At 27.4% G+C, this 57,671-nt stretch carries 46 protein-coding genes (2 of these 46 cut by a window edge); 23 read left to right on the top strand and 23 right to left on the bottom strand.

The annotated features are described in order from the left end of the window. A protein-coding gene (locus BINT_RS14295; RefSeq protein ID WP_014489276.1) for an MATE family efflux transporter crosses the window boundary here: on the bottom strand, positions 1–62 show its 5' portion. The gene continues 1,312 nt to the left of window position 1, outside the view; 62 of the gene's 1,374 nt are visible here — the first part of the coding sequence; its start codon is at positions 60–62; its stop codon lies off the left edge, out of view. Positions 63–256: 194 nt separating this feature from the next. On the opposite strand from BINT_RS14295, the gene BINT_RS14290 reads away from it, so the two are divergent. After that, positions 257–3,373 (top strand): PD-(D/E)XK nuclease family protein, encoded by a 3,117-nt coding sequence (locus BINT_RS14290; protein WP_014489275.1) that lies wholly within the window; start codon positions 257–259, stop codon positions 3,371–3,373. A 65-nt stretch (positions 3,374–3,438) separates the two neighbouring features. On the opposite strand, the gene BINT_RS14285 is transcribed toward BINT_RS14290, so the two are convergent. The 4 genes from BINT_RS14285 to BINT_RS14270 form a co-directional block, all read right to left on the bottom strand. Next, on the bottom strand, positions 3,439–6,276 hold the full coding sequence (locus BINT_RS14285) for a methyl-accepting chemotaxis protein (RefSeq protein ID WP_041177534.1): 2,838 nt from the start codon (positions 6,274–6,276) through the stop codon (positions 3,439–3,441). A 203-nt stretch (positions 6,277–6,479) separates the two neighbouring features. Continuing rightward, on the bottom strand, positions 6,480–8,393 hold the full coding sequence (gene flgK / locus BINT_RS14280) for a flagellar hook-associated protein FlgK (RefSeq protein WP_014489273.1): 1,914 nt from the start codon (positions 8,391–8,393) through the stop codon (positions 6,480–6,482). 535 nt (positions 8,394–8,928) lie between these two features. After that, positions 8,929–10,755, bottom strand: a complete 1,827-nt coding sequence (locus BINT_RS14275; protein ID WP_041177533.1) for a methyl-accepting chemotaxis protein — start codon at positions 10,753–10,755, stop codon at positions 8,929–8,931. Positions 10,756–10,971: 216 nt separating this feature from the next. Further along, the gene (locus tag BINT_RS14270; protein ID WP_014489271.1) at positions 10,972–12,813 is read right to left on the bottom strand and encodes a methyl-accepting chemotaxis protein; all 1,842 of its coding nucleotides are present in this window, start codon (positions 12,811–12,813) and stop codon (positions 10,972–10,974) included. Between the two features lie 332 nt (positions 12,814–13,145). Between BINT_RS14270 and hisC the strand changes: the two genes are divergently transcribed. From hisC to BINT_RS14255, 3 genes are all read left to right on the top strand, one after another. Continuing rightward, positions 13,146–14,210, top strand: coding sequence for a histidinol-phosphate transaminase (gene hisC, locus BINT_RS14265; protein ID WP_014489269.1), 1,065 nt, complete (start codon positions 13,146–13,148; stop codon positions 14,208–14,210). Between the two features lie 109 nt (positions 14,211–14,319). Beyond that, positions 14,320–15,999: a restriction endonuclease gene (locus BINT_RS14260; protein WP_014489268.1), complete on the top strand. Its 1,680-nt coding sequence runs from the start codon at positions 14,320–14,322 to the stop codon at positions 15,997–15,999. Positions 16,000–16,016: 17 nt separating this feature from the next. Further along, positions 16,017–17,699, top strand: a complete 1,683-nt coding sequence (locus tag BINT_RS14255; RefSeq protein ID WP_014489267.1) for a restriction endonuclease — start codon at positions 16,017–16,019, stop codon at positions 17,697–17,699. Between the two features lie 79 nt (positions 17,700–17,778). On the opposite strand, the gene BINT_RS14250 is transcribed toward BINT_RS14255, so the two are convergent. After that, entirely contained in the window at positions 17,779–18,126 is a 348-nt protein-coding gene (locus BINT_RS14250) for a cell division protein ZapA (protein ID WP_014489266.1), read from the bottom strand. Positions 18,127–18,139: 13 nt separating this feature from the next. After that, complete coding sequence (locus BINT_RS14245) at positions 18,140–19,174, bottom strand: coiled-coil domain-containing protein (protein ID WP_014489265.1); 1,035 nt, start codon at positions 19,172–19,174, stop codon at positions 18,140–18,142. Between the two features lie 113 nt (positions 19,175–19,287). Here BINT_RS14245 and BINT_RS14240 point away from each other — a divergent pair, with 113 nt between their 5' ends. The 11 genes from BINT_RS14240 to BINT_RS14190 all read left to right on the top strand — a co-directional run bounded on the left by BINT_RS14240 (position 19,288) and on the right by BINT_RS14190 (position 30,908). Then, positions 19,288–20,451 carry a hypothetical protein gene (locus BINT_RS14240; protein WP_041177532.1) on the top strand — a complete coding sequence of 388 codons (1,164 nt, stop codon included), beginning with the start codon at positions 19,288–19,290 and terminating at the stop codon, positions 20,449–20,451. A 529-nt stretch (positions 20,452–20,980) separates the two neighbouring features. Beyond that, complete coding sequence (trmB, locus tag BINT_RS14235; protein WP_014489263.1) at positions 20,981–21,628, top strand: tRNA (guanosine(46)-N7)-methyltransferase TrmB; 648 nt, start codon at positions 20,981–20,983, stop codon at positions 21,626–21,628. Continuing rightward, complete coding sequence (locus tag BINT_RS14230) at positions 21,625–22,614, top strand: ABC transporter substrate-binding protein (RefSeq protein WP_014489262.1); 990 nt, start codon at positions 21,625–21,627, stop codon at positions 22,612–22,614. The genes trmB and BINT_RS14230 overlap by 4 nt, the downstream gene beginning before the upstream one ends. Positions 22,615–22,755: 141 nt before the next feature. Further along, positions 22,756–22,950 (top strand): 50S ribosomal protein L32, encoded by a 195-nt coding sequence (gene rpmF, locus BINT_RS14225; protein WP_014489261.1) that lies wholly within the window; start codon positions 22,756–22,758, stop codon positions 22,948–22,950. 31 nt (positions 22,951–22,981) lie between these two features. Further along, on the top strand, positions 22,982–24,001 hold the full coding sequence (plsX, locus tag BINT_RS14220; RefSeq protein WP_014489260.1) for a phosphate acyltransferase PlsX: 1,020 nt from the start codon (positions 22,982–22,984) through the stop codon (positions 23,999–24,001). Positions 24,002–24,013: 12 nt separating this feature from the next. Further along, positions 24,014–24,868, top strand: coding sequence for a 3-oxoacyl-ACP synthase III family protein (locus tag BINT_RS14215; protein ID WP_014489259.1), 855 nt, complete (start codon positions 24,014–24,016; stop codon positions 24,866–24,868). A gap of 50 nt (positions 24,869–24,918) precedes the next feature. Further along, a complete protein-coding gene (rsxC, locus tag BINT_RS14210; protein WP_014489258.1) occupies positions 24,919–26,226 on the top strand; it encodes an electron transport complex subunit RsxC in 1,308 nt (435 codons plus the stop codon). A gap of 15 nt (positions 26,227–26,241) precedes the next feature. Then, a complete protein-coding gene (locus BINT_RS14205; protein ID WP_041177531.1) occupies positions 26,242–27,342 on the top strand; it encodes an RnfABCDGE type electron transport complex subunit D in 1,101 nt (366 codons plus the stop codon). A 2-nt stretch (positions 27,343–27,344) separates the two neighbouring features. Next, a complete protein-coding gene (locus tag BINT_RS14200) occupies positions 27,345–27,920 on the top strand; it encodes an FMN-binding protein (RefSeq protein WP_014489256.1) in 576 nt (191 codons plus the stop codon). A 370-nt stretch (positions 27,921–28,290) separates the two neighbouring features. Further along, a complete protein-coding gene (gene thiL / locus BINT_RS14195; protein ID WP_014489255.1) occupies positions 28,291–29,250 on the top strand; it encodes a thiamine-phosphate kinase in 960 nt (319 codons plus the stop codon). Positions 29,251–29,732: 482 nt separating this feature from the next. Beyond that, a complete protein-coding gene (locus BINT_RS14190; RefSeq protein WP_014489254.1) occupies positions 29,733–30,908 on the top strand; it encodes an acetyl-CoA C-acetyltransferase in 1,176 nt (391 codons plus the stop codon). A gap of 831 nt (positions 30,909–31,739) precedes the next feature. Here BINT_RS14190 and BINT_RS14185 read toward each other — a convergent pair. From BINT_RS14185 to BINT_RS14170, 4 genes are all read right to left on the bottom strand, one after another. Then, complete coding sequence (locus BINT_RS14185; RefSeq protein WP_041177530.1) at positions 31,740–33,041, bottom strand: MATE family efflux transporter; 1,302 nt, start codon at positions 33,039–33,041, stop codon at positions 31,740–31,742. Between the two features lie 503 nt (positions 33,042–33,544). Then, positions 33,545–34,708: a bifunctional ornithine acetyltransferase/N-acetylglutamate synthase gene (argJ, locus tag BINT_RS14180; RefSeq protein WP_014489252.1), complete on the bottom strand. Its 1,164-nt coding sequence runs from the start codon at positions 34,706–34,708 to the stop codon at positions 33,545–33,547. Further along, the gene (locus tag BINT_RS14175; RefSeq protein ID WP_014489251.1) at positions 34,701–35,027 is read right to left on the bottom strand and encodes a hypothetical protein; all 327 of its coding nucleotides are present in this window, start codon (positions 35,025–35,027) and stop codon (positions 34,701–34,703) included. The genes argJ and BINT_RS14175 overlap by 8 nt, the downstream gene beginning before the upstream one ends. A 231-nt stretch (positions 35,028–35,258) precedes the next feature. Then, on the bottom strand, positions 35,259–35,657 hold the full coding sequence (locus BINT_RS14170) for a DNA primase (RefSeq protein WP_234944337.1): 399 nt from the start codon (positions 35,655–35,657) through the stop codon (positions 35,259–35,261). A gap of 332 nt (positions 35,658–35,989) precedes the next feature. On the opposite strand from BINT_RS14170, the gene BINT_RS14165 reads away from it, so the two are divergent. Then, positions 35,990–36,589: a hypothetical protein gene (locus BINT_RS14165; RefSeq protein ID WP_234944336.1), complete on the top strand. Its 600-nt coding sequence runs from the start codon at positions 35,990–35,992 to the stop codon at positions 36,587–36,589. Positions 36,590–37,215: 626 nt separating this feature from the next. On the opposite strand, the gene BINT_RS14160 is transcribed toward BINT_RS14165, so the two are convergent. Then, a complete protein-coding gene (locus BINT_RS14160; protein WP_041177528.1) occupies positions 37,216–38,415 on the bottom strand; it encodes a phosphoglycerate kinase in 1,200 nt (399 codons plus the stop codon). A gap of 232 nt (positions 38,416–38,647) precedes the next feature. Further along, entirely contained in the window at positions 38,648–39,691 is a 1,044-nt protein-coding gene (gene gap, locus BINT_RS14155) for a type I glyceraldehyde-3-phosphate dehydrogenase (protein ID WP_014489246.1), read from the bottom strand. Between the two features lie 273 nt (positions 39,692–39,964). On the opposite strand from gap, the gene gatB reads away from it, so the two are divergent. Further along, positions 39,965–41,416, top strand: a complete 1,452-nt coding sequence (gatB, locus tag BINT_RS14150) for an Asp-tRNA(Asn)/Glu-tRNA(Gln) amidotransferase subunit GatB (protein WP_014489245.1) — start codon at positions 39,965–39,967, stop codon at positions 41,414–41,416. Between the two features lie 62 nt (positions 41,417–41,478). On the opposite strand, the gene BINT_RS14145 is transcribed toward gatB, so the two are convergent. From BINT_RS14145 to BINT_RS14125, 5 genes are all read right to left on the bottom strand, one after another. Then, entirely contained in the window at positions 41,479–43,266 is a 1,788-nt protein-coding gene (locus BINT_RS14145; protein WP_014489244.1) for a hypothetical protein, read from the bottom strand. Next, a complete protein-coding gene (locus BINT_RS14140) occupies positions 43,256–43,543 on the bottom strand; it encodes a hypothetical protein (RefSeq protein WP_041177527.1) in 288 nt (95 codons plus the stop codon). The genes BINT_RS14145 and BINT_RS14140 overlap by 11 nt, the downstream gene beginning before the upstream one ends. A 309-nt stretch (positions 43,544–43,852) precedes the next feature. Further along, a complete protein-coding gene (locus BINT_RS14135) occupies positions 43,853–44,548 on the bottom strand; it encodes a glycosyltransferase family 2 protein (RefSeq protein WP_014489243.1) in 696 nt (231 codons plus the stop codon). Continuing rightward, positions 44,545–46,308, bottom strand: coding sequence for a glycosyltransferase family 87 protein (locus tag BINT_RS14130; RefSeq protein WP_083818257.1), 1,764 nt, complete (start codon positions 46,306–46,308; stop codon positions 44,545–44,547). Before BINT_RS14130 ends, BINT_RS14135 begins: the two co-directional genes overlap by 4 nt. 3 nt (positions 46,309–46,311) lie before the next feature. Further along, positions 46,312–46,509, bottom strand: coding sequence for a hypothetical protein (locus BINT_RS14125; protein WP_049783515.1), 198 nt, complete (start codon positions 46,507–46,509; stop codon positions 46,312–46,314). A 123-nt stretch (positions 46,510–46,632) separates the two neighbouring features. On the opposite strand from BINT_RS14125, the gene ade reads away from it, so the two are divergent. Next, positions 46,633–48,363, top strand: coding sequence for an adenine deaminase (gene ade / locus BINT_RS14120; RefSeq protein WP_014489241.1), 1,731 nt, complete (start codon positions 46,633–46,635; stop codon positions 48,361–48,363). A gap of 291 nt (positions 48,364–48,654) precedes the next feature. Here ade and BINT_RS14115 read toward each other — a convergent pair whose 3' ends face one another. Together BINT_RS14115 and BINT_RS14110 are read right to left on the bottom strand one after the other, a co-directional pair. Next, the gene (locus BINT_RS14115; RefSeq protein WP_041177526.1) at positions 48,655–49,140 is read right to left on the bottom strand and encodes a DUF4234 domain-containing protein; all 486 of its coding nucleotides are present in this window, start codon (positions 49,138–49,140) and stop codon (positions 48,655–48,657) included. Positions 49,141–49,299: 159 nt separating this feature from the next. Further along, a complete protein-coding gene (locus BINT_RS14110; RefSeq protein ID WP_014489239.1) occupies positions 49,300–50,040 on the bottom strand; it encodes a PP2C family serine/threonine-protein phosphatase in 741 nt (246 codons plus the stop codon). Between the two features lie 609 nt (positions 50,041–50,649). Here BINT_RS14110 and BINT_RS14105 point away from each other — a divergent pair. The 3 genes from BINT_RS14105 (at position 50,650) to BINT_RS14095 (ending at position 53,863) form a co-directional block, all read left to right on the top strand. Further along, a complete protein-coding gene (locus BINT_RS14105; protein ID WP_014489238.1) occupies positions 50,650–52,011 on the top strand; it encodes an aspartate kinase in 1,362 nt (453 codons plus the stop codon). A 145-nt stretch (positions 52,012–52,156) separates the two neighbouring features. Further along, positions 52,157–52,552: a DUF4234 domain-containing protein gene (locus BINT_RS14100; protein WP_014489237.1), complete on the top strand. Its 396-nt coding sequence runs from the start codon at positions 52,157–52,159 to the stop codon at positions 52,550–52,552. A gap of 141 nt (positions 52,553–52,693) precedes the next feature. Further along, the gene (locus BINT_RS14095) at positions 52,694–53,863 is read left to right on the top strand and encodes a hypothetical protein (protein ID WP_014489236.1); all 1,170 of its coding nucleotides are present in this window, start codon (positions 52,694–52,696) and stop codon (positions 53,861–53,863) included. 131 nt (positions 53,864–53,994) lie between these two features. Here the strand turns inward: BINT_RS14095 and BINT_RS14090 are convergent, their stop codons facing one another. Together BINT_RS14090 and BINT_RS14085 are read right to left on the bottom strand one after the other, a co-directional pair. Further along, positions 53,995–54,456 (bottom strand): YbaK/EbsC family protein, encoded by a 462-nt coding sequence (locus tag BINT_RS14090; RefSeq protein WP_014489235.1) that lies wholly within the window; start codon positions 54,454–54,456, stop codon positions 53,995–53,997. A 14-nt stretch (positions 54,457–54,470) separates the two neighbouring features. Further along, positions 54,471–54,713 (bottom strand): (2Fe-2S)-binding protein, encoded by a 243-nt coding sequence (locus BINT_RS14085; protein ID WP_041177525.1) that lies wholly within the window; start codon positions 54,711–54,713, stop codon positions 54,471–54,473. Between the two features lie 248 nt (positions 54,714–54,961). Here BINT_RS14085 and BINT_RS14080 point away from each other — a divergent pair, with 248 nt between their 5' ends. Both BINT_RS14080 and BINT_RS14075 read left to right on the top strand, forming a co-directional pair. After that, complete coding sequence (locus tag BINT_RS14080; RefSeq protein ID WP_014489233.1) at positions 54,962–55,570, top strand: chromate transporter; 609 nt, start codon at positions 54,962–54,964, stop codon at positions 55,568–55,570. A 14-nt stretch (positions 55,571–55,584) separates the two neighbouring features. Next, complete coding sequence (locus BINT_RS14075; RefSeq protein ID WP_014489232.1) at positions 55,585–56,163, top strand: chromate transporter; 579 nt, start codon at positions 55,585–55,587, stop codon at positions 56,161–56,163. Between the two features lie 452 nt (positions 56,164–56,615). Here BINT_RS14075 and BINT_RS14070 read toward each other — a convergent pair whose 3' ends face one another. After that, positions 56,616–57,671 carry the 3' portion of a fructose-1,6-bisphosphatase gene (locus BINT_RS14070; protein WP_014489231.1) on the bottom strand. 888 nt of this gene lie beyond the right edge of the window, so the window shows 1,056 of its 1,944 coding nt (coding positions 889–1,944); its start codon lies beyond the right edge, outside the window; the stop codon is at positions 56,616–56,618.

Genomic DNA, 57,671 nt, shown 5'->3' with positions numbered 1-57,671 from the left:
ATTAATGCTTTATATACTGGATAATTTTCAAATATATCTATTTTTTTATCGTTCTGATTCATAATGTTTTCCCAAAAAAGTAAAGGGTTATTATATTATATTTGATTTTTATTATCAAGCATTAATCAAGTGATAATTTAGCTATAAATATAATGAAATCTTGGGTGGGTTCTAAAATTTCTAAATACGCATTAAAACTCATTTTGACAAAATATATTCATTCTAGTATAATAAAATAAAAAAAGAGATATCATATATGCAAGAATTATTTTTATTTCCAAATTATAAAGCAAAAAATAATTATCTAAAAGATCGTTTCAAAAAATATACTTTGGATATAACCAATTATCAAACACTGCATCAATACTATAGAAGCAGTAAAGAAATGTTTTTTGAAAATTATAAAATAGATAATAATGTTCAGGATATAGATGAATCAATATCAATAATCAATATTCATAATATATTATTTCAGTATAAAGAAAAAAATAAAGAAGCATTAATATCAAAACAAAATACAACTTATGAATTGGCATATACTTTATATAAACTTATAGAGGAAATAACATTAGCCAAGTTTTACGGATTTAAATTAGAAAAGTACAATAATCTTAAAGATATAAATGCAATAATAAATCTGTATAAAGAATACAATAAGGAAAATAATTTATTAGATGAATTTGATATTTTCGAGCTTTTTATAAAATCTATAGAAAATAAGGAATTAGAATTTTTAAATACTTATGAATCTATAACGATTTATAATTTTGAAAAAATTCCTCCTTTGCATTTGATATTTCTTGAATCTTTAAAAAAGCATTATAATAAAAATATAAAAGTTGTAATGCCTTATGATATGGAAAAGCATTTTAATAATTATAAATCATTCTATCAAGGTATTGATAATTTTGAAATAAATGAAACTTCAAATTTTGCTAAGGCTTTGATTGGAGAAAATAAGGATATAAATAAATATAAAGATAAAATAAAGTTTATATCCGGATTCGGTGCTAAACAAGAAGCTGACACTGTTATTGATGAGATAATTAAACTTATAGAAAGTGGAGTTAATCCTTATGATATAGGAATAATATTTTCAGATATTCAATCATACAGCGATATTGTTTCAAGCAGATTAAAAGAATGTCAAATAAAATTCAATGAAAGAAGAGCCAACTTTATATGGAAAGTTCCTATAATACCTGTGCTTACTTCAATATTTTTAATATTGGATAAGTATAATGGTGAAATAGATGTAGATACTTTAATAAAAATATTATCTTCTGCATATATAAAACTTGATGGTGTTAATCCTTATAATATAAGAGATTTGATTTATTCTTATGAGCATTTTAACTCCATAGAAATATTTTCAAAAATGTCTTTCAAAGATTTTAAAAATAAAATTTCTAAGAAGTTTGAATATAATGAGGCTTCAAAATCTATAGCGGAATTTTTGGATTTATTAAATAATCTTGTATCAAAGAAAAGCTATAAAGAAATAGGGCTTGCATATATAAATATTTTGAATTTTTTAAATATAGGAAACATAGAAAATACAAAAGATTCAGAAGAATTAGATAATATTTATGATAAAAAAAATGAATATTTCTATAGAGATAATGAGGCATTAGCTTTATTCATTAATCTTATATTGGAAATAGCATATACAGAAAAACTTGAAAATATAGATAATCAGGATATAAGCCATTTTGATTTTCATTCAGCTTTAAATACAATTTTAAGAGACAAATCTATAGGCGAAGATGAAAATAGAGATATAACTCTTACAGTAAGTAATTTATATGATGCCAGAGGTTTAAAATTAAAACATATATTTATATTAGGAATGAATAATGATTTTATAAATAGAAGACCTAATGCATTTTTTATAAGTGCCAAATTTAGAGAGGCAATAAATAAAGAAAATAAAAAAATAGTTTTCAATACTCAAAGCTATTTATCAGATATTCATTATGCTTTATTTTTAAATATATTGTCTTCAAGTTATGAGGATAGTAATATTTATTTTTCTTTTAGATTTAAAGATGAAAAAGGAAATTTGGAGATACCATTTTATTATCTAGAAAATCTTTATAGAGAATTATATAATGAAGATTTTAAATTTGAAAGTTTAGAGAAAAACGGACTCATATACAGAAAAGAATATATACAAAGAGAAGATAATATCCATACTGATAAAGAAAATCTTATGAGCCTATTTTTATATAATGATATAGCTTATAAAATTGATAATGCAGAAAGTATTATAGACCTTGTTTATCATAAGCAAAATAAAAATATACATCATGATTTTAATAACAATGAAGATATAAAAAATTTCTTTTTGAATATTTTAAAAGAGAAAGTATCCGTTACAACTTTACAGGCTATAATGGAATGTCCAGCTAAATTCTTCTATTCAAGATTATACTCAAAAGAATCTGTCGAGTCAAAAATACAAGGCATAAATTATATGGATAGAGGAAGTGCATATCATAGATTCTTTCAGAATTTCTATGAGGAAGTTAGAAATCAGTATTCAGATGAAGGATGCCATTTAATAGAAAGCGAATTTAATAATTACTGCAATATAGCAAATCAGGTTGTAGAAGATCATATAAATAAATTAATAAAGTCTTATTCTTCAAAGGATTTGGAAGAGAAGTATTTATTAGAATATAAATTTGATTTAAATGTTATAAGAGAAGAAGCATTAAATGTTATGTCATCTTTCATAAAAAAAGAAATCATAAATAATAAATTGAAAGAAGAAGATGAAGGAGCTTTCTATATACCAAAATATTTTGAAGAAAAAATAGGAGATGAAAAAGATTTTGTAATATATAAAAATAAAGATTTATCTATAAAAATAAGAGGTATAGTTGATAGAATTGATTTAAGTTACTCTGATAAAAAACATAAAAATATAAATGGTGTAAGAATAGTTGATTATAAGTCAAGTTATAAATTAGAAAAGCCTAAAGGCGAAACTCAAAAAGATATTATAAGAGAAACAATCAGAATATATTTACAGCCTATTTTATATTTAAAATATATACTTAGTGAATATATTAAAAAGAATATAGAAGAAAAAATAAAGCATTGTGAAGTAGTATTTACAGTATATAGGGAAAAAGAAGTTATAAATGAATCTCAGCAAATTAATCAGATGTATAATGACAGAGATATGCTTTTATCTATATGCGGGTTTATTGACAGTGAATACAATTTAACTGATTATTTTGATGAGGTGTTTAATAAAATTTTAGAAGGAGAATTAGTTTATATATCCAATATCACAAATTGTGCCAACTGTTATAATGCTCCTTACTGTGAAAAAGTATATAGAAAAGATGACGATGAAAGTTAAAGCAGTAAAAAATAATAAAAAAGGAGCTGTTATTTACAGCTCCTTTTATTTTATCAAAACTTAAATTACCATTTAAGTACGAATTCTGTGTAAATCTCTCCATCTTTAATAGATTTAGTAATTTCCATAGTAGATCTAATATGTGTAAGAGATTCAAGTAAAAGGCTAGCCCAAGCAAGTACAGCAAGCTCAATAACTTCAGGATCATCATTGAAATTAGTAAGATGAACTACCAATAATTTTTTTCTAGCTTTAATTAACTCTATTCTAGCCGGATCAAATAAATCAGTGAATATATGTTCAGCAGCATAAGTCAAAGCGAAATGCTTAGGTACAAAGAAAAGTAATGGTCTAATATATTTAGGTATTATTTGATGGTAATGGTATTCTGAAATTTCCTTAATACCTGTATTAGCACCAGCATAGAATAAATCACATACCAATTTATAAGGTTTATGGAATGAAGTCATATAAGGATACCATTCTTTACTTGATATTTCATTTTTAAATATTAAAGAAGATGAAGGCTCCATTGCAGTTACCCATTTCTGATATCCTTCTTCTCCGAATTTTGTTTTTATGAATTCTTTTAATATTATTAATGTAATACCTTTAACTCTTTGAGTAACAGTATCTTTCTTAGTTTTAATATCTCTAATTCTATATTGAGATATTTCTGATTCGAGTTCTGATAATAGTTTGTTATTATCATTTGCAAATTTATTCATAACATTTGCAGAAGTAGAAAGATCATTGGAACTGTCAGAAATATTTACTACACTAGTATGTATAGACTCAGATATAGTTTTGAGCTTATTCATAGTCTTAGATGTAGAAATAGAAATATTATTAAGAGATTCAAGACTGTTTCTTATATTTCCAAGTTTATCAGCCATATCAATATATTGAGTTTTAATATGATCACTTGATTGAGAAATTTTAGTGATAGAGTCTACTATCTCATTAATAGCCTTTAACTGTTCTACAGAAGATACATGCACAGTATCCATAATCTCTGTAACTTCCTGTACATCTTTTGTAAGTATATCAAATTGCTCTGTAGATTCTGTCAAATCATTAGTAGTGATAATGATTTTTTCTTCGATGTTTTGAAGAACTTTATTAGCATTATCAGCCTGCTCGTTAGAAACCTCAGATAATTTACGTATTTCTTCAGCAACTACCGCGAAACCTGAACTATATTTTCCGGCATGTGCAGCCTCAATAGCAGCGTTCATAGCCAAAAGGTTTGTTTGATGTGCGATGTTTCTAATAGAACTTACGAAATTAGAAATAAATCCTAAAGCATTTCTTAAGTCTCCTGTAGCCATAGAAGTAGCCTGCATCTTCTCTTTACTTTTTACAGAAGCCAATGACAAGTCTTTAGCTTTATTTGTAGCTTTAGAAATAATAGCATCTATATTTTCTATAGTTTTGCTCATTTCCTCTACTGAGGCAGCTATTTGTTCTATATTTTCACCTTCTTCAATGATTTTACTTTGAAGTTCTCTAGTATCTTTTTCAACTGAATCAATATTGCTAGTATTTGAAGCTATATACTCCTGCATATTTTGGTTACTGCTTTCTACTAATTCTACCTGATTCAATTCATCATTAACATTATTTTTAATAACTTCTATATTATTGTTGATACCATATATTATTTCTAAATTATCACTAATTTTTTGTGAAAGAGTATCACTTTGTTTTTTAGAAGTTAAAATAGTTCTTTTTACACTTGAAAGTACTGACTGAAGTGAGTTATTCAAAAGCCCAACCCATTTAGTCATCTCTCCTATTTCATCGCTTCCTGAAACAGCAGGTATTTTTACAGTTAAATCTTTATTATCAACAGAATTACCTATAGCATCAGATATTTTAGTAATAGAACTGAATAATAATTTGATGAAGAATATAATAGTAACTATTGCCATTAAAAATGCTATTATTATAGTATAGAATATAGCATCATTCATATCTTTTATTTGAGCAGTATAATATGAATTAGGTATAAGCATTACTATATTTATAAGTCCTGCTATATTAGCAACATAAGCTTTACATAAAGTATTATTTATTTCTATATTATCTGTTTTACTAAATCCTGCAGTTAGATTAGAATTAAATACTTCATAGTATTGAGGATATAATATATCTAATCTTCCATTTACTATATCAGGGTTTTTTGAATTAATGATAGCTGAATTTCTTTTATCAATTACCATTATATCGGCACCTTCTATATTAAGAATATCTTTTATATTCTCTGTAGAATAATTGAAAAGAACTCCTACATTTGCAATACCAACAATTTTTTCCTCATTTTGAATATCTGGTATTGTAGAAGCTATATTGAATGTCATTCCAATATGAGGGCCTTCATTAATCATATATGGTTTCAATATTTGTCTGCGTAATATACTTTTGTATGTTTGTCCATAAGTATTTGTCAAAACATCCCACATAGCTTTGTTTGTGGTATTTACTTTTGTGAATTCTTTATTGAAAGTGGAGTATCTGTATAGAGTAAAAGGTTCATTTCCATCAGCTATAGCATTAGGGTGAAATAAAACGCTAACAATTCTATTAAAATATAATTGAGATTCATTTACAGTAGCGGATAAGAAATTTTTAAAGTATTCATCTCTATCATCTATAGTAAAATTTTTAATATTGTTGTAAACAACTGAAAGTGTTGTAGAAATTTTGGCAGATTCTTCTCTTGCTGAAAGTATATTATATTCAAATTCTTTTTCTATTAATCTAAATCTATTATCTAAACTTCTTTCTATAACAGTAGAAAAAGTTTCCGTATTTAAAGTATTACTTAAGAAATTGGTGCTGAAAGCCACCAAAACCATAACTCCAACTATTATTAAAATTATACGAATCTTTATACCCATTTCAAAATGCTCCTGTGTAGTTAATATCGGCATTGGAAGTATATATTTTAAAGAATTAATATCTATAATATATTTAAAACTAATAGCTGTAAAGGGATATCGATAAAAAAGTATAATATTTTTTATTATACTTTTAAATTTTAAATATAAAAATAGGCGGCATCTAATTTATTTGATACCGCCTCAAAAAATCTATATATTACTTACACACCCATTCTATTTATTACAACATCTAAAAGCTGATCCATAACACTTACAACTCTAGCAGATGCATTATAACCATGCTGATACATAGCCATTTGAGCAACTTCTTCATCTAAGTTAACACCTGATACGGATTGTCTTAATTTTTCAAGATATTCCATAACAACAGTTTGTTTTTCTGTTTCAGCATTAGCCGTTTCTGTTCTTGAAGCTATTTTAGCAAGACTTCCTGTATAGAAATCATTGAATGTAGATTTGCTGTCTACCATTATTTCTTTAGTTTTCAAATTAGCAATAGCCAAAGCATTAGAACCATCGCCTATACCATTCCATTTATCATTGAAGCCGTTACCTGTAGTATCTATACCTTTAGAAGCTGCTATATAATTTACATCATTTCTGATAATATCATTAACAGCGATAGCTGCAGCAGGGTGTCTGTCAGGTGTAACTGTAAAGTTTCTGAAATCTCCTGCTAATTGGTTTACTTGATCTATTGTCTGCCAATTATAAGCACCAGCGGCACCAGACTGATTCAATACTCCAGTTATTCCTACAAGGAAATCACCGGAATCTTGTATATGTTTAATGAAATATGAAGGCTTCATATAATCATCAAAACCTCTTGCTTTAAGAACAAGTCTGTTTTTATCATCTAAATAAGCTGAAACATTAGCTTCGCTTGAGTTGATTTTATCTATTAATTCTCCCACTTTCATTTGAGCAGTATAATCTATAGCAACATCGGCACCTTCTCTTGATTTATTTCCGAATACTAAAGTTCCGCTACTTCCTATACTTGCGGTAGAATCTACTGAATTAACACCGCTTACTTTGAACATTATAGTAGAATCTTCCTGTCCATCATTATTAATATCAAAATTACCTATTACGGAAGGAGTAGTTTTTGTAACAGTAAAGAAATCAATACCTGTTTCCTGATTAAGTCCGAAACCGCTTCTATGAACTTCGTTTACGCTGTCTGCTAAATTCATAGCGAAAGTATCTAAATCATTAATAGCATCAACAGTATCAACATCTCTAAGCTCTAATAAAGCCTTTAATTCTCCGCCTTCAAACTGAACTTGAACATGATCTTTTTTCCAATAAATATCATACATTCCTTCATTATTGATATTTTTTTCAGCACTTAATTCGCTTACTACATTTCCCTGAACTAAAGCTCTTCCGCCTATATAAATCATAGTTTCATCAGGGTCCATAGATTTTATATCAACATTAGCAAGAGAAGAAAGCTCATCAACAAGTAAATCTCTTCTATCTAATAAGTCATTAGGGCTTTGTCCCAATGCCTGCTGTTTTACAATTTCAGTGTTTAAATCTTTTATAGAATTAGCTATATCATTGATTCTATTAACTTTATTTTCAACTAAGTTGTTCAAATTATTACGCATACCGTTCATTTGATTGAACATCTGATTAATAGAATTATTGATTCTGTCGGCCCTCTCTACAAGCACCATTCTAGTGCCTCTTTCAGTAGGATTAGCAGCCATTTCCTGCCAAGAATCCCAGAAAGCATCTAAATCGCTTCTTAAATTTGCATTGCCGGGCTCATTATATATAGCTTCTAATTGCTTTAAATAATCCGATTTTGTTTTCCAATAACCGTCAGTACCAAGCTCCATCATTATTTTAGAGTCAATGAATTGATCTCTTATTCTCTCTACTGTAGTTATTTCAGCACCCTGTCCTATTTGACCGGCACGTTCAGCTCTATTCAAACTAGGGGCTTCTAAAGGCTTATCGAATGAACGCATTACCACTCTTTGTCTGCTGTATCCTTTAGTGGCAACATTATTTATATTATGACCTGTAACTTCCAAAGCTGTTTTGAAGTTTTGTAATGATCTTTTACCTAATTCTATACCGAAAAATGAGCTTGTTGACATTATTATGCTCCTTAAAAAAATAATTTGCTTCTAATTAATTATTAGAATTATCGTATTTACAAAAAAAATTATTACATTTTTTTTATTATTATTGTAACAAAAGGTAACATAATAAAAAAATGGCATATATGTTTTATGTTTATACTTTTATTAAAGATTCTTCATTTCCTTCTGATGCTAACAGGTATCTCATTCTATTTATCTTTCTCATTTATTATTCTCCAAAATTATAATATAAGTATAGATAAGATTAATTTTTAATATCAGTTAAACAAATTCTTTTTATAAAATAAGCCTAAAACAATATATTTTTTTAGTATATATTTTATTTGATGAAATAATTTTCTTAATTGACAGGTTTTGGTATAGTGTAATTTTTAAGGACTAAATTCTGAATAATATTTTATGAGTTAAAATAAATATATATAATTACTGAATAATAAAAAAATATGCCAGCAAAATTTAAAAAATAATAGACCATCTTTTAAAAGACAGTCTATTATTTTTTCATTATAATTTTTATTTTTCAAAAAATTTATACTTTAAAGAAGCTCATAGCATTAACCAATTCTTCAGCCTGATTAAGCAAAGAACTAGATGATGCAGAAGTATGTTCTACTAATGCGGCATTTTGCTGAGTTACTGCATCCATATCTGTTATTGCTTTATTAACCTGTTGAACTCCGGATTGCTGTTCTAATGCTGTTGTACTTATATCTTCCATGAGTTTTGAGGTTACATCTATTTTATCTTGAATATCTTTAAATATCTCCTGTGATTCTCTTGCTGATTCTGTGGCTTTAGTAATTTTTTCATAAGCATTATCTACTAGGCTAGTAATATCTTTTACTGATGATTGAGTAGTCTGTGCCAAATTTCTTACTTCAGAGGCTACTACCGCAAAACCTTTACCTTGATCTCCGGCACGAGCTGCTTCTACTGCGGCATTAAGAGCAAGTATATTAGTTTGGAATGCTATATCTTCTATTATTTTTGTGATGTTTTTTATTTTTGTACTAGCTTCATTAACTTCTTCTATATTTTGAACAGTATCTAAAATTATACTTCCTGCATGCTCAATAGATGCTTTTGAGTTTATCATCATTTTATTTCCGTCTACTGATTTATTTGTAGATGATACTATAGTTGAAGCCATCTCTTCCATTGATGAAGCTGTTTCCTGCAAACTAGATGCTTGGGTATCTGTTCTTCTTGATAAATCTTCGCTGTCTTTTGAAAGAGCTCTTGCACTATTAGTTATTTCATCAGCAGAAACTCTAACTTTCATTATAATATCAAGCAGTACATCACGCATATTAAAGAAAGAATTAGCAAGCATACCTAATTCATCATCTCTATTAATATTCTGATGTTCATAAACCAAATTACCTTGAGATATTTCTTTGGCAAATAATACAAGTGAAATTAATGGTTTTGTTATAGTCTTTATATAAAGAGCAACTACAAAGCAGGCTAATATTATAAAGAACGGACCTATTGTAGATGTTCTAAAAATTATACCTCTTATATCTTTATAAATTTGACTGTTATAATTTGCAAATATAACAGACCAAGGCATTATACTAATATTCTTATAAGCAGCAGAACGTTTATTTTTATCATTTCCAAACACATAAGATTCTATAAGACCTTCTGATGTAGTCTTTGTTATATCATAAACTTGAGGTAATGAAGTGCCTATTCTGTTATGATCGGATGAAAGCATGATAATACCCTTATCATTTGCTATTGTTATATCGCCGTCAAAGTTAATATTATCAATAAAATCTTTATTGACTTTTCCTAGATCTATATTTATGTAAATAATACCTATTAAATTTCCTTGAGAATTAAATAAGCCTCTGCAAAGAAGTATAGCTTGAGAATCTTTTGCGATGGTATTGGCATAAGTTCCGTTATAATTATTTGCTTTTAATCTTGTAAATAATTCAGGATCAGAATCGAATATAGATGTACCTTCAAGAGAGGCATTATCACTATCAGATATTATTTTTCCATTAACATCTGCAAGTCCCATATTAAGAGCATATCTATTTACAGAATTAAAGTCTTTTAATCTATTTATGCTCTGCTGTTTTACATTAACATCATTAGTATAAAGTATATTGAATACGGTTGATGATTTAGAATAAGTGTCAATAGCGAGCAGTTGTTCATGAAGCACCATATCTACCATAGAAGCATATCCTGAAACTGTAGATTTAAATCCATTCAATGTTGCTCTTTTTACTGCTCTTGTAGATGATAATACAGAAAGTGTACCCAATATAAGAATTGTAATAAAAATGATAATACTTATAATGAAAGGAACTTTAAAAGATAAACTCTTCATTTTTCTCATACATATAAACCCTAATGAAATTTTGTTATTATTTTTAAAATAATTGTTTTAATATATATTTTATTCGAATAATTTGAATATAAAAATAAAAAAAATTGTAATTTTTTATAAAAATTATATTTTATGCTATTTATTCAATATGAAAGATGAAAATATAAAATAAAAGGGTTACTTCCTTACATTAGGAAATAACCCTTAAAAATCATACTGAAATTATCAAACTTTAAAGAAGCTCATAGCATTAACTAATTCTTCAGCCTGATTAAGTAAAGAGTTAGATGAAGCTGAAGCCTCTTCTACTAATGCTGCATTCTGCTGAGTTACTGTGTCCATATCTGTAACTGCTCTATTAACTTGCTCTACACCTTCATGTTGTTCTACTGCTGTTGAGCTAATATCCTGCATTATTTTTGCTGTATTTTCTATTTTTTCTTGAAGCTCACTGAATATATCTTGTGAAACTCTTGCAGATTCTGTGGCTTTATTAATTTTTTCATAGGCATTGTCTACCAAAGTAGTAATATCTTTTACTGATGACTGAGTAGTCTGTGCCAAATTTCTCACTTCAGAAGCTACTACCGCAAAACCTTTACCCATATCTCCAGCACGGGCCGCTTCAACTGCAGCATTAAGAGCTAATATATTAGTTTGGAAAGCAATATCTTCTATTATTTTAGTAATATCTTTAATCTTAGTGCTTGCATCATAAACTTCTTCTATATTTTTAGTTGTATCAAGTATTATTTCCCCTGCATTTTGAATAGCCTCTCTTGAATCTATCATCATTTTATTACCTTCCAAAGACTGATCTGCTGATGATTTTATTGTAGAAGCCATTTGTTCCATTGATGAAGCTGTTTCTTCCAAACTTGCTGCCTGTGCTTCTGTACGTTTTGATAAATCTATACTTCCTGTGGAAAGCTCTTTAGCATTCATTCTTATTTCATCTGCTGAAGTTCTTACTTTAATTATAATATCTGAAAGTCTGTCTCTCATATCAAAGAAAGAGTTTGCCAATACTCCAAGCTCATCTTTTCGTTTTATATTTCTATGTGTAGAAGTTAAATCTCCATTAGAAATTTCTCTGGATATTAGAACTAATTCGTCTAAAGGTTTTGTAATGCTCTTGATATACATAAATATTAATACAGTACATAATATTATAAATAGTGGTCCTATTATTACAGTACGAAGAATTGTATATTTTATTTCTTTGTATATCTCACTATCTGATTTAGCAAATACAACAGTCCAAGGCATTATATTAACATTTTGATAAGCGGCAGAGCGTTTACCTTCATAACCCTCATAAGTATATGATTCTATTATGCCTTCTTTTTTTGTTTTTATTATATCATAAACTTCGGGTAAGTTTCCGCCTATTCTTTTATTATCTGATGATAATATTATATTACCATTATTATTAGCTACTGTTATTCTTCCATTAATTTTCAAGCTGCTTATAAATTCATCATTTACTTTTTGCAAATCTAAATTAATGTAAACTAATCCTATTATATTACCTTGAGAATTCTTAATTCCTCCGCAAAGAAGAAGTGCCTGTCCTCCTGTTGTAGATGATATGCTTGGTGAATTATCATAAGTAAATTTATAGTTATTAGCTTTCATTTGTGAAAATAAATCTTTATGAATTTCTGCTATAGATGCTCCTATAAGTTTAGGGTTAGAGCTGTCAAGTAATACTACACCATTAATATCAGCAAGTCCAACATTTACTGCATAAGTATTTACTGAAGCAAAATCTTTTAATCTTTTTTCTGCCTCATTTCTTACAGTTATATCATCTATATTTATAATTCCGTTTGCTAATGTGCCGGACTGAGAATAAGTTGCTATTGCTAATAACTGTTCATGAAGAACCATATCTATCATATATGAATATCCTGATACTGTAGAAGAAAAACCTTCTAAAGCTGATTTTCTAATAGCTCTTGAAGAAGACCATATAGAAATAGAAGCTAATGAAGCTATTGTTATAAAAATAATAGAACTTATTATAACTGGAATTTTGAAAGATAAACTATGTATTTTTTTCATTGATAAAAACCTCTATATATGATTAAAATTATTTACTTGTAATTTAAATTAAGAAATATGTTTATCAGATATTGACAGTATTAATCTAACAATAAAAATTATGTTGTCAAATTTTTTTTGAATTTTTTTAAAAAAATAAAAAATTTTTTTGATTTTTTGAGAAATTTAACTGTTATTTATATAATAAAAAATACATATTCTACATTTATATATGGTGAAAAATATCATATTTGATAATTTTTTAATTAATTCTATTGTGATATGATTAAATATTGTATATAATAATACTTCTAATAAAATTTCTATTAATATAAAAAATATAAGGATTTTTTATGAGTAAGTTTTTAAGTGATAAAGCTAAATCTATAGAACCATATACTCCAGGTGAGCAGCCCAAAGATAAAAATTATATAAAATTAAATACAAATGAATCTCCATATCCTCCTTCACCAAATGTGAAAAAGGCTTTAATAGGAAGCAGTTTTGATGATTTGAGACTTTATCCTGATCCTAATGTATCAGATTTGAAAATAGAAATTGCTGAACTATACAATGTACACACAAATAATATTTTTGTAGGAAACGGCTCTGATGAAATATTAGCCTTTTCTTTTATGGCTTTTTTTAATAAAGGAGATAAAGTTTATTATCCTAATATCACATACAGCTTTTATTCTGTATATTCATCTCTTTTTGATTTAAACGAAGTGAAAATACCATTGAAAGATGATTTTAGTATAGATATTAATGATTATAAAAATTTGGATGCCGGTATATTTATAGCTAATCCTAATGCTCCTACGGGATTACTTCTTACTTTATCACAGATAGAAGAAATTATAATAAATAATAGAAATAATATAGTGATAGTAGATGAGGCGTATATTGATTTCGCTGAAACAGAAAGTGCTTATAAACTTGTAAATAAATATGATAATCTTTTAGTCATACAAACTTTTTCAAAATCTAGAGCATTGGCGGGAATTCGTTTAGGCTTTGCTATAGGTAATGAAAACCTTATTCAGGGACTTAAAAATATTAAATATTCTTTCAATTCTTACACTATTAATAGGTTTTCTATAATTGCAGGAATTGAAGCTATAAAAGATAATAATTATTTTAAAGATACTGTAAATAAAGTTATAAAAACAAGAGAAAAAACAAAAATAAGATTAAAAGAATTAGGATTTAATGTACTTGATTCTAAATCTAATTTTATATTTATATCACATAAAAATGTATTTGCCGAAGATATTTATATGAAATTAAGAGATAATGGTATATTAGTAAGATATTTTAAAAACGATCTTATAAATAATTATATAAGAGTAACTATAGGTACAGATGAAGAAATGGATATTTTTGTAGAAAAGATAGAAAATATAATAAAAAATTGAATAATAATGTGATAATTAATAATCAAAATTAAAAAAATTATTTAAACTTTTTAGTTTTTGTATATACTATTATATTATAAAAAATTGGATAAAAAACCGGATAAAGAATATGAGCGATACTACATTATATATTATAATAGCAACAATATTTATTATTATATTAATATCTACAATTATAATGATAAAAAATATATTCAATAAAAAAGTTCATAAACCTTCAAAAAATACAAAGAAAAAGATGCATGAACTAAGAAAGATAGTTTCATTAAATCCTAAAGATTTAGATTCTTTATATGAGTTAGCTCTTATAGAAGAAGAATATCAGGAATTAACAGGGGCATTGCCTAAATTTGAATTACTATTAAGTAAAAGATATTTTAAAGATAATAATATTAATGAGATAGAAATATATAAAAAATTAGAGTCAGGATATAATCAGCTTGAAGACAAAGAGAATAGTTTTAAATATGCGATGATGATATCCAAATTAGAACCTAATAATATAGATTATGCTTTAAAAATAGGTAATGTTTTGGGGCAGGAAGGAAAATATAAATTAGCTTCCGAATATTTTAATAAAGTGATAGTATCAAAAGAAAATATAAGTATAGAAGAAGCTAGAACTGCAGCTTTGTCATTTTTTATGATTAAAGATTATAAAAAATCTATAATATTTTTAGAGGAGTTATATAAAAAAATATTAAATGATAAAGAAATAGATATATTAGAAATTTATAATATTGAAATATTGCTTGTATCTTTATATATATCCGCAGATGAACTTAATATAGCAATTACATTTTTAGAGCAAATATTATCTAATAGGAATATAAGTGAAGATCATAAACTATATGTTAATAGAATATATATGTACATATTATATAAACTTTCAGATAATGATAAATTTATTTCTAAATATAATGAATTAAGAACTTATTATAAATTAGATGAAGCTAAGAAAGAATATGCGGCATTAATATTTGACTTTGCATTTTATGCTTATTTCTTAAAAGATATAAATACTTCTATAAATTATTTTACAAAATTAAATTCTTTTCATATGCTTGAATATAGCGTTTATTATTTAGATCAAATATTAGAGTATCTTAATGAAGTTAATAAGGCATCTATTCAATTAATAAAATTAAGAGGTGATGGAAAATTTAATAATGAAAAATATAAGAATGAAAATTATGAAAAATATATAGATTCTGAATTAATAGATATATGGGAATTAGTATTAAGTTTATGGCAGGGTACATTTATTAAATTTGATCATATCACTTCAAATGCTCCGAATCCTGAAAATAAAATAGATATAGATAAAATATTGTCCGAACTAAATGCTGCTAGGGAAAATGATAGCACCAAAAATATTAATTTAAATGAAATAGATAAAATATATTCTTTAAATTTAAGTAATTTTAAAAAACTATGTAAGAATTTGATTCAAAATAAATTATCATATTCTATACTTCAGGAATATACTGATAATGTAATAAATTATAATTACGGAGATGAGGTTAATTATTTAGCGTATCATGTAACAAAAAGCCGAAAAGACTTAACATTAATTTCTATAAAAAGATGGAAAAATACAGAGGTAGGGGAGCTGATAATAAGAGATTTTTTACTTATGGTAAATGAATCAGGAGCAAAAAATGGTATATTGATTCTTCCTGTAAGATTATCAAATAGTGCAAAAAGCTATGCAAAACATAACGATAAAATTACAGTTTATACAAGAAGTCAATTTAATTCATTTTTGAAAACTAATTTTGTAAATTAAACTAATAAGGAAAAATTATGTTAGACTCTTATATTTATATAGTCATTGTTCCAATATCTATAGTAATATTACTAGGGCTTATTTTCTTTTTCAAAACTATAACAGGAAACAATGCTACATATAAACCAAAAAATATAAAAAAGAAAATAGAAGAGCTTGAGAAAAAAATACAGCTTAATCCTAAAGATTATAATTCAATGTATGAATTAGCGGTAATAGAAGAACAGTATAATATGCCGGAAAAGGCCTTGGAGAAATACGAAAAACTTCTTAGCATTAAATATTTTGAAGGCGAAGAATTAAATATATATAAAAAACTTGAAGAGTTATATAATAAATTAGATAACAAAGAAGAAAGTTTAAAATACACTTTGAGAATAGCTCAAATGGATGTTAATAACACATACTATTCTATAAAAGCAGCTACAGAACTCGGAAGGGAAGGAGCTTATAAATTAGCTACTGAATATTTCAATAGAGTTCTAAATAATAAAAATGATTTTGAAATATATGAACTTAAAATATCGGCTATATCATATTTCATGAATAAGGAATATAGAAAAGTTATTGCTATGCTTGAAGAACTTCATAAAAGATTAAGCAGAAATATAAGCAATATTGAAGATGATTATGATGAGCTTATATTGGTAGAAAAGATATTGATATCATTATATATCATCACTGATGAGATTAATAGTGCTAGAACTTTCACAGAATCAATATTATCATCAAGAGCAATTAGGAACTATCCCAGATACCGTTTCTTTATAAACAGAATATATTTATATATATTGTATAAATCAGATGATAATGAAGCTTTTATAAACTTATATAATCAATATTCAAAGCAATACAGAATAGATGAAATAAAAAAAGAAGAAAGTATTATAATTTTGGATTTTGCTTTTTATAATTATTTTATAAAAGATATTAACAGTGCTATGAGTTATTTTGAGCATATAAGATTATTTAATGATCCTGAATTTGATATATATGATTTGGACAGTATATTTACTTATTTATCAGAAATTGCTAAAGCCGAAGTCCAATTAAAAAAATTGAGAGGAGATATTCAATTAAATAATAAAGATAAATATGTAAAAGAGAATTATGAAAAATATGTAAATGCTCAATATATAGAATCTTGGGAAAACTCTGTAAGATTATGGGAAGATTCATTTAATAGTTTAGATACCATATTAAATTTGATAGAAATAGAAAGGAATGTAGATATTGAAAAAATATTATTGGAATGCAATATCAATGAAAATAATGCTACCATAGAAAATGTAAGCAGTAAGAAAGTAGATAAAATTTTTGATATAAGTTTATCATCTTTTAAAAGTATATGTCAGGATATAATACAGAAAAAACTTTTGTATTCAGCTGTACAGGAATATAATGAAAAGCTAATAGATTATGATTATGGAGATGAGGTTAATTATTTAGCATTTGCTGTGAACAAGAGTAAAAAAGATTTAACATTAATATCGTTCAAACGCTGGAGAAATACAGAAGTAGGAGAACTTGTAATAAGAGATTTTCTGCTGCTTATTAATGAGGCAGGGGCAAAAAATGGAATATTAGTTCTTCCTCTTGAACTTACAAATAGTGCAAGAAGTTATGCTACTCATAATGACAAAATTAAAGTTTATACAAGAAATCAATTTAATTATATGCTTAGAGACAGCAAAATGTAATTAATTATAATTTATATAGAATAATAAAAAAGAGCTGATAAGTTGTCAGCTCTTTATTTTTTAATATAATTAAATTTTATTAGTTTTCTTTATTGGCTTCTTTAGATTCTTTTGTTTCTTTGGTTTCATCTATGAGTCTTATTAACTCATTAGATCTGGAAGCTATACTTTCTTTTAATGCTAATAATGTATCTTTTCCTGCTTTATTGTTTGCTATTTCTCTTTTTAAAAGATCTGCTATATTAAGGCATGCGAGTATTGCTATAGTATCTCTAGGATAATTAGGTCCATAATGTTCTGCTATATCATTCATACTTTCATTAACAAATTCTGCAACTTCTTTTAAATATTCAGCATTACTCTCTGGAGATTTTATGCTTAGCATTCTGCCGTATATATTAACCTCTACAATAGTAATATCATCCATAATTATTTACCTATTATTTTGATTCATTATCAAAGAAAAATTCTTCCTCATCATCATCACCAAACATATATTGATCATCTTCATTTATATCGAATTCATAATTATCTTCTTTGCTGTTTTTATCAATATTTTCTTCTACTGCTTCATTAGTTTTATTTTTTGTCTGTTCTTCTTTTATGTCATTATCCCAGCTGGCATCTGAAGCATTACTAAAAGGATCTTCATCTTCTGTAACTTTTACATTTGAGATTTCTCTTACTTCTTTTGTTTCTTTGATCTCATCAGTTTTATTAACATTATTTTCAGCTTTGTATTCTTCGTATTCATCAGCTGATGAGAAAGGGTCTTCTTCATCAATCTCTTCTACACTGCTTTCAAATACATTTTCAGCACTTTTTACTTCTTCTTTAATTTCTTGAGATGGTTCTTCTAATGGCTTATCCTCTTTTTCTTCAATAATCTCATTTGCATTATTAGATGTATTGTTAGAAGATTCGTTACTAACTGATTCATTATGAACAGCATTTTCTGTATTATGAATCATAGAAGCATGATGAGATTTTTTAGCCTCAAAATTAGATTTTCTCACACTGTCTATTCTTTCTATAAGAATACTTAATTTTTCTTTAAGTTCATTATTTTCTTTACTTAGAGAATCTATAGCTCTTATTGCTTTTTCTAATTCTTTTTTAAGATTATCATTTTCTTCTATTAAAGTCATAGAATCTTTTTCTGTATTTTCCAAATTAGATTTAAGAGTATCTCTTTCTATTCTAGTAGCTTCTAATTGTTTTATTAAGTTATCTTTATCTTCTTTTATAGAATTATAATTATCTGTAACATTTCTTTTATCAGCTTCTAGTATAGTTTTTTCTTCTTTTAAGATATTGAAACTATCTTTGACATTTTTCAAACTATTTATTAACTCTTCTTTTTCGGATTTGAGCTGTTCTATAATTTGATGCAATTCTTTATTATCGAATGAAATTACTTGGTATTCATCTAGAAAATCTTTCAATTTTTCTTCTAAAATTGTAAATTCTTTCAAAATTCCCCCCAAAAAAATGTATATTAAAAATTATATCACATATAAATTCAATTGTCAATTTTTTATTTTATGATACAATATAATTTATAAAACATAATATAAAACAGGTTTTTATGAAGAAATTAAAGTTAATTGTCTTGAGTTTGGTATTAATCACCTGTCCAATAATATACGGACAATCACCATATACAGATAAAGATCAAAAAGTCTTGAAAGGTGCCATAGATGCTTGGCCATTTATAGGTATAGAATACGAAAGGCCTACAGAAAGTTATATGCCTTTTGATTATATACATGAAAGTCATAAAAGAGAAAATAGGGTAAAAAATTCATTTCCTTCAAGGATTTTATATGAACTTTCTACTATAGAAGTTCATATGAATACTTTAATAGGTGTCAATTTAAAAGATGGACATTTCAGTATGCCTAATATGTATTTATCTCTTGGCAAAAGTTTTCATTTTGATTGGATGTTTTCTGCTACTCCTTTTGTAACTATGACTTCAAAATTTGATGTATTTAGTAAAGATCATGCTACTGGAAGTATAGGTTTATATGATGCTGGTATAGAAACTGTTACTTTAACTAGAATATTATTGTCATTTAGAATGAAAGCTGTTAATGATATAAACGGAAACACATTTATGCTGCTTCCTTCAGTTATAGACAGTGAATCTGCAAGTTTTGCTCCCCATTGGTATATTCCTAGAGTTAATAATGAAATGGGTTTCAGAGCTGGATTTATAGGATATAATTATGAATTATCTTATTCGCAAGGTTATTCTAAAGATTCTAATCCTTTAGCGGTTGCTTTAAAAATTAACGGAGATTATTTTAGGGCTCAATTCCTATATCAATATAATGATAAAAATTCACTTTCTCCAGAAAATTTTCAAAGCATATATAATAATAATATCAACAATAAAGAAGACTATTATACACATCATTTAGTTCAATTATCTGGTATGGGAAGAATTCCTTTTCTCGACAAACAATTATGGCTTAATTTGCTTGGTGAATATACTTGGAGAGATAATGATGCTCATTATGTAAGGCTTGAAATTGGGCTTGAATGGAAAATGCTTAATATTGCTATACGTCCTTTATTCTATATACCGGTTAATTATGATGATGATAATCATGTGAATAAATTTGATCCTAAAAAAGATTTATTCTGTTTGGAATATTCTGCTTATGTTAAATTTGATCCTATTTATTTCGGATTCCAAGGTTCAACAGATGGAAGATATTATATTGCTATGAAGGCTGTATTTTAATTGATGATCGCACGGTAAATAAAATTTTATTATTAAGTTAATTATAAATACAAATCCATTGTAATAATAAAAATATATTAATCGTGCGTTAATGTAAATTTTAAAATTAAATAATACTTGGGTGGGGATTAATATCTCTAATTAAGCAATAAAGATAATTTAAATTAAGTTTCAAATATATGTTATAAATAATAAAGGGCGGGGTATGTAATTAAAGTTTTAAAGTTTAATTACATTTGCCCACCCTCTATATTTATCATTTTATTCTGTCATTTTTGTTTTATTTTCTTTTTTGTTTGCACTGTTATTATAGCACCCACCCAAGAGTTTTTTAAATTTATAGCCTTTACACCGCACGTATAATAAAATTAAAAATATAAAATTTGTTATTAATGGATTTTTATTATATTTGAAATTTATCTTACCGTGCGTTATAGTATATATAATAATGCTTTTTTATATGATTGTATTGACATAAATATTAAGTAATATATCATTCAATAAAAATATTATTAATGGGGAATAATAATTGAGAAATTTAAATCTTGATGAAGCAATATTAAGCGAATATTTATTAGATGATTTTAATTCAGAAGATAGTTCTATAATAGAAAATGAGCTGCAAAAAAGATTATCAGATTATGAAATAAGAGAATTAGAGATAGGGTGCGGCAATGGGAAGTTTATAGTTGAACTTGCTATGAATAATAAAGATAAATATTTTGTAGGAATAGAGTATTCATATAAAGCTGCTAAAAAAGCTGTGTCCAAAGCATATAAGAGAAATATAAAAAATCTTACTATTATATTCGGCGAAGCTAATAATGTAATAGAAAAATATTTGAGAGGAAAATATTATTTTGATAAAATATATTTAAACTTTCCAGATCCTTGGCCAAAGAAGAAGCATGCTCATAGAAGAATATTTACTAGAGTTTTTTTGGATAAAATGCATACTATACTGAAAGATGACGGCATATTCTATTCAGTAACAGATGATGATAATTATGCATTAGAAATAATGAATCCTATTTATAAAGAAGCAGAAAACTTTAAGAATGTTTTGGATAGTGAATATGTTCATAAATTGGAAGGATATGGAGTTACACTCTATGAGGAGAAAATGAGGGCAGTAGGTCATAATATATACTTTTTTGCTCATTCTAAAAATATATGATGATTAATCAGTTAAAAATTATATTTTTTATATTAATATTTTTTGTAATTTCCTGCAGCGATGAAGAAAGTTCAAAAGAAACTACTATCATAAGTATAATAAAAGAAAAAAATACAAGAAGATATAATTCTATAGAGAAGGGACTTTTAGATCAAATAAATTCAGATGGAATGGATGTTCAAATAAATTTTTATTCATTAGATAATGATGAATTATCGATTATAAGAACGGCCAATAATGTAAGAGATGATAATTCCAGCATAGCAATAGTTATAGGAGAAAATGCAACTTTATTATCCATGAATATAATAGTTCCTCAAACAATAATATTTGCAGGCTGTTTTGATGATTTATCTGTCAGTAATATCAATAGGAATAATATTCAGAATAATAATATTACCGGAGTTTATATAAATTTGGATATCACCAAATATATAAAAATTATTTCTGATAAAAATGTCGCTAATATTGCCTATTTGTATACAAAAAATTCGGAAATGTCAGCTAATATCTCCAAATATATAGCCAGATACTGCCGTAATGAGAATATAATATATTATCCTTTAATTATAGATGATAATTTAAATTCTCATAATTTAGAAGATGCTATTAAATCAAAAGATATAGATTATTTAATTTTGGCCGATGAAGATTATATAAATGATAATATATACTCAATAGCCTATTTATGTGATAAATATTCTATACCATTGATAAATACAGATGTATCTGAAGCAGTGAATACAGCAATATTATTCTCTTTGGACTTTAATTATTATTATTTAGGCAGGCAATTAGCATTATTACTTAATGATGTTATAAATAATAATGGCAAAACAGAAGGTTTAGGCTTTGTACAATTGTCTGATTCGTATAAAATTCTAGTAAATGAAGACATTGCTGAAGAATATGATATAAAATTGACAGAAGAAATACTGGATATAAGTTCATTATTAATAAAAGATGGTAAAGTAATAAAAAAATAGGCTATATATTATGTTAATTCTGCTTGACAAAATTAGTGCTTCATAGTATTATATTTTAAACTTTAAATCGTATAATAGCGATAATTATCTTAATTTTTGAAATTGATTAGTAAATAATTCAATATAAGAAGGAGAAAAAAAATGGCAGTACCAAAGCATAGAAAGTCGAAAGCAAAAAAAAGATCAAGACAAGCAGCTAATGATAAAAGATTCTTAGGTTCATTATCAATCTGTCCTCAATGCGGAGCAGAAAGAATGCCTCATAGAATCTGTCCAGAATGCGGTTTCTATAAAGATAGAGTAGTAAAAGCTCCAAAAACACAAAATGCCGGATAATAAATAATAAAATAATTTTTAGGAAGTTATTATGAATTTAGCCATAGATGTAGCCAGCGGCGAAAAACCTCTCGAAGAATTAGTTTCAGGTGCTGTTAGTGCCCTACAAGAAAATAAAGATATTAATTTAATTTTAGTGGGTAATGAACAAAGTATATCAAAAGCCATATCTAAAACTAAATATGATCATAATCGTATAGATATAAGACATACAGATGAAATAATAGATATGAATGAAAGCCCTGCTAATGGAATAAAACATAAGAAAAATGCTTCTGTTTTATTGGCTGCACGCTTGGTTAGAGAGGGAGAGGCAGATGGTTTCTTCTCTCCTGGCAATACAGGAGCTACTTTAGCCGCAGCTCTTACAGAAATAGGACGCTTGAAAGGTGTTATGCGTCCTCCTCTTATATCCACACTTCCAAAATTGAATGGTGAGTTCTGTATGTTGGATATGGGAGCTAATGTAGATTGTACTACAGATTATATAGTTCAATTTGCAGTTATGGGCAGAGTGTTCGCTAAAAGATACTTAAAAATAGATAATCCTAGAGTCGGCCTTTTGAATATAGGAGAGGAGGACTCAAAAGGAAATGCTAATGCTAAAAAATCATTTGAACGTCTTCAAAAAATGAAAAAGATTAATTTTATCGGTAATATAGAACCTAATGATATGTTAAAATCGGATAGTGTAGATGTAGTTGTAACAGACGGATTCGATGGTAATATAGTATTGAAAACAATAGAAGGAACAGCTTCTTTTGTTGTTAATTTATTAAAAGAAGAGGTTAAGAAAAATCCGGTTAGTGTAATGGGCGGTCTTATGATGAAACCTGTATTTAATAATTTGAAATCAAAAATGAGTTCCGATTCTTATGGTTCTGCTATATTATTAGGTTTAAACGGTGGAGCTTTTGTTGGGCATGGTAAAACTAGCGGTGTCGGTATAAAAAATGCCATACTAAATATGTATAGATTCTTAGATGCCAAAGTAAATGAAAAAATAGCTAAAGAACTTTATGACTCCGGAGCTAAAAGAAGAATTTTTTAAAGGAAATTTTTAATGGTATATATTAAATCTTGTAAAGGCACTTATAAAAATAATAAAACCAATATGGCAGCCTCAGATTTAGCCTTACTATCGATAAATGAAGTAATTAAAGATATAGATCCCAATAATATAGATGCAATTCTTTGTGCTACAGTTACTAAAGATTATGTTTATCCTTCCACAGCTTGTATATTAGCAGGAAAAATCAAAGCAAGTAATGCTTTCTGTTTTGATATAGAGAGTGATTTTACAGGCTTCTTATCAGCATTAAGATTAGCTTATGCCTTTGTAAAAAGCGGAAGATATAAAAATATTTTAGTAGTTGCCACAGAATCATTTTATATATGTGATGATGAAAATAGATTCGATGATGCTAGTGCTGCTGCTTTAGTAACAAATGAAAAATCAGATATTCAAATAGATTTTATAGATTCAGTAACAGACGGAAATGCGTTAGAAAATTGTTATATTCCTATGGGCGGAACAGCTAAGCCTTATACAAAAGAAGGCGTACTCAATAAAGAACATTTTATTTCTATAAAAGACAGCGGTATTTTTGAAGAAGAAGCTAAAAAAGCCGGTCTTTATGTTAAAGATATTTTATCATCTAATAACATAAATCCCGATTTATATATACCATCTTATTCAAGCCCTAATGCATACAATGCTTTTGTTGATGCTTTGTCTGTAAGCAAAGATATAGTGTACTCAAAAATGGAAAATGCTCATTCATCTTTGAGTGCTTCATCAGGAGTGGCATTATCTATGGCTTTAGAAGATGGTTCTATAAAGAAAAACAGTAAGGTAGCTATATGCAGTTATGGAAGTGGTTATACCAAATCTGTAGCTGTTATTTCTATAAATTAATAAAATTAAAAAATAGTATTTAGTTTTTAATTGAGTGAAGGATTGATAATATGAACTTAGGTAGATTTCGTTTTGGCGGAGTTCATCCGCATGACAGTAAGGATACAGCCGATATTGCTTCATCAGCTCTATCCAAGCCCCCTAAAACCGTCCTAATATCTATGTCTCAGCATATTGGTGCTCCGGCTAAAATGTTAAAAAACAAAGGGGATAAAATCGAAAGAGGCGAACTTATAGGAGAGGCCGGCGGTTATGTATCAGGAAATGTTCATTCTTCTGTTACAGGTACTGCTGCATCTGTAGAAATTGCTGCTCCTCCTCTAGGGCGCGGTGCTAATGCCTTGCTTATCAATGTTGACAGCAATGCAGATAATTTAGCTTATTTTGAAAGTTCTGATTATATGTCTATGCCAGTAGAAGAAATGTCTAAAAAAATACAGCAAGCTGGTATAGTAGGTATGGGTGGTGCAACTTTCCCTACTCATGTTAAAGTTGATGGTGCTGCTAAGGGAAATGCTGACACTTTAATTATTAATGGTGTTGAATGTGAACCTTATATCACTAGTGACTATAGACTTATGATAGAATATACTCAGGATCTTTTCAAGGGTATTGAAATCTTAAGAAAAATAATCCCTTCTGTGAAAAGAACTATTATTGGTATAGAAAATAATAAGCCTAAAGCAATAGAGGAAATGGCTAAAATAGGTAAAGAACATAATGTTGAAGTTATGCCTTTAAGACTTCGCTATCCTCAAGGTGCTGAAAAAATGCTTATAGAAGCTACTACTGGAAGAATAGTACCTGTAAGCAAACTTCCTATGGATGTTGGTGTTATAGTTGTTAATATAGCTACTTTATATGCTATATATGAAGCTGTAGCTAAAAATAAACCTCTTATAGAAAGACTTGTTACAGTATCAGGTGATGCTATAAAAGAACATAAAAATGTATGGCTTCCTTTAGGTACACCTATTTCACATGTTGTTGAAGAATGCGGCGGAATCACTGCTGAAAATGTTCTTATACTTTCAGGCGGTCCTATGATGGGTGCTGCTATACCTAATCTTGAACAATGTGTTAATAAAGGTACTAACTCACTTCTATTCTTAGATAAAGATAAATTACCTAAAGAAGTAGAATATCCTTGTATTAAATGTGGAAGATGCGGTAATGCTTGTCCGCTTCACTTATCTCCTACTGAGCTTGCTCATACTGCAAAAGCTAAAATCAAAGATAAATTGAATGATTTAGATATAGCAACTTGTTTTGAATGCGGATGCTGTACTTATATATGTCCTTCAAAAATTCCTTTGGTGCAGTGGATTAGATTTGGTAAAGATTTATTAAGAAGATAGTTTAAGGAGATAATGATGAAATTTTATACAGAATCTTCTCCGCATATTAAAGACGGAGATACTACCAATAAGATAATGTTAAGAGTTATTATAGCTCTTTTACCTGCTGTTATATATAGTATAGTGCTTTTCGGAGCTAAAGTTATAGTTTTATATTTGACTGCTATTATTACTTGTATACTTGCAACTGTAATTGTTAAAAAGGTAAGAAAAAAACCTTTATTACCTGATTATGCTGTTATTGTTACTGCTATACTTTTAGTTATGACTCTTCCTCCTTCTTCAACTATAACTATGGTTGTAATCGGAAGTGCTGTTGCTATAGTATTTGCTAAGGAAGTTTTCGGCGGTTTGGGTTCTAACATATTCAACCCTGCTTTGGTAGGAAGAGCTTTCTTACAAGTAGCTTTCCCTGCTCAAATGACTATATATGCTGCTCCTGCTAGAGTGCCTTTCTTGGATTTATTTGCTCCAGGACTACATAATTTAGTTAATAGCGTTACAGGCGGTACTCAGTCTATAGATATGATGAATGCTTTGACTCAGTCTACTCCTTTAACTTTTATGAAATTTACTTACAATGCTAATATAAGCACTTCTTTAGCTGAACAAATAGGTTTTGAATCACATTATTATCTTCAAATGTTATTAGGTAGTACTTCAGGTGCTATAGGTGAAACTTCATTCTTACTTCTTTTAATAGGCGGTATATACTTGCTTGCTACTAAGACTATAGATTGGAGAATACCTTTAGGAATGTGTTTATCTTTAATGTTTGTAAGTCTTTTACTTTGTTTAGGAATGCCTGGAAAATTCCCTTCTCCTATATATCAAGTATTAGCAGGCGGTTTCGGTTTAGGTGCTTTCTTTATGGCTACTGATATGGTTACTTGCCCTTCAAGTCATTTAGGTGCTTGGATCTATGCTATTTTAATAGGTGCTGTACTTGCTATATTAAGAGCTTTCGGTTCTTCTCCAGAGTATATGATGTATTCAATACTTATAGGTAATATGTTTATGCCTTTAATTGCTATGCTTACTCGTCCTATGCCTGTTGGTAAAAAAGAACTTCTTGCTATTAATAAAGCTAATGCTCAGAAAGAAGGAGGTAAATAATTATGAAAAAAGAGGTTGGTTATACTGCCGTTATTTCGGTTACAATTACTGCATTGTTGGCTGGTTTTTTGCTTTCATTTGTATATTCTTCTTTTGAAAAAGATATTTTAGCTAACAATGAAAAAACAGTGCTTAATGGTGTTAAAACTGTTATTGAGGGTGCTGATGAATTAGAAGGCCCTTTAACTGAAAATTCTACTTACCCTTACTATATCGGTAAAAAAGCTGATGGTACTGTAGTTGGTTATGCTATGCTTTCTTCTGCAGGCGGATACAATGGTGAAAATAAAGTGCTTGTTGGTTTAGATGCCAATGTTGAAAAGATTACTGCTATCGTAGTTACTGAGCAAGCTGAAACTCCTGGTCTTGGTGCTAAAATCACTGAGCCTGCTTTCAGAGATCAATTCAAAGGTCAAAGCACAATCGTTTCTTTATCTGTTGTAAAAGGAATTAAGCCTGAAGAGGCAGGAGATGCTCAAATTGCTGCTATAAGCGGTGCTACAATATCTTCTACTTCTGTTGTTAATGCTGTTAATAGTGCTAAAGATGAGGCTGTTAATTTATTCAAAAATCAATAAATTAATTAAATAATTAGGAATATAATAAGGCTTATAAATGTTAATCATTTATAAGCCTTTTTTATTTTTATTTATGAAGTAATCAATTTAACGCACGGTGAATAGCATTTTTATTTATCATTTAAATTATAATTCACATTTTACTCATACTCAAAATTTTACTCTGCGTGCGGTAATAATGCTTCAAATTTTTAAAAAAATCTTGGGTGGGCAGCAAAAATAACATAGTAAAATTAAAAAGAAAAATAGTACAAAAATATCTATATTAATAAAAAGCCTAGAGGGCGGGGAATGAGAATAAAATTTTTAATTTAAAACTTTTATTATATATGTTATAATCATAAAAAATATTTATGGAAATGAAATAAATATGCAGGAATTCAAGCTAATAGAAAAAATCAAAGAATTAACAAAATCAAATAATACAGACAATTTAAATATAGGTGATGATTGTGCTGTTATAAGAAACATAAGCACAGATAAAGATGTTTTAGTAACAACTGATATATTGGTAGAAAATATACATTTCTCTTTGAATTATTATTCTTTTTATGATATAGGGTATAAGTCAGCTCAGGCAAATATTAGCGATATAATATGCAAAGGGGCAGAACCTAAAAATGCATTCATATCTCTTTCAATACCTAAAAAAATTAATGATGAAAATATATTGGAATGGTATAGCGGTTTTATAGAAGCATGTAAACCGTATAATATTGAAATATCTGGAGGAGATACTACTTCATCAAATGACTTCTTTTTCATTTCTGTAACATTGATTGGCATTATAGAAAAGAATAAATCAATATTAAGAAGCAATGCTAAAATTGATGATAATGTTTATGTACTTGGTTTTGTAGGAGAAAGTGATTTAGGACTTAAAAAACTTTTATCTGGAAATTATGATTATAATGATTATAGTATTAAAACTCATTTAAGACCTAAACTTTTTTATGATAGATGGCAGGATATAATTAATAAATATAAAATCAACTCATCTATAGATATAAGTGATGGACTTTTACAAGATACTTCTCATATTGCTGAAGAGTCAAATAAAACTATAGAAATATATGAATCTTCTAATTGGAATTTAGTAAATAGATTTTTTAATAAGGACAATAAAAATAATAATAAAGAAATATTAAAATCTATTCTTACAGGCGGAGAAGATTATGCTGTTATTTTTACAACTTCAGATAATATCCCCGAGGAAAATAATTTAATAAAAATAGGAAAAGTAAAAGAATATTCAAATACATATATAAGATTTATAGATTTAAATAATAAAGAAATTCATTTTGATTCATTAGGATTTGTGCATTCTTGATTTATTTACATATGCCTGCACTTTTGCTTTATAGTTTTTTATTATTGCTAGTGATAAACTTATTATATATAAAAAATCTCGTTTTAAAATCTCTATCAGCTTTTATCTGATAGACGCTCGATTTTTTATTTTTAATCTAGCTGACAACTTCCTTCGTTAGTTATCAGCTACTCGTTTATTCTTATTATTGCTAGCGATAAACTCGCCAAAATCTAGCTGATAATAAAATTATCAGCTGCTCGTTTATAGCTTTAAAACTTATAATATAACTAATATTTAATTATTAATATCAGCAATAATAAAAATTAATAATTTTAATTTAAACAATATATAAAAAACGTATTTACAATGCATTGATTAGATCAATAATAAAAAAATTATAAATAAACTTGTAAAAGCAATTTTAAATTACTATACTATAGTATAATGGGACACATTTCAGAAAAATAATCTATTATAAAAATAATTTTTAAGGAGAAAACATGAGAGAAATAGTAATAGCAAGTGCTGTTAGGACACCTGTAGGCAAATTTTTGGGATCATTTTCCAATGTATCTGCTGTAGAATTAGGTACAATAGCAGTAAAAGAAGCATTAAAAAGAGCAAACATCAAACCTGAACAAGTTGATGAAACTTATTTTGGCTGTGTTATACAATCAGCACTTCTTCCAAATGTAGCAAGGCAAATTTCTATTAATGCCGGAATACCTGTAGATAAGCCTGCATTAACTATCAATATATTATGCGGTTCTGGACTTAGAGCAGTATCAATGGCAGCACAAATGATTAGAGCTGGAGATGCTGATATAGTAGTTGCAGGCGGTACAGAAAATATGAGTATGGCTCCTTATACTTCTTCAGCTATGAGAATGGGAGCTAGAATGGCTGAAACTAAGATGCAGGATACTTTACTTAATGATGCTCTTATATGTGCTTTTGAGCATTATCATATGGGAGTTACTGCCGAAAATATTGCAGAAAAGTGGGGAATAACTAGACAGGAACAAGATGAGTTTGCATGTAGAAGTCAAAATAGAGCTGAGGCTGCTGTAAAAAGCGGAAGATTTAAAGATGAAATAGTTCCTGTTACAATAAAAACTAAAAAAGGTGAAATAGTAGTTGATACAGATGAACATCCTACATTTGGTACTACTATGGAATCTTTAGGCAGATTAAAGCCGGCATTCAAGAAAGACGGTACAGTTACTGCTGGTAATGCTTCTGGTATCAATGATGCTGCTTCTGCTGTAGTAGTTATGTCTAAAGAAAAAGCTGATGAGCTTGGAATTAAGTATATGGCTAAAGTTTTGGGTTATGCTACTCATGGAGTTGAACCTAGAATAATGGGTATAGGACCTGTAGAAGCAACTAGAAAAGCTTTGAAAATGGCTAATCTTACAGTTGAAGATATGGACTTGATAGAAAGTAATGAGGCTTTCGCTGCTCAATCTATAGCTGTTGCTAGAGAACTAAAATTCGATATGGATAAAGTTAATGTTAATGGTGGTGCTATTGCTATAGGACACCCAATCGGAGCTTCCGGAGCTAGAATACTTACTACACTTTTATATGAGATGAAAAAACGCGGTTCTAAAAAAGGACTTGCTACGCTTTGTATAGGCGGCGGTATGGGTACTTCTTTAGTTGTAGAAATGTAATTTATAGTTTATGAAATTATGAGGGTTAAAACTTGATATTAAGTTTTAACCCTTTTTTATTATTAATGAATTTTAAACTTAAAAATATATTATCATTATAGCTGTTTATCATAAAATCAAATTCAAGAAAAATATAAAATTAATACATAAATAATAATAGCAATAAATCCTATTAACTGTGTTTAGTATATGCCTAAACAATTATATTTTGTCAAAAATAAAGTTGTTACATTGAAAATATGTGGAGGGCTTTGCTGCAAAGCACACCGCACCCAACTTCTTTTGGACGACGTCCACCTCTTGGCGTGCCCAATTGCAGCGAAAGACTATATTTTGCTTCAATTTAATAAATTATTTTACCTGTAGTAAAATTTTAGTATTATTTAATACTAAAATTTTATACTTGCATTTTTTGCAACTTTTTGCGGCGGGAAAAAGTTGAATAAAAAAATGACAAACTTAAAAATTTTCAGTATATACCAAAACAAATATATTTTGTCAAAAATAATTTTTTAAATTTTAAATATTTGCAGGGCTTTGCCCCGCACCCCCCACTTCTTTTGTTGCCACAGGCGAAGCCCGCCTACGGCGAGAAGCAAAAAGGCTATATTTTAGATTAAATTTAATGTTTTATATTACATTAAAACAAAAATTAGTATTATTTAGTACTAATTTTATACTTGCACTTTTTACGGTGGGAAAAAGTTGAATAAAAAAATTGACAAACTTAAAAATTTTCAGTATATATGAAATATTTATTCTTGTTTGTGCATAAAATTATTTATCTATTTATTAAGTCAGTGATTATATAAACAAAAAAAATAGTAAATTTTAGTACCTTTTCTTTTTGTTAAAATTTATAAAAAATATAAAAGAAAAAATGCTTGTAAAAATTTCAGCCGTTGGAAAAGAAAGCCATACTCCTGTCATATTAAAAAGCGAAGATAAAATAAATATTGAAGGCATTATAAATACGAATCCTCTTAATATAGATATTATAAACGATGGTTTAGCTTTATCCATAGCAGAAAAATATACACAAGTTATAATATTATAACCCACAAATATAAATGCTGTGAAATATATGCGAAGTCCATTAACAGATATTTTTTGAAGCTCTTCAATATTATCTCTATTAAAAATTGAAGTTATTTCATTTGCAAATACAAAAGTGATTATATAAACTACAATAGAAATGCTAGCTGATAAAATTATAGAGTATTTATATATTTTATTTATATTCATTTCATTATTATAATTCATACTTATAATAGGCTGCACTCCTTGTCCCATTCCTGTGAATATTGCTATTATTACTAATGCTATATTAGCAGTTATACCATAAGCTGCAACTCCTACATTACCGGCAATATTTAATATTATTATATTGAAAGCCACCATAACAAAAGCTGATGATAATTCTGTTATAAGAAAAGATATTCCAAGAGAAGATATTTCAAAAAATTTCTTAAAACTTATATTAGGCTTAACAATAAAAAATGTATTTTTCTTTTTTATAAACAATGTTGACAATATTAATATACTTACAATAGGAGAAAAAACTGTTGCAAGTACAGCTCCGAATATTCCCATATTAAAAGGAAATATAAATATATAATCAAAAACTATATTAAATAAACTTCCCATAAGCATAGCAATCATAGCCAGTCTTGGGTGATTATCATTTCTAACGAATCCTAAAAGTACATTATTAAGCATGAACATAGGTGAAAATAAAAGTATCATCTTAATATATGTATTTGTCATAGTATGTATATTATCTCTAGCACCTAGAATATATGCTATATGCGATGTAAGGAAAATACTTACAACTATAAACAAAACAGATATTATTAATATATAAATCAAAGAGTTAGTAAATATAATATTAGCTTCATTATTTTTATTCTGAGTTTTTAATATTGCGTATTTAGTAGCAGATCCCATACCAAGCATTAATCCAAGTCCATTGACTAAATTGAAAATAGGTATAGCTATATTTAAAGCTGTAAGTCCATCAGAGCCTATTCCTCTTGCTACAAAGAAAGTGTCAGCAAGTATATAGCATGACAATCCTATCATACCGAGAACGTTTAATGATACATATTTGATAAACATATTCAGTACATTCATAAAAAATACCCCATAATAAAAAAACGTTTGTGTTCATACTTTCTAAGGCCTACGGTATGAATACAAACGTTTAAAAAAATTTATCCGGCGACAAATTTTATTATTTTTTATAGATATTGATATTTCTAATTATATACAAAAAATATTATAAGTCAAATATAATGATTTAATTACATACCCCGCCCTTTTATATTTTTTAGTTATTTTTTAAATAAATAATTTAATTTTTCTTTTTTGCTTACTTATTAAAAGTATGCCCGCCCAAGTGTTTATTAGATAGTGAATCTATTTAAACGCACGTTTAGCTTAATTTTTATTCTAGATTTATTTTCAATAATATTAAATCAATATTTATAGTGTTGCTCACCGTGCGGTGAGGAGATTAATAAATTTATTTTAAACTAGGGTGGGGTGCTATAAATTCTAATTTTATGATAAAAAAATTGAAAGTTAAAATTGCAGATTATAACTGTAAATATAAAGGGTGGGGGATTAAAAAAATTCTATATATTATAGGAAGAATGGATTGATATATATTCCTGAGTCAAATCAGTGAAATAATAATAATCTTCATATTTTGTATTGTATCCTAAATCTATAGTTATATAATTTTCTTTTCTTTCTGTGTCAACATTATATTTATTTATTATACCATTTTTATAAATCTCTTCATCATTCACATATAGAGATACATTGTTTATATTTATATTGCAATTACCCAAAACAGATAATATCTTTTCAAAATTAGGATTTTTAGAAAGAAATAAAATTTTCACCAGATTTGAAGTTGCTATTTTTTTTGCTATATCAAAAGCATTACTCTGAGTTTTGGCTCTTTTTACAGACACTATCATAGTTTTTGTAATGCCTTCTCCATCAAGTATTATCATTTTTGCGAGATATGCACATATTTCATCTAATTTATATTTTAAATCTTTGAATAACTTTTTATTTTTTTCTGTAATAATTTTATTGTTTAAAGCTCCATTAGCCATAATAAGAGCCATATCGTTTGTAGAAGTTTCTCCATCAACAGATATTCTATTTAAAGTTTTATCTATTGATTCTTTAAAAGCCTTATTCAAAGCTTCTTTTTCTATATTTAGATCTGTGAATATAAAAAGAAGCACAGTAGCCATATTAGGGTGTATAATAGAGCTTCCTTTGGCAACTGCATAAAAATTAGCTATCTTTCCTGAAGCTACTTCTAATTGAGTAGTATATATCTTATCGAATTTATCTCTAGTTTGAATAGCTTTAGAAATATTATCAAAGTTATTATTGAAATGTTTATTAGATATATTAATAGCTTTTTTTATTTTTTCTGTTTCAAGCTCTATACCTACAATTCCTGTAGAAGCCATTAATATATTATCTTTTTTTATATTATAAGTTTCAGAAGCATATTTAACTATGTCTAATACATCATCATAACCTTTTTTGCCAGTTAAGGCATTAGCTATTTTGCTGTTTACTATTAATAATTCTATATTATTTTTATCATTTTTTTTAGAAAATATAATAGGAGCAGCCTGAAAATTATTTTGAGTATATACAGCAGATACAACGCTTGGGGGATTGCTTTTAATTATTGCCAAATCATAATCATTATTTTTGAGCCCTGATTTCATTACAGCAGAAGAAAAACCCAGCGGCATATCATACATTAAATAAATCCTCCTCTTCCGGATCGGCATCATCTTCTATTCTTTTTACTTTTCTATTTTCATAATTGATTCTTTTTCGTACAAAAAATCTAGTATTCTTTCCGTTTTGTCTTTCCTGTATAATGCCGAAAGTTCCAGAACCAAGATAAACTATTTTATCTTCCGACTCCATATCAGCAATATTATTCTCTTTGATTTCATTTAATATACATTCAAAATGTGCTAACTCTCCGCTAGCATTATGTCTTATGGCTTCTTCTACTATATAAATAGGCTCATTACATATAGGACATATAGGTCTTTCAACGTCTTCTCTCATACGTCTTTTAAGATAACTTTTCTCATATTCCTCTATGCTTTTTTCCTGATATTTATATTGATTATTGTATTTTTTCTTATAGAAGTTATTTTTATTTTTTTATTATTATAAAATTTTTTATTGTTTTCTTTGTTATTATTAAATTTTTTGAATTTCTTCTCTGACATCATAAACCTTTTTTATATAAAGCAACACTTTTATTAGCGTTGCTTTATATATAAAAACAATTAATTATTCATCAAAATCATCATCATAGTCGTCTTCGTCATCATAATCATCGTCATAATCTTCATCATCATCGTCGAAGTCATCATCGAAATCATCGTCGAAGTCATCATCAAAATCGTCTATATCATCATCATCGTAATCATCATCGTCATCATAATCATCGTCATAATCGTCTTCATCATCATAATCATCATCGAAGTCGTCATCATCGTCGAAGTCATCATCATCGAAGTCGTCATCGTCATCGAAATCGCCTTCATCGTCATAATCATCATAATCGTCTTCGTCATCATAATCATCATCATAGTCATCTTCATAATCATCATCATCAAGTTTTGCAAAATAACCATTATTTAATATATTAAGTTCGTCTAAAAAAAAGATAGATCCTAATTCTTCCATCATTTGCTCCATAATTCATAATTTTAAAGCTATAATAATACATAAGTTTTTTTTGTCAAGTATAAATATCTTTAAATTTAAAAAATTATTTAATTATATGATTTTTATAATTTCATATTTAGGTAATTAATATTAATATTAAAATTTATAAATTATATTTGATTTATTATGTAATAAACTATATACTTATGCAAAGTATAATATTTTAAGGATAGTATTATGGATGATAAAAACTATTAAATTTTATAAAAACAACATCAAATTTACCATTAATAAAGATAGATAGAGATAAATATTTAGCGAAAGAGTTTGCTGTAGAGTATCCTAAATTATTGCCATTGATTTTGGATAAAGGTGCTTATGATGCCGGAGTACCTGATGATTATATAGAAAAAGTATCTAAAAATGCTATCAAATATGAAGTGGGTAAATCTACAACAATGTCTTTCTTATCAGGCTTACCTGGAGGACTTGTAGGTGTTGGAGCTATACCGGCAGATGTGGCTCAATTTTTGGGACATGCTATAAGAATAGCACAAAAACTATGTTATATAGCTGGAATGCCTAGTTTTTCTTTTGGTGATGAAATGACAGATGAAGAGGCTTATTTAGTAGCTATATATTTAGGTGTTATGTTTGAAGATAAAGAAGCTATCTTGGCTTTAAACACAATAGGTAAAGTTTTAGGTACTGCAGCAGCTAAAGTAAACTTTGCTGTAACATCTATAATAGGGTATTCTGTAATAGCTTCCTTACTTCCTAAATTAGCAACTAAACTTGGTTCTGGTATTTTTGCTAAAACTTTTGTGAAGGCTGTCCCTATAATAGGAGGTGCAGTATCCGGCAGTATTACTTATGTAAATTTAAATTCTATGTCATATAAGCTATATAAAAAATTAAAAGAAAGCAGAGCATCTATAGGACAACAATAAAAAATTATAATATAATACATCAATTATAACTATTAATGTAATTATTTTAATTCAAGTTGTTTATAATACTATAAAAATAGCTTGCTAAAAAATACGCAGTAACAGGCTTACTATTTTGATTTAATTAATAAATATTACTTATCTTGTATTTTATCATACAATCAAAATAGTTCACTAAAAAACCTCTGACAGCTAAAGCTATCAGAGGCTCACTATTTTGATTTATTAAAATCTGATTACTTATCTTGTAATACAGCGATATCTGGAAGTTCAATTCCTTTTATCATACAATCAAAATAGTTCACTAAAAAACCTCTGACAGCTAAAGCTATCAGAGGCTCACTATTTTGATTTATTAAAATCTAATTATTTATCTTGTAATACAGCGATACCAGGAAGTTCAATTCCTTTTATCATACAATCAAAATAGTTCGCTAAAAAACCTCTGACAGCTAAAGCTATCAGAGGCTCACTATTTTGATTTATTAAAATCTAATTATTTATCTTGTAATACAGCGATACCAGGAAGTTCAATTCCTTTTATCATACAATCAAAATAGTTCGCTAAAAAACCTCTGACAGCTAAAGCTATCAGAGGCTCACTATTTTGATTTATTAAAATCTAATTATTTATCTTGTAATACAGCGATACCAGGAAGTTCAATTCCTTCAAGGAACTCTAAAGAAGCTCCGCCGCCTGTAGATACATGAGTCATCTTATCAGCAACACCAGATTTGTTAACAGCAGATACACTGTCTCCTCCTCCGATGATACTTACAGCACCAGAATTAGCAATGAATTTAGCTACTTCAAAAGTACCTTTAGCAAAATTAGGCATTTCAAATACACCTAATGGTCCATTCCAAACAACTGTTTTTGCATTTTTAAGTATTTCTTCAAGTTCTTTCAAAGTTTTAGGTCCAACATCCATACCCATCCAGCCAGCAGGTATAGCATTAGAATCTACTGTTTTGAAATTAGCATCATTATCAAATTTATCAGCTACAACATTGTCAACAGGTAAATATAAAGTTTTATTTAATTCTTTAGCTTTATCCATAATTTCTTTAGCTGTAGCAATATAATCATCTTCGCATAAAGAAGTACCTATTTCTAAACCTTTAGCTTTGAAGAAAGTATAAGCCATACCGCCTACAACGATTAAAGTATCAACCTTGTTAAGTAAGTTTTTAAGTACAGAAATTTTAGAAGAAACTTTAGCTCCACCAATTATAGCTACAAATGGACGAGCAGGATTAGCAACAGCATCGCCTAAGTATTTAATTTCTTTTTCCATTAAGAAACCAGCAACAGCAGGCATACCAGCTTTAGCAGATACTATACCAGCAGTAGAAGCATGTGCTCTGTGAGCAGTACCGAAAGCATCATTAACATAAACATCAGCTAAATCAGCTAATTGTTTAGAGAATGCTGCATCATTCTTCTCTTCTTCAGCATGATATCTTAAATTTTCTAATAATAATACATCGCCAGCTTTTAATTCAGCAGCTTGTTTTTTTACTTCTTCACCTACACAGTCTTTAGCAAATTCAACTTTATTATTAGGAAGTTTAGTTTTTAAATAATCATAAACAGGTTTTAAAGAGTATTTAGGATTAGGTTCACCTTTTGGTCTTCCTAAATGGCTCATAAGTATTAAACAAGCATTTTGAGAAAGTATATATTCAATAGTAGGCATAGCAGCATCTACTCTTGTAGTGTCTGTGATTTTAGAGCTTGTTTCTTTATCGAGAGGTACATTGAAATCAACTCTCATTATGACTTTTTTACCTTTAATGTCTATATCTTTTACTGATTTTTTCATTATGAACTCCTTATTATTGCTATGCTCGCCGTCGCCTAAAAGTATATGCCAAACTTGTTTGGCAGATGGCTTTGGCTCGCTTTTATAGTTATCACTAATAAAAATTGTTTGCATTAAGGCTACTGCCGTACGCTCACAATTTTTTATGTACTGCTAAAAAATTTAAAGGGTGCTATAATGAAATATAACACCCTTTTATTATAGCTTAACAATTTTAATTATTATTGCTTAATTATTTTTTGTTATACATATACAATAATAAATCAATTACTCTGTTAGAATAACCCCATTCATTATCATACCAAGAAACAATTTTGAAGAATCTTTTTTCATCTTTCAAGTTGTTTTGAGTAGTAGCTAGAGAGTCATATATAGAGCTTCTAGAGTCATGTATAAAGTCGCTAGATACTAATTCTTCATTACAATAACCTAAAATGTCTTTTAAATAAGTTTCAGAAGCTTTTTTCATTAATACATCGATTTCTTTAATAGAAGTTTCTTTTTCACTTCTGAAAGTTAAGTCTACAACAGATACGTCAGGTGTAGCAACTCTGAAACTCATACCTGTTAATTTACCTTTAGTAGCAGGTAAAACTTCACCAACAGCTTTAGCAGCACCTGTAGTAGAAGGGATAGTGTTTACAGCAGCAGCACGTCCGCCTCTCCAGTCTTTTTTAGAAGGACCATCTACTGTTTTTTGAGTAGCAGTATAAGAGTGAATAGTAGTCATAAGACCAGTTTCTATTCCGATACCTTCTTTAAGAAGTACATGTACTATAGGAGCTAAACAGTTAGTAGTACAAGAAGCATTTGATACTACATGATGATTAGCAGGATCATATTCTTCATGGTTTACACCATATACAAAAGTTCTTAAATCGCCTTTACCAGGAGCTGAAATGATAACTTTTTTAGCACCTGCAGCTATATGACCTTCAGCTTTTTCTTTTTCTGTGAAAAGACCAGTAGATTCTATTACATATTCAACACCTAAATCTTTCCAAGGAAGATCTTTTAATTCTTTAGTAGCACCTATACATTTAATTTTGTTGCCATTAACTACTAGTACATCTTCGCCTTCTGTTGTGATGTCAGCTTTCATTCTGCCATGAACAGAGTCATATTTTAATTGATAAGCAAAATACTTAGCATCAGTACTAACATCTACTACGCCAACTACTTCTATTTCTTTACCTAATAAACCACGTTCTACTAATGCCTGAAAAACTAGACGTCCAATACGTCCGAAACCATTTATTGCTACTTTTACAGCCATAAATATACTCCTAAATTAAAATAATATCCTATACGCGAACATATAAAATTCACCTATTATGCTACCATAAATAAACGATTAAGTCAAGATTTTTTGTTTAATTTACTATTAAATATAAGAAGTTATTATATCATTTTCAATATGATTTTTAAACATATAAACATTATTAATTAGACAATAAAAAATAAAGCATTCTATTGAAAAAAAAAGCAAATTCATATAAAATAAACATAATATTTTAAAAAATTACTTTAATAATTAGGATTAATAAATATGGAATATGAAGCAGTCATAGGATTAGAAGTGCATGTTCAGCTTAATACTAAAACTAAAGCATTCTGTTCATGCCCAAACACTTTCGGTGCTCCTGCAAACACTCTTACTTGTCCAAGATGTCAGGCTCACCCTGGTACTTTACCTATAGTTAATAAAGAAATGGTGCATAAAACTATCAAAGCAGGACTTGCTACTAACTGCACTATTCAAAAGAAAAGCAGATTCGCTAGAAAACATTATTTCTACCCGGATTTGCCTTCCTACTATCAGATTACTCAAATGGACGAACCAATCTGTACCGAAGGTCATCTTGATATTACTGTACTTAATGATGATGGTTCTTCTTATAATAAAAGCATAAGAATAAACAGAATACATATGGAAGAAGATGCTGGTAAACTTGTGCATGATGATACAGGAAGACCTTTAAGCTATGTAGACTTAAACCGTGCTGGTTGCTGTTTGATTGAATGTGTAAGCGAGCCGGATATTTCTACTGGTGAAGAAGCTTATCAATATTTAACAGAGCTTAAAAAAATCTTTAAATATATTGATGTTTCAGATTGTAACATGGAAGAAGGTTCTTTAAGATGCGATGCTAACGTTTCTATACGTCCAAAAGGAAGCAAAGAATTAGGAACTAAAACTGAAGTTAAAAATATGAACAGTTTTAGAAATGTAAGACTTGCTATTGATTATGAGATCAAAAGACAAATTAAAGCTTTAAATAACGGCGAGAAAATCTTACAAGAAACTAGACTTTATGATGCTAAAGAAAACACTACAAAGGGTATGCGTTCTAAAGAGGGTGCTGCAGATTACAGATATTTCCCAGACCCAGATATACCTCTTTTAGTTCTTAAAGATGAAGAGATTGAGCAGGCTAAAAAAGAGCTTCCAGAACTTCCTCAGCAAAAACGTGAAAGACTTAAAAAAGATTATGACTTACCAGATCAGGATATAGTAGTATTAACAGAAGATGCTGCATTAGCTGATTATTATGAGGCAGCAGTTAAAGCTTATCCTAAACAGCCTAAGAAAATAAGCAACTGGATAATGGTTGAAGTTAATGCTTACTTAAATAAAAAACTTCAAACTATAAAAGATTTCAAACCTAAAGCAGAGCATATAGGTGAGATTTTTAAACTTATAGATGAAGGCGTTATAAGCGGTAAGATAGCAAAAGAGATTTTTGAAGATATGTGCGAAACAGGAGAGGCTCCTTCTGCTATAGTTGAGAAAAAAGGCATTAAACAAGTTAGCGATACTGGCGAGCTTGAAACAATCATAAGAAAAGTGTTAGAAGAAAATCCTAAATCAGTAGCAGACTTCAAAGCTGGTAAAGAAAAATCATTCGGCTTCTTAGTAGGTCAAACAATGAAAGCTACTAAAGGTCAAGGTAACCCTAAACTTGTTAATGAAGTACTTAGAAAAATTTTAAGTGAATAATTAATATTTAATATTATAAATAAAGCCTAGCTATTAAATAATAGTTAGGCTTTTTTTATTATTTACATCAGTGATAAATACCATATCAAAAATATAATAAATAATGTTGGTATAAATCTTATGTATATTAAATATCTAGGTATATTTACATTGTTATCATTATAATTATTGTATTTGTAGAATAATATTAACATAATAATTATACCCATTATGTAAAAAGAATATATTGCATTAGTAATATCTGCATTGCCAAGTATAGTTGGAAATATATCTCTTATATTATTATATTTAGTACTATTATTATGAACAAATAGTTTTATTAATGGTATAGATTTTGTTCTTAAAGCTTCACTCATAGATACCATGGTTCCTGCTCTAGCAATATGAATAGAATAAAATAATGTTGCAATAAATTCCATCATTATTTTTATGTTAATATTATATGTATTAAATAATATTAATATTGATATAAACGGAGCTATTATAACTATCCAATATAAATGAAAACTTTTATTTACTATTACAATTAATGAAAATACAAAAAAACTTATATATATTGTTAATTTATAAAATACATTGTTATCTTCTATATTTTTTAAATAAGAAAATAAACATATTATAGAATAAATCATAATAAATATGGATATTCCAAAAATTTTATGATACATTAATGTACCGAATGCCACTAAATTTCTATCAGATGGGTTTGGGGATTTAAATAGTATAGAAGAAATTATATATGGCAAAATTGGTATTATTATGTATAATGCTATTTTTTTTATTTGTTTTTCTTTTAGCAATACTAATGGAATTAATATAAAAAATGGGAATAGTTTTAATGGTATAGCTATCGTAAACCAAAGTATATATCTTTTATTATTATTTAAATAATCTAGTATAGCCAAAAGAGTAAAAAAGATCATTATAATTTCTACTTGACTAATTATAAAAACAGGTATCATTGTAAATGGGGAAGTAATAAACATAAAACTAGATAATTTAGATTTTTTATCATTGAATCCTATTTTTTTAGATATTTTATAAATAATAAAAGATGATAATATTACAAAAATTAATAATAATAATTTTATATATATTATTTCAAAAGTATCTATTTCAAATTTTGCATGATGCCAAGTATAATAAGTAATATTTCTAATTTTAGAATATATCCATAAAGGTAAAAATAAAATAGAATAAATGAAATATGCTAAATATGGAAGATCATCTGGTTTATGGTATGAACCTACTTTTTGATAAACTTCATAGAAAAAATTTAACGGATTTACATTAAAAAAATTAACACTGAATGGAAAGACTACTAATACATCTGAATATATATAACTAAAAAAGCATAATAATGTAATAATAAAAAAGATAATATAATCAGAATTTTGTGGCGTTTCAATTATATATTGAAAATATTTAATATTATACAATATAAAAAATATTAATAATATGATTCCAAATATTAAATAAACACTAAATTTTATTTTTAAAATATAATTAATATTATCAATTTTTTCAAAATCTATTTTTTTTGGAGTAACTAAATTTCCAAAAGGACTTCCCCCTTTTTCCATTTTTATTTCTTTAATAAAATTATTTTCTTTAATAATTTTATTTGTATCTACATAAACACCATATACATCACTATTTCTAAATATTTTACTGTGATATTTTATCCTAAAGCTATAATGATATTCATTTTTTTTAGATAACTCTTTATTTAATTGAAAATCTGATAAATAACCAATTCTGTTAACTGAACCTAATGCTGATAAAGCGAATATTGATACCACAAGTACAGCACTTGTAATTAATAAGAGCTTATTTAATTTATTTTTCACTAATTACTCCATAAGATACAAAGATAGTATCCAGATTGATTAAAATATTTTTTGCAACAAAGATAAATTTGTTTAAGAGAGTAAAACTTGGTATATAGAAATGTTTGTTTGTTTGTTTGTTTGTTTGTTTGTTTGTTTGTTTGTTTGTTTGTTTGTTTGTTTGTTTGTTTGTTTGTTTGTTTGTTTGTTTGTTTGTTTGTTTGTTTGTTTGTTTGTTTGTTTGTTTGTTTGTTTGTTTGTTTGTTTGTTTGTTTGTTTGTTTGTTTGTTTGTAACATAAATATACCTATATTGTTAGTATTATAAAACAGAATAAAAAATAATCAACTATTGTTATTAAATAATCAATATCTATATAGATTTTTTTATTATATATTCAGGTCTATTTTTTAGTTCATTAAACATATTTCCAATATATTCACTAATGACAGATAAAGAAATCAATTGTATTCTTCCAATAAATAATATGACAATTATAGTAGAAGCCCATCCTCTTACTAGTAGATCAGGTTTAAATAAATATAGATAAAATACTCTAATTGAAAAAAGTATAGCAGTTATTAGGTTATAATACCCAAATATAATAATTACTTTGATATTAAGTTATATTTAAAAATACACCACAAAGCTCTGAAACCATCTTTCCACCCTATTTTCTTGCCTTCTTTATAAGTTCTTCCATAATATGAAATACCAACTTCATATATTCTAATATTTGGTATTTTTGAAACTTTAGCAGTTATTTCAGGTTCAAAACCAAATCTATTTTCTTTAATTTCTATGGATTGTATTATTTCTTTTTTAAATACTTTATAGCAAGTTTCCATATCAGTAAGATTTAAATTTGTAAACATATTAGAGCATAAAGTCAAAAAAGTATTTCCGATTTGATGCCAAAAATATAATACTCTATGGGACTCTCCTCCGGCAAACCTGCTTCCAAAAACTACATCAGCTTTATCATTAATTAAAGGAGCTAATAATTTATCATACTCATTTGGATCATACTCTAAATCGGCATCTTGTATAATTACAAAATCTCCAGTAGCAGCCTTAATGCCAGTTTTAAGTGCCGCACCTTTACCCATATTTTTTTCATGATATAAAATTAAAGAAACTTTATCTTTAATAATTTCCAATTTATCTCTAGTATTATCTTTTGAAAAATCATCTACTATAATAATCTCTTTTTCTATAGAACATTTGGAATTAATAACAGCATCTATTATAGTTTCTATTGTATTTTCTTCATTATAACAAGGTATTACTATAGATAGTTTCATTTTATACTACTCCTATATATTAATAATTTTTCTTTTATGATATAAACATTATTTTTCAATGAATTAGTTCCAGTTATAATGGTTTCAATAAGCACTATTAGCCATATAGTAGCTGATAAAAAACTCCCTAAAGTTGAAATAGGTATTGAAATTTGTAAAGGCATTATTAACAATACGAATAATATTAAAAATATATAATCTATTTTATAGAATTTTTCTTTACTTAAAAATAAAATTATTATAGGATACATAAATAATTCTGCATAATAAGCTGTTGTTGGTGATTGTATAGATATTATCATTAATAATAATACTTTTTTCCAATATTCGTTTGCTACGAAAGAATATATTATTGATATAATAAAAAGTATAAATATTATAATTTTGGCATATAAATCAGAATAATTTCCTAATTTATATATAAATAAGCTTACTCCATACCTTATACCATAAGATTCAGAAAATAATTTCATATTTAATATAAATTGGGTAAAATTTTCTAAGAAACTATGTTTATTAAAGAAGAAAAATGGTAAAAATACTAAAGCTAATGTAATTAATGCCCCTATTATTATATCTTTATATCTTTTTTCTTGTAAAAGTAAAAAACCTAATATAACAGGGTAAATTTTTAATGCTGAAGCTATACCTAAACATATTAATGCTATAATTTGCTCGTACCTTTTTTCGGATCTATATAAACATAAAAATATTGATGCAAATGCAGCAGTATGTATAATTATATTGCCTCTTTCTATTGTAAGTATAACAGGTGTTGTCATAAATAATAATGCTGGAATTATATAACTGTACTCTTTTTTATTATAAAGTTTTTTCAAAGATAAAATTAATAATAATATTCCAATAGACATAAATATTACTAAAGACATATTTGATATTGGATCTGTTTGAATATTATGTAAGCTCATACTAGCATAATTCTTTAATATAGAAAATAAATAAAATATCATAAATGCAAATGGTAAATATATTTTATTTTCTAGTCCATTTATTGTATCAAAGTATACATCTCTTTCAGAAACATATCTTAATTGATTATAAAAATCAGCAAATAAATCAAATCCTCTAATTACTATATTAAGCTGCCGTCCTCCCTTATCTTTAATAAAGAATATAAAAAACATTAAAATTGAAAACGATAATAGTAAAATAAAAAGTAAAGGAATATTATTTATTATTTTATTATCTGAATATTTTATAAATAAACTCGTAATCAATATGCTTCCAAATACTATAACAATTATATCAATATCTAATTTAAACTTTAAAATATATTCTAAATTATTTATTTGTTCATTATATTCTAATTTTTTGGTAGAAATTAAATTACCAAAAGGGCTTCCTGCTTTATCTATTTTTATTTCTTTAATAAAATTGTTTTCTTTTGCAATTTTTTTTATGTTAGGATAAACAGCATATATATCGCTATGCCTAAAAACTTTACTATAGTATCCAACTTTAAAACCATAACTATAATTAGTAATAGATTCATTTGTAAATATATAGTTAGTTAAAGCTTCATTATCTAATTTTCCATTTATAGTAAATAATTTTTTTGTATTTTCAGTATCAAATCCATTTAATTTTAATGTTTTATTTATATGAAAATTATCAAATATAAATTCTGATATGTAACCTATTCTTGTTTTATTTCCCAATATGTAAAAAACTGTAAAAGTGGCAGAGCAAATTATTAACATTATAAAATATATTATTATGAATAATTTATTTACTTTCATAAATTACTCCATAAAAATATAAATATTATGCTGTGATTTATTGTAAATATTTTTGCAATAAAAATAAATTTGTTTAAGAAAATGCTTGTTGCTTGTTGCTTGTTGCTTGTTGCTTGTTGCTTGTTGCTTGTTGCTTGTTGCTTGTTGCTTGTTGCTTGTTGCTTGTTGCTTGTTGCTTGTTGCTTGTTGCTTGTTGCTCATAATTTTTCCATAATATTTTAACGTATTATATAATAGAATAAAAAATAATCAAGTATACATAAATTTGAAAATCTACTTATAATTTACTATATTTAAAATATATACTAATTATAAGGACAATTAATGACTATAGAAAAATTATCAAAAATGATTGAGGTTTCAATCGGAAAAAATTTGGCTGATTTGGTTATAAGAAACTGTAAAGTAGTAGACCCAATTTCAGCAACTATTACTGATGCAGATATTGCCATTGTTGATGATTATATTGTAGGGGTGGGTTCTTATAATGGAAAAGAAGTTATTGATGCTAAAGGCTCTTATGCCACAAGCGGACTTATAGATTCGCATGTTCATATAGAATCATCTTTATGTACTCCTGTTAATTTTGCGGAAGTTGTTATTCCTTTCGGTACTACTTTAATTGTAACAGACCCTCATGAAATTGCTAATGTATGCGGTATTGACGGAATTAACTTTATGATAGAGTCTGCCAAAAAAAGCCCATTAAAATGCAAGTTTATGCTTTCTTCATGCGTTCCTGCTGTAAGTTTTGAAGATTCCGGAGCTGTACTTGATTCTAAAATAATAGAAGAGTTTATAAATGATGAAGATATATTCGGGCTTGCTGAGATGATGAATGCTCCGGGGGTATTATCTTGTGATAAAGATGTACTTAAAAAATTACTTGCGGCAATTAATGCTGATAAAATTATAGACGGGCATGGCGTTATGCTTGGAGGAAAGACAGTAAATGCTTATAGAGCTGCTGGAGTTTATACGGATCATGAATGCGTATCTGCAAAAGATTTGAAGTCTAGAATAGCTAATGGAATGTATGTACTTTTAAGGCAAGGTTCAGCTGCACAGAATTTGGCTTCACTTTTACAGGGAGTTAATCAAAGCAATGCGAGAAGATGTGCAATGTGTACTGATGATAAGCATTTGGATCATATTATTGAAAATGGGCATATATCTCATAATTTAAAAATAGCAGTTGAACATGGTCTTGATGTATTTAATGCCATTGCTATGGCTACTATTAATGCTGCCGAATGCTACAGACTTAAAAATATTGGTTTAGTTGCTTCAGGATACAAGGCTGATATTGTTTTATTTAATGATTTAAAAGATTTCAAAGCTAATAAAGTTTTTATAGACGGAAAATTAGCTGCAGAAAATGGAAAAGCTTTATTTAAAGTAGAAAAAGATAATTATAATGATAATATTTTTAGTACAATAAATATTGCACCTATTACAGTTGATGATATACAGATAAAATTAAAATCTGATGAGGCTAATGTTATAAGAATAGTTAATAAAGATTTAGTTACAGAGAAAAGCGTAAGGATCGTAGGTTTTGAGAACGGATATTTTAAATACAGAAAGAGTGTTGATATATTGAAATTGGTTGTTGTTGAAAGGCATAAAGCAACTGGTAAAATAGGTTTAGGATTAATAGAAAATTACAAATTAAAAAACGGTGCTATTGCTACAAGTGTATCTCATGACTCACATAACATTATAGCAGTAGGCGATAATGATGAAGATATAATACTTGCCATAAAAGAAATAGAAAAATGTTCCGGCGGAATAACCGTTGTAAAAAATGGAAAAGTTCTTGATACATTACAATTAAAGATAGCGGGCATTATGTCTGATGATTCTCCTTATGATATAGTAAAGAAAATCTATTCTATGCATGAGCTTGCCTACAATGAACTTAATGTTAACAGAGAAATAGATCCGTTTATGACTTTATCATTTATGGCTTTGCCTGTTATACCGGAAATTAAACTTACAACAAATGGGCTTTTCGATGTGAAGGAGTTTAATTTTATAGATGTAAGTGCATAATTTAATTATTATTTTTCTTACCGCACGTGTGATCAGATTTAAATATAATAAAATTTGTATTATTAATTAATCAATATTTTAAATTTCGTTTAACGTGCGTTACATGAATTCCAAATTTAAAAAAACACTTGGATGGGTACTAACAAATTCTAAACTAGTCAATAAAAAAATAAAAAACAAAATCGCAAATTGAAGTTATAAAAAATAGAGGGCGGGCAAATGTAATTAAATTTTATATGCTCACCCTCTATTAATTTATTTTTTAATATCTAATAAAATATACTGCAATAATTACTGCATATGCTTCCAAATATTATTAAGTTTATCCTGCATAATAAGTGAAGATATATTAACTACATATATTAATCCTGATGGAATGATGTATAAAAAGCTGTAAATTAATTCTTCATCTGATGAAGTATAAGAACTTATAGCCAATAATAATATCCTCAATATCATACTTCCCCACCACATTAGAGCAATAATTATATCTATTACTACTAAAACCATTGTTTTATCTTCAGTATTGTTAATTCCTGCTTTAAGCGGAAGTTCTTTATAAACAATTTTTCCATATTTATAATACCAGTATTTGAAATAAAGTCCGCATGTTATTATGCCAAGCAATATTTCAAGAGTAGGATTTAAATCTTCTCTTTCGCTGCACATTTTTATTTCAACTGATGTCTGATAAATCCAATAAATATAGTATATTCCGCAAGTTACTATATTTAATAGAAGCATTATTGGTATTGGTCTTGTTGTTCCTTTTTTCATGTTTTTATGATACCCCATATTTTTATTGTTTTATAATTAATTGTTAGCTACAAATTCTTTTATATGTAAAAATTGTTCGCTCGCTCTGAGTGTCTGTACAAAGTCCTAATATTATAGCTGATATTAGGACTTAACATCTTCATTGAATTACAACAATATTTACTCAAAAAGATTTAATAATCCTAAAGCACTTACATTGTCTTTAGAATTTTCTGCTATATTCTTTAATTTGTTAATTGCCTCTTCAGTATTTGATGAACCCATTATATCATTAATAGCTTCTTCAATATTTCCGTACTTATTTAATAATAATTCAACCATAGAATTAGAAGCGATAAAATAATTGTAATTCTGATTTCTTCTAGCTCCTTCAATGGTGATATAATGTCCGCCTCCGGCACATGCACAGTTTTCTAATGCATTGCCTTTCATATGATCTCTGCTTATTTGAAATACTTTATTTCTATTAACTGCATAAACTTTACTGTCGCCTGCATTAAATACAAATACTCCTGCAAATTTATGATATAAAACGCCCGCAATAGAGGCTCCTGCCATAGCTTTTTCTTTATCATCAGCAGAATCTCTTGCAGCAACAACTTCAAGTTTGATAAAGTTATGCATTATCCAATTCATTATTTCCTGCTCGCCTACAAGTTCAAGCAAATCAAGAAAATTTTCATTATAAACATCTATAGCAAGTTTTGAAGCAAAAGTATCCCCAAGTCCATCAGCAATCATTGAAACTGCTGTTCCTTCCATATTATCTATAAAATGGCTATAATTATTTTGTTCATTAATAAGAAGCGGATTTCCTGATACAGATTCGCTATTAAAAAGAATAGTGTCTGTGTTTATTTTTGTATCTGTGCCTTTATTTGTAAAAGCAAATATATTCATATTTTTTAATCCTTTATTATTTTATTATTTGTAGTTAATAATAAAATATTATGAAATTTAATCAAGCATTATTTCATTCTCGTATGGTAAATATATTTTATAGAAAATAGTAAATTATATTTTTTAATAATCATGTAATCATAAATATAATTCTTCATGCGGTGAATAGATTATAAATTTAAATAAAGTTTGGGTGGGTGCTGTAAATTCTAATTATACAATAAATGAAAGAAAAATAAAAATTTCAGGTTTAAACTATAAGCATAGAGGGTGGGCAAATGTAATTAAATTTTAAAACTTTTATTACATACCCCGCCCTTTAAAAATTATAGCCGTATTTTGAATTTTAAATTTGTTTATATTTATAGCTTAATTATAATTCGTTAGAACCCGCCCAAGCTATTATTATAATAAAAAAATTACATGATTATCAGTAGTAATAAGTACAAATAATATTTTACTTAATATATTTTATTATTTATCGAAAATTAATGCTTTATTAAAAATAAAAAACATATATAAAATAATTGAAATAAAAATTATTTTATGTTATTATGTATAGTAATTTATTTAATAAATTTTACTAAATTTACGGAGGATTTAAGTAAGATGAAAGTAGCAAAATTTGGTGGCTCTTCTGTAGCAAATGCAAGTCAAATAAAAAAAGTAGTAGACATAGTACTATCAGACAAAGATAGAAGAATAGTAGTAGTATCTGCTCCTGGAAAAAGACTCAAAGAAGACACCAAAGTAACCGATTTGCTTATCACTCTTGCTGAAACTATTATTGCCGGAAAAGACGGAAAATTAGAATTAAAAATCATTATAGAAAGATTTAAAAATATAATAGATGAACTTTCTCTTTCACATGAACTTTTGGAAGAGATTCAAAACGATATATTAAAGAGAATAGCTGAAGATAAATCACTTCCTACAAAATTTATAGACGGCGTTAAAGCATTAGGAGAGGATTTAAGTGCTAAGGTAATAGCTGCCTATATTAATTCTATAGGAGTTAAAGCAAAATATGTTAATCCTAAAGATGCAGGACTTTTACTTTCTGAAGAATTCGGCAATGCCACTGTATTAGAAAAATCTTATTCTAATTTGTCTAAATTAAAAGATGAATCTGCTTTGGTAATATTTCCAGGATTTTTCGGATATACTGAAAAAGGCGATGTAGTAACTTTCCCTAGAGGCGGAAGCGATATTACAGGTGCTATTTTAGCAAAAGCAGTTAATGCTGAAGTTTATGAAAACTTTACTGATGTAGACGGAGTATTTGCAGCAGCTCCTAATATAGTAGATAATCCAAAACTTATAGATGAGTTTACATATAGAGAAATGAGAGAATTAAGTTACGGCGGATTCAATGTGCTTCATGCTGAAGCTTTACAGCCGGTTTATGAAGCTAATATACCTGTTCATATACTTAATACCAATAATCCTTCTGCTAAAGGTACTAGAATAGTTGCAAGCAGAAATAAAAATGTTAATCCTGTAGTTGGTGTTTCCGGAGAAGATGATTTCTCTTGTCTTTATGTAAGTAAATATTTGATGAACAGAGAAGTAGGATTCGGTAGAAAACTTTTAGAGATAATAGAAAATGAAAATATACCTTATCAGCATGCTCCTTCAGGAATAGACAACATTTCTGTAATAGTTAGAAATTCTGCTATTACTCCGGAAAAAGAAAAGCGTATATATGAAAGGGTAAGAGATGAGCTTCATGTTGATAATATTTACTTTGAGCATGGTCTTGCTTTGATAATGCTTGTAGGTGAGGGAATGCAGCAATGTGTAGGTGTTTCTGCAAGAGCTATGCATGCTATGGAGAAATGCAATATCAATATAGAAATGCTTAACCAAGGTATAAGTGAAGTGAGTATTATGATAGGCGTAAAAGATGATGATCTAAATAAAGCCATAAAAAGTATATATAAAACTTTCTTTGAAGAGCAAAATTTATAATTATATATTAAGAAGTTTAAGTTTATTTAAAATAAATTTAAACTTCTATGATATTTTTGTAAAATAATTTTCATAATATATTGTCTATTTTTTATAAATAATGTATAATGCATTGCGTCAAAAATATATATGATGGAGATTAAAAATGACAAAAGGCACAGTTAGAAGCGTTCCTATGCTAGTACTTTTAAGTATAGTTACATGTGGTATTTATTACCTTTATTGGATTTATAAAACTACAGATGAAATCAAGAATTTTATGGGAAGAGAAGATATAAATCCTACTTTGGAACTTATACTTGTTTTAGTAACTTGTAATATATATAGTTTATACTGGTACTATAAATATGGTAAAATAGTTTATTTAGAAATGACTGCAAAAGCAGGTATGGATAATAGTGAAGATAGCACTGTATTATTAGTAATATTAGGTTTATTAGTTTATGTTGTTGCGGGTGCTATAATGCAGGATAAATTAAATGCTATATGGAATAGTATAGACGATTCTGGAAATGCTACATCTAATGCAGAAAATAATTAATTAAAAATTAATTTTTATATATTATTAAAGGCTTGCTTTTTTAAGCAGGCCTTTATTTTTTTACATAGTTTTTATGAACTATTTTTCATTATTTTTCCGATACTAATTATAAATATTATAATTTTGTAAGGAGCTGTAGTAATGAAAAAATATTTTATACTGATTATATTTCTATTCAATATATTTATTTTAAATGCCAGAGAATACAGCACTTTAAACGAAGTATTAAAAACTCCTGTAAGTTATAATATATACAAAGGCAATAATACAGAAAAGACATTTAATGCCGTAAGATATATAAAAAATAATTATTCAAAAGAAACATTCAAAGCAAAGAATATATACTCAACATCAAAAATAGATGTATATTTAGAAAACGGCTTAGAAATCAATGAAAGAGAATTAGAAAATATTATATTAGAAACATCTAAAATATATGAGATGGAAGAATATCTATACGGAAAATTAAAAGGCAAATTAACTCTTTTAATAATGGATATTAACGGCGGATATACAGGCGACAAGCCTTATATGCAAGGCTATTCCATATTAGATGGACTTAATGAAATAAAAAATGATACTCAGAATATAATATTTTTGGATTATATAAATGGCTGGGAAAATCCTGAGTCCGTTGTAAATACTATAGCTCATGAACTTCATCATGTTATACATTACAGTCAATTGCAAAATAAAAGCAGTAATGCATTTGATGTATGGGTTGATGAGGCATTATCAGAAGCTGCGGTAATATCATATAGAGGAAAAGTTCCTTCAAACAGACTTAATTATTACAATACAGATTCAATGTATTTAATAACTAAAGGAGATTATTTTATTAATTGGAATCAAGGATATACTGTTCATAAATATGCAACTGTTTCATTATTTATGTATTGGCTAGGACTTCATTCTAAAAATGGTTTTGAAATTTATAAAGATATAGCGAATGCCCCGGAAGAATATAGAGGCACTTATAAAGCTATACTATATGCTGCCAACAAAAATATAAAACAGTTTCAGGATTGGAGCGAGCTTTATGCTACTTGGCTTGAGGCTAATTATAAAAATGATAAAAGCGGACTTTATGGTTATAAAGGCTATATAGAAACAAAGCCAAAGATCATAACTACTCAATATAATTGTCCTATGGCGCCTGGTTCTGCTATTTATGTTAAGGGTGATTTCATGTCTGATGATACTCTTTTAAGATATGTAGAGCTTGGCGATGATATTTATATTGTTTATAATCCTGATGTGAATACTAAAGGAAAAGACAGATATTTGATAGTTAATTCATCATTTTATTAATAGAAAAATCTTCAGCACTTTAGCTATTTTATAACTCCTAAAAAATGAGTATATGGGAAAAGCTAATGCATATCTATGGCTTAGGTATGCATTGGCTTTTGCTTATTATATTTATTTATATTATAAAAATTTTAGTCTTCTGTAAGATCTACTTCTACATTAGATATTTTTTCTAGTATCTCATCATAGGTCATTTTTGCTAAAGAGCTGTCGCTTCCGCAGGCTATATAAAGCGCATCAAATCTCTTCATACTTTTATCAACTAAAACATCAATATCTTTATCTATGCCGAAAGGGCATACTCCTCCGAATGTAAAGCCTGTCAATTTGAAAGTATCTTCTGCATTTGCAAAGCTGGTTTTACAATCGAAATATGTACGCATCTTTTTGGAAGATATTTTTTTATCTCCGGAAGCTATAATCATAGCGAAATTTTTCTTTGAAGGTTTTACAAGTATTGATTTAGCAACCTGTCCTCTTTCTATATTAAGCGTTTTAGCAGCATCATCAACTGTTTTTGTAACTCCTGCCTCTTCAAATTCTTTATATTCTATACCGAGTTCTTTTAAAGCATTAAGTACTTTTTCATTCATATAATATATCCGAATCAAACATTAAGAGGTTCATAATTGTTTTTTTTGGCATATTCTATCAAACTCAAAATACGATCCTTACATCCGCCGCAGCCTGTAGAGGCTTGAGTTTTTGCCACTACCTCTTCTAATGTTGTAAATTTATTATCAGCTATGGCTTTATATGCATCTCTATATGAAACATTTTTACAGTAGCATAGAGTTTTATCGTAATTAATTGAAGTTTGATTTTTTAAATACTCTACATCATATTCCATATGTATTCCTCCCATTCTATTTATATATAATATAAAATAAATAAAATAAAAATATGTAAAAACAAAATGATGCCAATAGTCATAGTTTTTTAATATAGGAAAATTATATACAATTTTTAAAGTTTTTCAATATTGTTTATTGGTTAAATTAATATGTTTCAATGTAAAAAATTACATAATACTGTATTTTTCTATTGACAATAACAAAATATAATATAATTTATTATATAAAAAATATGGAACTATATATGGACAGTAATACTGAAAAAAATACAAATTCTGATAACTTATCTAATACTTTAAAACCAAAATGGTATACAATGTTTTTTTCTTTCTTTTATATAGGGCTTGTTACCATAGGCGGAGGACTTGCTATGCTTCCTATAATGGAAGATGAATTTGTTAATAAAAGAAAATTCATAACTAAAGATGAAATCATAGATATATTTGCTCTAGCCCAAAGCATTCCCGGAGTTATAGCTGTAAACTCTTCGCTTCTTACAGGATTTAAAGTAGCTGGATTATTTGGTGGCATTATGGCAGGTATTGGGGTTATGGCACCTTCATTTATAATAATACTTATGATAGCTCCTATATTCGAGAGATTTCAAAATACTGAATATGTTAATAAAGCTTTTTTAGGTATAAGAGGTGCTATTGCTGGGCTTATACTTTTATCAGCTTTTGGTATGGGTAAGCAAGTTATAAAAGATAAATTTACTGCTTTTCTTTTTATATTAAGTTTTGTATTAGTGGTATTTCTACATTTCAATGTTATATATGCTTTACTTCTTTCAGCATTGATTGGCTGGATTTATTATCTTATTAATAAATACGTTATAAAAAAACAATCTTGATTTGGATTTGAATTATGATATATGCTAGACTTTTTTATGTATTTGCTAAACTAGGACTTTTTACCTATGGCGGAGGATATGCTATAATCGCTCTCCTTCTTGGTATATTAAAAGAATATAATTGGATTACATCTTCAGAATTTTCTAATCTTGTAGCAATATCTCAGATAACCCCTGGACCTATTGCTATTAATGCGGCAACATTTGTAGGGTATAAAGTAGCTGGAGTTTTAGGATCAGCAGTTGCAACATTCGGTATATTTATTCCTGCCTTCATTATCACTATGATAGTATCAAAATTTTTCTATGCTTTTAAAAACAATGAGCAGTTTAATAATATAATGAATGCTTTGAGAGTATGTGCTGTTGCTTTGATAGCCTCTGCGGTTGTAACTTTCACTAAAGATGCTTTTTTTGTAGAGCTTACAGAAACTTCTATTTTAAGAAATATTGATTTTATTCAAAACATTTTTAAATATATAAGTCCTATAGGGATATTTATATTTGCTTTATCAATATTTCTAAAGATAAAAAAAGTTCCTATTCTTGCTATAATATTAATATCGGCAGTTTTGGGGATAATTTTGTATTAATAGATTTTGTAAGCTTTTATATATTAAAAATTGATATATTCAAAATTTTATTAAAAAATTTAGTTAACTGTGCGGTAAATAGATTTTAAACTTAATAAAAACTAGGGTGGGAATGCTTTTTCTTATTTGATTATAAAAGATGAATAAAGTTAGAATTCCAAATATGTACAAAGAAGAATAAAGGGTGGGGTATGTGAATAAAGTTTTAAAACTTAATTACATTTGCCCGCCCTTTAGATTTATAGTTTTAATTTGCCATTATAATTTTTAATTTTTTTAATAATGTAATTAGAATTTATAGCTACCCGCCCAAGTTTTATTTAAATTTATAATGCATACACCGCCACTATAGCTAATTCAAAATTATATTGATTATTTTGAATTATAAATTGGCTAATGAATAAAGCTTCATTTACCGTGCGTTTGAAATATGATAAAGATGATAGATAAAGTTAATCAACTTTTTCTTTAACAATACCGCTTCTGTATGCAGATAAAAGCTCTAATAAATCATCTATTCTTTTAGAAAGTTGCTTTCCTATATCTGTTTCTCCTACAGTAACCCTTTTAATGAATCTTTCTACTATTATAGATCTAGGACTCAATTTAAATCCGGATTCCACAACTTCAGTAAAAGGCCTATGCTCAGCAATAGCCATCATATTAGAATTTGATATCAAAGTGTAACCGCCTATACCAGTGCTTTTATGATAAGCCTTTGAAAGTCCTCCGTCTATCACTAAAAGAAGTCCGCCTCCTTTAATAGGGCTTTCTCCTTTATGAGTCTTCACAGGTACATGTCCATTTATTATATGCGATCTGTTTATATCAAGTTCAAATTCTCTTAATATATTTTGACAGTATTCTTTATTGTCTATATGATAATAGTAAGGATTGTATTTTTCTTTATGAGTTTCTTTATCTTCTATGAAGTACCTTTCAAAAGTAGTCATTTTATTTTTACCGAATAAAGGAGATTTAGGACCGCACCATAAATACCAGCAGTAATCAAGAGCATTAAGCTGTTCTTCGCTTCCCACTTCGCAGTAGAATGCTTTTCTTACTTTATCTTCTACCTGTTTTAAATACTTCCTTCCTGATAAATATTTTCCATCTATATAAACATCATCAAAACCGCCTTCCTCTTTAGTAGGTATGCATCCATGATATAGAAGATTTCCGTTAAATATTTTGTATATTCCGCCTTTAGCATACATGTAATTCATATGTCTTTGTAGTGTAGGGCTATTCATAAAAGAGAATGCCAAAGTTTGTATTAATGTATTTTCTCCTTCGCTTAATTCAAAAGGATTGTTTTTATCTATAGTAGGGAAATTTTTATCTTTAAGCTCATAAGTTTTTCCATCTAATGTTATAGTTCCTTTGTCATAATCAATTTTGTCAAGAAGTATCCTTTCGTCCATTCCATAATTAGGATGTCTTTTTATAAGCTGACATTCCAATTTAAATTGTATTATAGATATAGCCTTATGCATTTTAGCAGCTAA

Origin of the sequence: Brachyspira intermedia PWS/A (assembly GCF_000223215.1) — a bacterium.
GTDB classification, from domain to species: domain Bacteria; phylum Spirochaetota; class Brachyspiria; order Brachyspirales; family Brachyspiraceae; genus Brachyspira; species Brachyspira intermedia.
This window is presented reverse-complemented; position numbering and strand designations above follow the sequence as displayed.

What these genes read in the sequence shown, in the direction of transcription:
- BINT_RS14170 (WP_234944337.1), bottom strand. Translation starts at nt 35,657, where the DNA reads ATGGAAGAATTAGGATCTATCTTTTTTTTAGACGAACTTAATATATTA.
- gatB (WP_014489245.1), top strand. Translation starts at nt 39,965, where the DNA reads ATGGAATATGAAGCAGTCATAGGATTAGAAGTGCATGTTCAGCTTAAT.
- BINT_RS14110 (WP_014489239.1), bottom strand. Translation starts at nt 50,040, where the DNA reads ATGAATATATTTGCTTTTACAAATAAAGGCACAGATACAAAAATAAAC.
- thiL (WP_014489255.1), top strand. Translation starts at nt 28,291, where the DNA reads ATGCAGGAATTCAAGCTAATAGAAAAAATCAAAGAATTAACAAAATCA.
- BINT_RS14100 (WP_014489237.1), top strand. Translation starts at nt 52,157, where the DNA reads ATGACAAAAGGCACAGTTAGAAGCGTTCCTATGCTAGTACTTTTAAGT.
- argJ (WP_014489252.1), bottom strand. Translation starts at nt 34,708, where the DNA reads ATGTATGATATGCCGCTGGGTTTTTCTTCTGCTGTAATGAAATCAGGG.
- BINT_RS14275 (WP_041177533.1), bottom strand. Translation starts at nt 10,755, where the DNA reads ATGAGAAAAATGAAGAGTTTATCTTTTAAAGTTCCTTTCATTATAAGT.
- BINT_RS14090 (WP_014489235.1), bottom strand. Translation starts at nt 54,456, where the DNA reads ATGAATGAAAAAGTACTTAATGCTTTAAAAGAACTCGGTATAGAATAT.
- BINT_RS14190 (WP_014489254.1), top strand. Translation starts at nt 29,733, where the DNA reads ATGAGAGAAATAGTAATAGCAAGTGCTGTTAGGACACCTGTAGGCAAA.
- BINT_RS14285 (WP_041177534.1), bottom strand. Translation starts at nt 6,276, where the DNA reads ATGGGTATAAAGATTCGTATAATTTTAATAATAGTTGGAGTTATGGTT.
- BINT_RS14270 (WP_014489271.1), bottom strand. Translation starts at nt 12,813, where the DNA reads ATGAAAAAAATACATAGTTTATCTTTCAAAATTCCAGTTATAATAAGT.
- BINT_RS14095 (WP_014489236.1), top strand. Translation starts at nt 52,694, where the DNA reads ATGAAAAAATATTTTATACTGATTATATTTCTATTCAATATATTTATT.
- BINT_RS14290 (WP_014489275.1), top strand. Translation starts at nt 257, where the DNA reads ATGCAAGAATTATTTTTATTTCCAAATTATAAAGCAAAAAATAATTAT.
- BINT_RS14075 (WP_014489232.1), top strand. Translation starts at nt 55,585, where the DNA reads ATGATATATGCTAGACTTTTTTATGTATTTGCTAAACTAGGACTTTTT.
- BINT_RS14175 (WP_014489251.1), bottom strand. Translation starts at nt 35,027, where the DNA reads ATGAGAGAAGACGTTGAAAGACCTATATGTCCTATATGTAATGAGCCT.
- BINT_RS14200 (WP_014489256.1), top strand. Translation starts at nt 27,345, where the DNA reads ATGAAAAAAGAGGTTGGTTATACTGCCGTTATTTCGGTTACAATTACT.
- hisC (WP_014489269.1), top strand. Translation starts at nt 13,146, where the DNA reads ATGAGTAAGTTTTTAAGTGATAAAGCTAAATCTATAGAACCATATACT.
- BINT_RS14260 (WP_014489268.1), top strand. Translation starts at nt 14,320, where the DNA reads ATGAGCGATACTACATTATATATTATAATAGCAACAATATTTATTATT.
- BINT_RS14205 (WP_041177531.1), top strand. Translation starts at nt 26,242, where the DNA reads ATGAAATTTTATACAGAATCTTCTCCGCATATTAAAGACGGAGATACT.
- flgK (WP_014489273.1), bottom strand. Translation starts at nt 8,393, where the DNA reads ATGTCAACAAGCTCATTTTTCGGTATAGAATTAGGTAAAAGATCATTA.
- BINT_RS14135 (WP_014489243.1), bottom strand. Translation starts at nt 44,548, where the DNA reads ATGAAACTATCTATAGTAATACCTTGTTATAATGAAGAAAATACAATA.
- BINT_RS14230 (WP_014489262.1), top strand. Translation starts at nt 21,625, where the DNA reads ATGATGATTAATCAGTTAAAAATTATATTTTTTATATTAATATTTTTT.
- BINT_RS14105 (WP_014489238.1), top strand. Translation starts at nt 50,650, where the DNA reads ATGAAAGTAGCAAAATTTGGTGGCTCTTCTGTAGCAAATGCAAGTCAA.
- rsxC (WP_014489258.1), top strand. Translation starts at nt 24,919, where the DNA reads ATGAACTTAGGTAGATTTCGTTTTGGCGGAGTTCATCCGCATGACAGT.
- ade (WP_014489241.1), top strand. Translation starts at nt 46,633, where the DNA reads ATGACTATAGAAAAATTATCAAAAATGATTGAGGTTTCAATCGGAAAA.
- BINT_RS14215 (WP_014489259.1), top strand. Translation starts at nt 24,014, where the DNA reads ATGGTATATATTAAATCTTGTAAAGGCACTTATAAAAATAATAAAACC.
- BINT_RS14130 (WP_083818257.1), bottom strand. Translation starts at nt 46,308, where the DNA reads ATGAAAGTAAATAAATTATTCATAATAATATATTTTATAATGTTAATA.
- BINT_RS14240 (WP_041177532.1), top strand. Translation starts at nt 19,288, where the DNA reads ATGAAGAAATTAAAGTTAATTGTCTTGAGTTTGGTATTAATCACCTGT.
- BINT_RS14125 (WP_049783515.1), bottom strand. Translation starts at nt 46,509, where the DNA reads ATGAGCAACAAGCAACAAGCAACAAGCAACAAGCAACAAGCAACAAGC.
- gap (WP_014489246.1), bottom strand. Translation starts at nt 39,691, where the DNA reads ATGGCTGTAAAAGTAGCAATAAATGGTTTCGGACGTATTGGACGTCTA.
- BINT_RS14255 (WP_014489267.1), top strand. Translation starts at nt 16,017, where the DNA reads ATGTTAGACTCTTATATTTATATAGTCATTGTTCCAATATCTATAGTA.
- BINT_RS14250 (WP_014489266.1), bottom strand. Translation starts at nt 18,126, where the DNA reads ATGGATGATATTACTATTGTAGAGGTTAATATATACGGCAGAATGCTA.
- BINT_RS14115 (WP_041177526.1), bottom strand. Translation starts at nt 49,140, where the DNA reads ATGAAAAAAGGAACAACAAGACCAATACCAATAATGCTTCTATTAAAT.
- BINT_RS14140 (WP_041177527.1), bottom strand. Translation starts at nt 43,543, where the DNA reads ATGTTACAAACAAACAAACAAACAAACAAACAAACAAACAAACAAACA.
- plsX (WP_014489260.1), top strand. Translation starts at nt 22,982, where the DNA reads ATGAATTTAGCCATAGATGTAGCCAGCGGCGAAAAACCTCTCGAAGAA.
- BINT_RS14080 (WP_014489233.1), top strand. Translation starts at nt 54,962, where the DNA reads ATGGACAGTAATACTGAAAAAAATACAAATTCTGATAACTTATCTAAT.
- BINT_RS14185 (WP_041177530.1), bottom strand. Translation starts at nt 33,041, where the DNA reads ATGAATGTACTGAATATGTTTATCAAATATGTATCATTAAACGTTCTC.
- rpmF (WP_014489261.1), top strand. Translation starts at nt 22,756, where the DNA reads ATGGCAGTACCAAAGCATAGAAAGTCGAAAGCAAAAAAAAGATCAAGA.
- BINT_RS14160 (WP_041177528.1), bottom strand. Translation starts at nt 38,415, where the DNA reads ATGAAAAAATCAGTAAAAGATATAGACATTAAAGGTAAAAAAGTCATA.
- BINT_RS14085 (WP_041177525.1), bottom strand. Translation starts at nt 54,713, where the DNA reads ATGGAATATGATGTAGAGTATTTAAAAAATCAAACTTCAATTAATTAC.